General features: G+C 59.3%; 54 protein-coding genes and 1 tRNA gene (1 of these 55 running past the window's edge). 32 read left to right on the top strand and 23 right to left on the bottom strand.

Annotated features, from left to right (window positions below; translation table 11 throughout):
* The 3 genes from NE547_RS12330 to NE547_RS12320 all read right to left on the bottom strand — a co-directional run.
* Positions 1-863, bottom strand: the 5' portion of a protein-coding gene (locus NE547_RS12330; protein ID WP_186908519.1) for a 3-hydroxyacyl-CoA dehydrogenase family protein. The gene continues 67 nt to the left of window position 1, outside the view; the window shows 863 of its 930 coding nt (coding positions 1-863); its start codon is at positions 861-863; the stop codon falls past the left edge of the window.
* A 77-nt stretch (positions 864-940) separates the two neighbouring features.
* Positions 941-1,750 carry an SDR family NAD(P)-dependent oxidoreductase gene (locus tag NE547_RS12325; RefSeq protein ID WP_186908520.1) on the bottom strand — a complete coding sequence of 270 codons (810 nt, stop codon included), beginning with the start codon at positions 1,748-1,750 and terminating at the stop codon, positions 941-943.
* Between the two features lie 40 nt (positions 1,751-1,790).
* Positions 1,791-2,141 carry a cupin domain-containing protein gene (locus tag NE547_RS12320; protein ID WP_186908521.1) on the bottom strand — a complete coding sequence of 117 codons (351 nt, stop codon included), beginning with the start codon at positions 2,139-2,141 and terminating at the stop codon, positions 1,791-1,793.
* A 381-nt stretch (positions 2,142-2,522) separates the two neighbouring features.
* On the opposite strand from NE547_RS12320, the gene NE547_RS12315 reads away from it, so the two are divergent.
* From NE547_RS12315 to NE547_RS12295, 5 genes are all read left to right on the top strand, one after another.
* Positions 2,523-2,999, top strand: coding sequence for a helix-turn-helix domain-containing protein (locus tag NE547_RS12315; RefSeq protein ID WP_186908522.1), 477 nt, complete (start codon positions 2,523-2,525; stop codon positions 2,997-2,999).
* A 320-nt stretch (positions 3,000-3,319) separates the two neighbouring features.
* On the top strand, positions 3,320-4,657 hold the full coding sequence (locus NE547_RS12310) for an MATE family efflux transporter (RefSeq protein ID WP_256176065.1): 1,338 nt from the start codon (positions 3,320-3,322) through the stop codon (positions 4,655-4,657).
* Positions 4,658-4,800: 143 nt separating this feature from the next.
* Positions 4,801-5,646 carry a transketolase gene (locus tag NE547_RS12305; protein WP_186908524.1) on the top strand — a complete coding sequence of 282 codons (846 nt, stop codon included), beginning with the start codon at positions 4,801-4,803 and terminating at the stop codon, positions 5,644-5,646.
* Between the two features lie 3 nt (positions 5,647-5,649).
* Positions 5,650-6,597, top strand: coding sequence for a transketolase family protein (locus NE547_RS12300; protein ID WP_256176064.1), 948 nt, complete (start codon positions 5,650-5,652; stop codon positions 6,595-6,597).
* Positions 6,594-7,421: an HAD family hydrolase gene (locus NE547_RS12295; protein ID WP_186908526.1), complete on the top strand. Its 828-nt coding sequence runs from the start codon at positions 6,594-6,596 to the stop codon at positions 7,419-7,421. Before NE547_RS12300 ends, NE547_RS12295 begins: the two co-directional genes overlap by 4 nt.
* A 57-nt stretch (positions 7,422-7,478) precedes the next feature.
* Here the strand turns inward: NE547_RS12295 and NE547_RS12290 are convergent, their stop codons facing one another.
* Positions 7,479-8,819 carry an MATE family efflux transporter gene (locus NE547_RS12290; RefSeq protein WP_256176063.1) on the bottom strand — a complete coding sequence of 447 codons (1,341 nt, stop codon included), beginning with the start codon at positions 8,817-8,819 and terminating at the stop codon, positions 7,479-7,481.
* Positions 8,820-8,894: 75 nt separating this feature from the next.
* On the opposite strand from NE547_RS12290, the gene NE547_RS12285 reads away from it, so the two are divergent.
* Both NE547_RS12285 and NE547_RS12280 read left to right on the top strand, forming a co-directional pair.
* Positions 8,895-9,695 (top strand): MerR family transcriptional regulator, encoded by an 801-nt coding sequence (locus NE547_RS12285; RefSeq protein ID WP_186908527.1) that lies wholly within the window; start codon positions 8,895-8,897, stop codon positions 9,693-9,695.
* Between the two features lie 81 nt (positions 9,696-9,776).
* On the top strand, positions 9,777-11,348 hold the full coding sequence (locus NE547_RS12280; protein ID WP_186908528.1) for a CdaR family transcriptional regulator: 1,572 nt from the start codon (positions 9,777-9,779) through the stop codon (positions 11,346-11,348).
* Between the two features lie 150 nt (positions 11,349-11,498).
* Here NE547_RS12280 and NE547_RS12275 read toward each other — a convergent pair whose 3' ends face one another.
* The 4 genes from NE547_RS12275 to NE547_RS12260 form a co-directional block, all read right to left on the bottom strand.
* Positions 11,499-12,491, bottom strand: coding sequence for an amidohydrolase family protein (locus NE547_RS12275; protein ID WP_256176062.1), 993 nt, complete (start codon positions 12,489-12,491; stop codon positions 11,499-11,501).
* A gap of 22 nt (positions 12,492-12,513) precedes the next feature.
* On the bottom strand, positions 12,514-13,800 hold the full coding sequence (locus NE547_RS12270) for a TRAP transporter large permease (RefSeq protein ID WP_186908530.1): 1,287 nt from the start codon (positions 13,798-13,800) through the stop codon (positions 12,514-12,516).
* Positions 13,787-14,281: a TRAP transporter small permease gene (locus NE547_RS12265; RefSeq protein ID WP_186908531.1), complete on the bottom strand. Its 495-nt coding sequence runs from the start codon at positions 14,279-14,281 to the stop codon at positions 13,787-13,789. Before NE547_RS12265 ends, NE547_RS12270 begins: the two co-directional genes overlap by 14 nt.
* Before the next feature lie 67 nt (positions 14,282-14,348).
* The gene (locus NE547_RS12260) at positions 14,349-15,455 is read right to left on the bottom strand and encodes a TRAP transporter substrate-binding protein (protein ID WP_186908532.1); all 1,107 of its coding nucleotides are present in this window, start codon (positions 15,453-15,455) and stop codon (positions 14,349-14,351) included.
* 431 nt (positions 15,456-15,886) lie between these two features.
* Between NE547_RS12260 and NE547_RS12255 the strand changes: the two genes are divergently transcribed.
* From NE547_RS12255 to NE547_RS12215, 9 genes are all read left to right on the top strand, one after another.
* Positions 15,887-16,588 carry an ABC transporter ATP-binding protein gene (locus NE547_RS12255; protein WP_186908533.1) on the top strand — a complete coding sequence of 234 codons (702 nt, stop codon included), beginning with the start codon at positions 15,887-15,889 and terminating at the stop codon, positions 16,586-16,588.
* Between the two features lies 1 nt (position 16,589).
* Positions 16,590-18,899: an ABC transporter permease gene (locus NE547_RS12250; protein WP_186908534.1), complete on the top strand. Its 2,310-nt coding sequence runs from the start codon at positions 16,590-16,592 to the stop codon at positions 18,897-18,899.
* A 16-nt stretch (positions 18,900-18,915) separates the two neighbouring features.
* Positions 18,916-20,346 carry an HlyD family efflux transporter periplasmic adaptor subunit gene (locus NE547_RS12245; RefSeq protein WP_256176061.1) on the top strand — a complete coding sequence of 477 codons (1,431 nt, stop codon included), beginning with the start codon at positions 18,916-18,918 and terminating at the stop codon, positions 20,344-20,346.
* Positions 20,347-20,540: 194 nt separating this feature from the next.
* Positions 20,541-21,179, top strand: coding sequence for a corrinoid protein (locus NE547_RS12240; RefSeq protein WP_186908536.1), 639 nt, complete (start codon positions 20,541-20,543; stop codon positions 21,177-21,179).
* Between the two features lie 513 nt (positions 21,180-21,692).
* Complete coding sequence (locus NE547_RS12235) at positions 21,693-22,277, top strand: TetR/AcrR family transcriptional regulator (RefSeq protein ID WP_186908537.1); 585 nt, start codon at positions 21,693-21,695, stop codon at positions 22,275-22,277.
* Positions 22,278-22,406: 129 nt separating this feature from the next.
* Entirely contained in the window at positions 22,407-24,182 is a 1,776-nt protein-coding gene (locus NE547_RS12230; protein ID WP_186908538.1) for an oleate hydratase, read from the top strand.
* Between the two features lie 193 nt (positions 24,183-24,375).
* Positions 24,376-25,506: an SLC13 family permease gene (locus NE547_RS12225; protein ID WP_256176060.1), complete on the top strand. Its 1,131-nt coding sequence runs from the start codon at positions 24,376-24,378 to the stop codon at positions 25,504-25,506.
* Between the two features lie 85 nt (positions 25,507-25,591).
* A complete protein-coding gene (locus NE547_RS12220; protein ID WP_256176059.1) occupies positions 25,592-27,433 on the top strand; it encodes a TIGR03960 family B12-binding radical SAM protein in 1,842 nt (613 codons plus the stop codon).
* Positions 27,420-28,088, top strand: a complete 669-nt coding sequence (locus NE547_RS12215) for a TIGR03936 family radical SAM-associated protein (protein ID WP_186908541.1) — start codon at positions 27,420-27,422, stop codon at positions 28,086-28,088. Before NE547_RS12220 ends, NE547_RS12215 begins: the two co-directional genes overlap by 14 nt.
* 252 nt (positions 28,089-28,340) lie before the next feature.
* Here the strand turns inward: NE547_RS12215 and NE547_RS12210 are convergent, their stop codons facing one another.
* From NE547_RS12210 to NE547_RS12180, 7 genes are all read right to left on the bottom strand, one after another.
* On the bottom strand, positions 28,341-28,922 hold the full coding sequence (locus NE547_RS12210) for an HdeD family acid-resistance protein (protein ID WP_186908543.1): 582 nt from the start codon (positions 28,920-28,922) through the stop codon (positions 28,341-28,343).
* A 192-nt stretch (positions 28,923-29,114) separates the two neighbouring features.
* Entirely contained in the window at positions 29,115-29,588 is a 474-nt protein-coding gene (locus NE547_RS12205; protein WP_186908544.1) for a YbaK/EbsC family protein, read from the bottom strand.
* A gap of 3 nt (positions 29,589-29,591) precedes the next feature.
* Positions 29,592-29,987, bottom strand: a complete 396-nt coding sequence (locus NE547_RS12200) for a thioesterase family protein (protein ID WP_186908545.1) — start codon at positions 29,985-29,987, stop codon at positions 29,592-29,594.
* 118 nt (positions 29,988-30,105) lie between these two features.
* Positions 30,106-31,185 carry a PotD/PotF family extracellular solute-binding protein gene (locus NE547_RS12195; RefSeq protein WP_186908546.1) on the bottom strand — a complete coding sequence of 360 codons (1,080 nt, stop codon included), beginning with the start codon at positions 31,183-31,185 and terminating at the stop codon, positions 30,106-30,108.
* Between the two features lie 71 nt (positions 31,186-31,256).
* Positions 31,257-32,123 (bottom strand): ABC transporter permease, encoded by an 867-nt coding sequence (locus NE547_RS12190; protein WP_256176058.1) that lies wholly within the window; start codon positions 32,121-32,123, stop codon positions 31,257-31,259.
* Positions 32,120-32,968, bottom strand: coding sequence for an ABC transporter permease (locus tag NE547_RS12185; RefSeq protein ID WP_186908548.1), 849 nt, complete (start codon positions 32,966-32,968; stop codon positions 32,120-32,122). The genes NE547_RS12190 and NE547_RS12185 overlap by 4 nt, the downstream gene beginning before the upstream one ends.
* The gene (locus tag NE547_RS12180; RefSeq protein WP_186908549.1) at positions 32,958-34,091 is read right to left on the bottom strand and encodes an ABC transporter ATP-binding protein; all 1,134 of its coding nucleotides are present in this window, start codon (positions 34,089-34,091) and stop codon (positions 32,958-32,960) included. The genes NE547_RS12185 and NE547_RS12180 overlap by 11 nt, the downstream gene beginning before the upstream one ends.
* 197 nt (positions 34,092-34,288) lie before the next feature.
* Here NE547_RS12180 and NE547_RS12175 point away from each other — a divergent pair, with 197 nt between their 5' ends.
* The 6 genes from NE547_RS12175 to NE547_RS12150 all read left to right on the top strand — a co-directional run bounded on the left by NE547_RS12175 (position 34,289) and on the right by NE547_RS12150 (position 39,041).
* Positions 34,289-34,852: a sigma-70 family RNA polymerase sigma factor gene (locus NE547_RS12175; protein ID WP_256176057.1), complete on the top strand. Its 564-nt coding sequence runs from the start codon at positions 34,289-34,291 to the stop codon at positions 34,850-34,852.
* Between the two features lie 66 nt (positions 34,853-34,918).
* The gene (locus tag NE547_RS12170; protein ID WP_256176056.1) at positions 34,919-35,710 is read left to right on the top strand and encodes a DUF4367 domain-containing protein; all 792 of its coding nucleotides are present in this window, start codon (positions 34,919-34,921) and stop codon (positions 35,708-35,710) included.
* A gap of 147 nt (positions 35,711-35,857) precedes the next feature.
* Positions 35,858-36,373, top strand: coding sequence for a hypothetical protein (locus tag NE547_RS12165; protein ID WP_256176055.1), 516 nt, complete (start codon positions 35,858-35,860; stop codon positions 36,371-36,373).
* Positions 36,374-37,041: 668 nt separating this feature from the next.
* Entirely contained in the window at positions 37,042-37,659 is a 618-nt protein-coding gene (locus NE547_RS12160; RefSeq protein ID WP_256176054.1) for a hypothetical protein, read from the top strand.
* Positions 37,660-37,726: 67 nt separating this feature from the next.
* A complete protein-coding gene (locus NE547_RS18415; protein ID WP_305148513.1) occupies positions 37,727-38,707 on the top strand; it encodes a stalk domain-containing protein in 981 nt (326 codons plus the stop codon).
* Positions 38,708-38,891: 184 nt separating this feature from the next.
* A complete protein-coding gene (locus NE547_RS12150) occupies positions 38,892-39,041 on the top strand; it encodes a hypothetical protein (protein ID WP_256176053.1) in 150 nt (49 codons plus the stop codon).
* A 240-nt stretch (positions 39,042-39,281) separates the two neighbouring features.
* Here the strand turns inward: NE547_RS12150 and NE547_RS12145 are convergent, their stop codons facing one another.
* The gene (locus tag NE547_RS12145; RefSeq protein ID WP_256176052.1) at positions 39,282-40,244 is read right to left on the bottom strand and encodes an RluA family pseudouridine synthase; all 963 of its coding nucleotides are present in this window, start codon (positions 40,242-40,244) and stop codon (positions 39,282-39,284) included.
* A 228-nt stretch (positions 40,245-40,472) separates the two neighbouring features.
* Here NE547_RS12145 and NE547_RS12140 point away from each other — a divergent pair, with 228 nt between their 5' ends.
* The 7 genes from NE547_RS12140 (at position 40,473) to NE547_RS12110 (ending at position 46,296) form a co-directional block, all read left to right on the top strand.
* Positions 40,473-40,973, top strand: a complete 501-nt coding sequence (locus NE547_RS12140) for a DUF177 domain-containing protein (RefSeq protein ID WP_186908557.1) — start codon at positions 40,473-40,475, stop codon at positions 40,971-40,973.
* A gap of 43 nt (positions 40,974-41,016) precedes the next feature.
* Positions 41,017-41,208, top strand: coding sequence for a 50S ribosomal protein L32 (rpmF, locus tag NE547_RS12135; RefSeq protein ID WP_186908558.1), 192 nt, complete (start codon positions 41,017-41,019; stop codon positions 41,206-41,208).
* 452 nt (positions 41,209-41,660) lie between these two features.
* Entirely contained in the window at positions 41,661-43,037 is a 1,377-nt protein-coding gene (locus tag NE547_RS12130) for a DUF512 domain-containing protein (protein ID WP_186908559.1), read from the top strand.
* Between the two features lie 40 nt (positions 43,038-43,077).
* Positions 43,078-44,403: a ribosome biogenesis GTPase Der gene (gene der, locus NE547_RS12125; protein ID WP_186908560.1), complete on the top strand. Its 1,326-nt coding sequence runs from the start codon at positions 43,078-43,080 to the stop codon at positions 44,401-44,403.
* Positions 44,404-44,408: 5 nt separating this feature from the next.
* Positions 44,409-45,131 carry a glycerol-3-phosphate acyltransferase gene (locus tag NE547_RS12120; protein WP_256176051.1) on the top strand — a complete coding sequence of 241 codons (723 nt, stop codon included), beginning with the start codon at positions 44,409-44,411 and terminating at the stop codon, positions 45,129-45,131.
* Entirely contained in the window at positions 45,128-46,129 is a 1,002-nt protein-coding gene (locus tag NE547_RS12115; RefSeq protein WP_186908561.1) for an NAD(P)H-dependent glycerol-3-phosphate dehydrogenase, read from the top strand. Before NE547_RS12120 ends, NE547_RS12115 begins: the two co-directional genes overlap by 4 nt.
* A gap of 90 nt (positions 46,130-46,219) precedes the next feature.
* Positions 46,220-46,296 (top strand) — tRNA-Pro (locus NE547_RS12110).
* 122 nt (positions 46,297-46,418) lie between these two features.
* Here NE547_RS12110 and NE547_RS12105 read toward each other — a convergent pair.
* The 6 genes from NE547_RS12105 to NE547_RS12080 form a co-directional block, all read right to left on the bottom strand.
* Positions 46,419-47,384: a hypothetical protein gene (locus NE547_RS12105; RefSeq protein ID WP_025543413.1), complete on the bottom strand. Its 966-nt coding sequence runs from the start codon at positions 47,382-47,384 to the stop codon at positions 46,419-46,421.
* Positions 47,385-47,520: 136 nt separating this feature from the next.
* A complete protein-coding gene (locus NE547_RS12100) occupies positions 47,521-47,697 on the bottom strand; it encodes a hypothetical protein (protein ID WP_195308962.1) in 177 nt (58 codons plus the stop codon).
* Between the two features lie 12 nt (positions 47,698-47,709).
* On the bottom strand, positions 47,710-49,020 hold the full coding sequence (locus tag NE547_RS18655) for an FtsK/SpoIIIE domain-containing protein (RefSeq protein WP_025543415.1): 1,311 nt from the start codon (positions 49,018-49,020) through the stop codon (positions 47,710-47,712).
* A complete protein-coding gene (locus NE547_RS12090; RefSeq protein ID WP_025543416.1) occupies positions 49,004-49,969 on the bottom strand; it encodes a viral replication protein in 966 nt (321 codons plus the stop codon). The genes NE547_RS18655 and NE547_RS12090 overlap by 17 nt, the downstream gene beginning before the upstream one ends.
* Positions 49,970-50,125: 156 nt before the next feature.
* Positions 50,126-50,443: a hypothetical protein gene (locus tag NE547_RS12085; RefSeq protein ID WP_025543417.1), complete on the bottom strand. Its 318-nt coding sequence runs from the start codon at positions 50,441-50,443 to the stop codon at positions 50,126-50,128.
* 180 nt (positions 50,444-50,623) lie between these two features.
* A complete protein-coding gene (locus NE547_RS12080) occupies positions 50,624-50,920 on the bottom strand; it encodes a helix-turn-helix transcriptional regulator (protein ID WP_129868777.1) in 297 nt (98 codons plus the stop codon).
* Positions 50,921-51,716: 796 nt separating this feature from the next.
* Between NE547_RS12080 and NE547_RS12075 the strand changes: the two genes are divergently transcribed.
* Positions 51,717-52,094, top strand: a complete 378-nt coding sequence (locus NE547_RS12075; protein WP_021629806.1) for a helix-turn-helix domain-containing protein — start codon at positions 51,717-51,719, stop codon at positions 52,092-52,094.
* A complete protein-coding gene (locus tag NE547_RS12070; RefSeq protein WP_256176050.1) occupies positions 52,091-53,653 on the top strand; it encodes a recombinase family protein in 1,563 nt (520 codons plus the stop codon). The genes NE547_RS12075 and NE547_RS12070 overlap by 4 nt, the downstream gene beginning before the upstream one ends.
* Here the strand turns inward: NE547_RS12070 and NE547_RS12065 are convergent.
* Positions 53,621-55,327, bottom strand: a complete 1,707-nt coding sequence (locus NE547_RS12065) for a recombinase family protein (protein ID WP_256176049.1) — start codon at positions 55,325-55,327, stop codon at positions 53,621-53,623. The genes NE547_RS12070 and NE547_RS12065 overlap by 33 nt on opposite strands.
* Positions 55,328-55,979: 652 nt before the next feature.
* On the opposite strand from NE547_RS12065, the gene NE547_RS12060 reads away from it, so the two are divergent.
* Positions 55,980-57,353: a DUF4417 domain-containing protein gene (locus NE547_RS12060; RefSeq protein ID WP_256176048.1), complete on the top strand. Its 1,374-nt coding sequence runs from the start codon at positions 55,980-55,982 to the stop codon at positions 57,351-57,353.
* The last annotated feature ends 318 nt before the right edge of the window (positions 57,354-57,671 follow it).

Genomic DNA, 57,671 nt, shown 5'->3' with positions numbered 1-57,671 from the left:
GGCGTCCACTTCTGGAAGCCCTCGCCGGTCTTAAAGCCGATCTTACCCTCGTCCCGCAGCTGCTTGAGCAGGGGGGAGGGCTCGTGGGAGTCCTCCAGATCCTTGAGGATATAGTCGTGGATATTGTAGGTCAGGTCGGTGCCGACCATGTCGGCGTTTTCCATGGGGCCCAACTGGGGCAGCCGCAGGCCAAAGGCGTATTTGACGGCTTTGTCCACGGTGGCAGCGTCGGCGATGCCGCGCTCCACGATGGAGATGGCCTCACGCCACAGGGCATGCTGCATCCGGTTGGCGATGAAGCCGGGCACGTCCTTCTTGCACAGGACGGGCTCCTTGCCCACGGAAAAAAGGACCTCCATCACGGTCTGCGCCACCTCGTCGGAGGAGGCGTCGGACTTGACCACCTCCACCAGGGGGATCAGGTGGCCGGGGTTCCAGAAATGAGTGCCCACGAAGCGCTCCCGATGCTTGAGCTCGGCGGAGATCTCGCTGGGGCTCATGACGGAGGAGTTGGTGCAGAAGATGGTGTCGGGACGGCAGCGCGCCTCCAGCTTGGCGAAGGTCTCGCGCTTGATCTTCATGTCCTCAAACACGGCCTCAATCACGAAGTCGGCGTTCTTGACCAGATCACTGTCCATATCGGTGGTGAAGCTGATACGGGAGAGCCGGTCGCTCAGCTCCTGCTCGGTAATGACGCCCTTATCCAGCAGCTGCTTGGTATTGGTGCGGATGCCGGCCTCTACGTCGGTGGGGTACAGATCGTACAGGCCGACCTGAAAGTCGGGGTTGGAGGCAAAGACATATCCGATGTTCTTGCCCATCATGCCCGCACCGCAGATCAGGATATGTTTGATGTTCTTCATATGTTTCACGTCTTCCTTCCCATCAAAAGGCTGTGCAGAAACCATTCTGCCTGCTGTTCCTTCCAGAGGAAATGGGATCAGACGGTCAGATAGCCGCCGGAGCAGTCGCAGTTGCTGCCGGTGATGAAGTTGGAAGCGTCGGAGGAGAGGAACAGGGAGTAACCCACGAAGTCATCGGGCTCGCCCAGACGGCCGATGGGCTCACGATTCAGGAAGTTCTTGTACACGGCGGACTCGGGATCGAACATCCACTCGGTCAGGTCGCTGCGGAACACAGTGGGGCAGATGGAGTTGACGTTGATGTGGTATTTGGCGCTCAGATCGCAGGCCAGGCAGGAGACCATCAGGTCGGCGCCGCCCTTGGAGGTGCAGTAGCCGGTGTAGCCGGCCATGCCGCGCTTGGAGCGCTGGGAGGTCACGATGACCATCTTGCTGCGCTTGGTGTTGTCGGCCTCGTACTGGGCCACCATCTGATGGGCGACGTACTTGGTGACGATGTAGACGCTCTTGCAGTCGGCGTCCATGATCTTCTGCCAGTCGGCCACGGACTGCTCCAGGACGTTCTGGGGCTTGTTGTAGCCGTGAGCCACGGCCAGAATGTCGATGCAGCCGTACTGGGCCACGCAGGCCTTGACCAGCGCGTCCACCTGCTCCTCGACGGCGGGGTCGGCCACATAGTAGGCGCAGTCGATCCCCTCGGCCTTGAACTCCTCTTCCAGAGCCTTCAGCTTGGCGTCGTTGCGGCCGGTCATAAAGACCTTGGCGCCGGCGTAGCCGTAAGCCTTTGCCAGAACGCAGCCCAGAGCGCCGGTAGCGCCGGTGACCAGGGCGACCTTGCCCTTGACGGAGAACATATTCTCAACAAAATCCTTCTTAATGGGAACCATAGTTCGCTTCCTCCTTTATTCAGCTCGAAGATACGGACGATCAGGCGTTGGGATAGTTGATGATGACCAGCATGCGGGCGGGGAGATTGCTCTCGTTCATCAGGCCGCGGCCCTCGTTGGGGGGGAAGGAGATGGACTCGTCCTTGTGCAGAACGTACTTCTTGCCGTCCTTGTCGGTCACGGTCATCTCGCCCTCAAGGATGTAGTAGACCTTCTCCAGCGGGTTGTCCTCATAGGCCCACTCAGCGCCGCCGCCGGGCAGGAAGGTGGAAACACCGATCCAGAACTTTTCGGCTCCGGTCTCTTCCTTGCCGTGGATCCGCATGGCGACCATGTTGAAATGACCGGGGGCGTTGTAAGGCTTCAAATCTGCAACAGTACGCTTGACCATGATAAAACCGCTCCTTTATAATAAAATTTTTGGAAACGCTGCATATGAGGGATTTGACATCCTCATCTAGCCGTAGTATAGCGAAAAACAAAAATTTGTGCAACACATACAATTACGTAAGTAGATAACCTGGAAGTTTGCACCCACCAAATGGTAAGTATCTTTCGGTTGTGGAAAACGTCTAAAATGACCTGTTAAAATTTAAACAAGATGACGGCAGGCTAAGGGGCAACTCCGGCAGTTTGTCGGAATTGCACAGAAACGGTGCAAAATTTTTGGTAAAAGAAGTCTGAAACTTGTTTTTGTACTTGTGAGGAAAGCACAGGTGTGTTATAGTAAAAACAAGATTTATTTATTTAAATGTAGTAAGAGGTGAACGCCATGCGCGCCGATCATTTTGATCAGCCCACCAATCCTTATCACTATGTGCTGCACTGCATCGGCGGGAAGTGGAAAATGACCATACTCCACGAGATCTACACACACGGCAGCATCCGCTTCAACCAAACGTTGAAGATCCTGCCCATTTCGGAAAAGGTCTTCAGCCAGCAGCTGCGAGAACTGGTGGAATCGGGTCTGATCCGCCGCATCTCCTACGATACGGTGCCCCCCAAGGTGGAGTATGTGCTCACGCCCAGCGGCGAACAGCTGATCCCCGCGCTGGACATCCTGTATATCTGGAGTATCCGCCGCATGAACGACCTGGAGATCCCCATCGATGCAAACGCCTTTACGGTGCATAAGTCCGGCAAATACGTGGACGCCCTGCGCGACATCATGGAGGCCAACAACTTTTGGCCGGATATTGAGCATCAAAGCAGCGGGGAGGTAGGACAGGCCTCCGGGGAAGATCGCTAAGCGAACCTGCGGGCGCAGGCAGGCGCAAAAAATGGAACTATAGCTTCTCCAGCGGCACGTGCGTCGGAGAAGCTGCCCTTCGGCCCACGCGTACGCGAACGGCTGCCTTTGGCGGCCCCCCTCGTGTGCGCGGTGGGCCGAAGCCTTGCCGAACAGAGGCTTTGCCGCCTTTCGACCGTCTCGCAGAGGCCGGTATCCGGCCTCTGTTTTGCGTCCGGGTACCTTTTGGTCAGTCACTGACCAAAAGGTAGGGATTGCGGAAATCGCCGCCGGACAGTACTATACTACAGGAAACAGGAATCAAAATTAGGAGGTGCGTCATGCCCGCCATACAGAACGACCTGACCCAGGGCAGCGTGACCCGGAAGCTGATCCGCTATGCGCTGCCGCTGGTAGCGTCCAGTCTGCTGCAGGCCCTCTACAGTATTACGGACTTCATCATCGCCGGACACTTTATCGGGGACGCGGGGATTTCCGCCATCAACAACGCCAGCATTATCATGAACATGCTCACGCAGGTGGCCATCGGACTGACCGTGGGCGGCAATATCCTGGTGGGCCAGTTTTTTGGCCAGGGAGACGAGACGCGGCGGCGCAGGGCTTCCGGCTCCATGTTCACGCTGGGCCTCTGTGCCGGCGTTCTGTTTGCCAGTGTTTTTGAGCTGATCGGCCGGCCGTTCCTCCGCCTTCTGGGCGCGCCGGCGCTGGAGGAGGCCGCGGCCTACTTCAACATCTGTGCCCTCGGCCTGTTCTTTATCTTTGGGTATAACGCCCTGTCGGCCATTCTCCGGGGGGTGGGCAACTCCCGGATCCCCTTGTACTGTGTCATCGTCTCGGTGAGCGTCAACGTGGAGCTGGATCTCCTTTTTGTCGCGTTCTTCCGCTGGGGCGTGGAGGGGGCGGCGGCCGCCACCGTCATTGCGCAGGGGCTCGCCTTCCTCACCGCGCTGATCTTTGCGCTGCGGCACCGGGCGGATCTGGGCCTTACCCCAGGCTGCCTGCGGCCTACCCGGGAGATGGTGGGACGCATCCTCAGGCTGGGTACTCCCACGGCCGTCCAATGGACCATTGCCAGCGTATCCTGGCTGGTGGTGGTGGCGCTCATCAATCAGTACGGCGTGAGCGTTTCCGCCGGGAACGGCGTGTCCAACAAGATCCGGGATTTCTGCCAGCTCTTTGTCACCGCCATGTGCACCGGCGCGGGCACCATGTGCGCCCAATGTCTGGGCGCGCAGCTCTATGACCGGGCCGAGCAGGTGATGAAGACCTGCATGCGGATCACCCTGATCATGGCGGGGGTCATCATCGCCGTGGCAGAGCTTTTCGCACCCCGGTTTGCCGCCATCTTTACGCCGGATCCCCAGGTTCAGCAGTGGGCGGTGCTCAACCTGCGCATCGAGATTGTCTGCCAGATCTTTTACGCGGGCATGTTCTCCTATAATACGCTGGCGACCGGATCGGGCCACACGATGTTCATCATGTGGAACTCGTTCCTCAATTGTATCGTGGTGCGGCTCATCCTGGCGCTGATCCTGGATCACTTGTTTGGTGTGGTGGGCGTCTATGTGGCCTGCGGGGTGGCCGTGGCCAGTTCCGTGCCGGTGGGGTACTGGTTCTACCGTTCCAGGCGGTGGATGCATCCGCTGAATGTGAAATAACCGCAAAAACAGGGGCCGAGGCCCCTGTTTTTTGCGGTTGGACGGTTGCAACCCCCGTTCTGCTGCGCTATACTAAAGGGCGAATCATACGGCCTGCTTCCGCGCGCCTGCGGCGGAAGCGGGGGAATGGAAAGGTGAATCGGATGGAACAGACGAAAAAGCAAGCGCTGGCCGTCACTGCGGCCCACGCCCGCCTGCTGGCGGTGGATATGGTGCACGCCGCCGCCTCCGGCCACATCGGCGGCTCCTTGTCCGCCATGGATATCCTCACGCTCCTGTATGGAGACGTGATGCATGTGGACCCGGCCGATCCGGCCGACCCGGACCGGGACCGCTTCGTGCTCTCCAAGGGGCACTGTACGCCGGGGCTCTACCCCACCCTGGCGCTGCGGGGTTTCTTCCCGGTGGAGGATCTGAAGATGTTCCGCCGCATTGACGGGCATATGTCCGGCCATGCGGAGATGCACCATGTCAAGGGCGTGGATATGTCTACCGGAAGTCTGGGCCAGGGCCTGTCGGCGGCCGTGGGCATGGCGCTGGCGGGGAAGATGGACCATAAGGATTACCGGGTGTATGCCCTGCTGGGGGACGGCGAGCTGGAGGAGGGCCAGGTTTGGGAGGCCGCCATGGCCGCAGCCAAATTCCGGCTGGACAACCTGTGCGCCATCGTGGATGTGAACGGGCTTCAGATTGACGGCAGGACCGCCGATGTGATGCCCTCCGAGCCTCTGGACAAGAAGTTTGAGGCCTTCAACTGGAACGTACAATCGGTGGACGGCCACGATTTCGACGCGCTGGAGCGCGCGTTTGCGGCTGCGGCGGCGTGCCGGGAGAAGCCCACCGTGCTCCTGGCCAGGACCGTCAAGGGCAAGGGCGTCTCCTTCATGGAGAACGACGCGGGCTGGCACGGCAAGGCGCCCAATGACGAGCAGTATGAAAAGGCCCATGCGGAGCTGGCCGCGACGCTGGCGGAACTGGAGGGGAAGTAAGCCATGAGTGAGAAGATCGCAACCCGCGCCGCCTACGGCGAGGCCCTGGTGGCTCTGGCGGAGGAGTATCCCGAGCTGGTGGTGCTGGACGCCGACCTGTCCGGTTCCACCATGACCAAGGGCTTTGCCAAGGCCCATCCCGACCGTTTTTTCAACATCGGCATTGCCGAAGCCAATATGACGGGTATCGCCGCCGGCCTGGCCGCCTGCGGCAAGAAGCCCTTTACCAACACATTTGCCATGTTTGCCGCCGGACGCGCGTTTGAGCAGGTGCGCAACTCCATCGCCTACCCCCGCCTGAATGTAAAGGTAGTGGGCTCTCACGGCGGCCTGTCCGTGGGTGAGGACGGCGCCACGCATCAGTGCATCGAGGATTACGCCATCATGCGCGCCATCCCCAACATGATGGTGCTCTCCCCCTGCGACGGCCCTGAGATGCGCCTGGCCGTCAAGGCCCTGCTGGACTATGACGGCCCGGCCTATCTGCGCCTGGGCCGCCTGGCGGTGGAGAGCGTCACCGATTCCATTCCCGGCTATTCCTTCCGGTTGGGCAAGGGCGCGGTACTGCGGGACGGAGCGGACGCCACGGTGATCGCCACCGGCATGATGGTGCAGATGGCCCTGCAGGCCGCCCGGACGCTGGCGGAGGAGGGCGTGTCGGTCCGGGTCGTCGACATGCACACCATCAAGCCGCTGGATTATGAGCTGGTGCTGAAGGACGCGCTGGAGACCCGCTGCATCGTCACTGCCGAGGAACACACCGTCATCGGCGGCCTGGGCTCCGCTGTGGCGGAATTCCTTGCGGAGCACTGCCCGGTGCCTGTGCTGCGCCATGGCGTTCACGACGAATTCGGCCGCTCCGGCAAGGCGCAGGCCGTGCTGGAGGCCTACGGGCTCACCCCCGCCGGTATTGCAGATCAGGTGCGCCAGGCCCTGAAACGGAAGCCGTGACACAGATCCGGCTCATCGCCCTGGATATGGACGGCACCCTGCTGGACGATGACCATGCCACCGTGCCGGCGCGCAATGTGGCTGCACTGCGCCGGGCGGCGGAGCGCGGCGCAGCAGTGGCCATCGCCAGCGGCCGGGCCTGGGACCTTCTGCACGAGGTGGCGGCCCAGCTGGACATGCTGCACTATGCCGTACTCTCCAACGGCGCTGCCGTGCTGGATGTGACGAGCGGGGAATGGCTCTGGCGGAAGGGGCTGCCCCGGGCGCAGAGCCGGCGCCTGATCGAGCTGCTGCTGGCGCGGGACGTGCCGTTTGAGGTTTATGCCGACGGAGAAAATTATATCCAGGCCGACCGGAGCGGGCGGGTGCTGGCGCGGGCGCTGTCGCCGGAATTTGCCTCGGTCCTGCGGCGGTATTCCCGCTTCCCGGAGGATCTGAACGCTGCCCTGGAGGGGCGCTGTGTGGAGAAGATCCACATCTTTCACGTCCCGCCGGAAGAGCGCGCCGCGCTTCAAGCCGCGCTGGAGGCCACCGGCCCCCTGGCCGTCACAGGCTCCTTCGGGACCAATATGGAGCTGACCGCCCGGGGCGTCAACAAGGCCGCGGCTGTCCAGGCCCTGTGCAGGCGCCTGGAGGTAACGGCGGAGCAGGTCATGGCGTTCGGCGACGCGGACAACGATTTGGAGCTGCTGCGCTGGGCGCGGTGGTCCTTCGCCATGGAGAACGGGGCGGCGTCGGCCAAGGCCGCCGCACGGTATGTCACCGGCGCCAACCGTGCGGGGGGCGTGGGCATGGCGTTGGAGCGGTATCTGGCAGCGCCTTGAACCCAAACGGCGCGGAGCCCCCGTTCAGGGGGCTCCGCGCCGCGGTATGTCCGGGACTCAGGCCGCATCCCGGACGGCCCGGGCGGTCTCCCGCCGCAGGGAGCGGAGGTAGCACAGGACGAACAGACCGGTCAGGACCAGGCAGCAAAGCTCGGCGGCCAGGGGGCTGAGCCACACGCCTGCCTCCCCCAACAGGCGGGGCAGTACCGCCAGGCACGCGCACAGCAGCACCAGACCCCGCCCGAAGGAGATGGGGAAGGAAAAGAAGGGCCGCTCGACCGCAGTAAAGAAGCCGGCCATGATCACGTTGAATCCCATCACCAGGAAGACCCAGGCGTATTGCCGCAGGGCATGGACCGAGTATGTGAAGAGCGCGCTGCCGCGCTCACCGGGCAGGAAGAGCCCTACGACGGCGGGCGCGCCCAGCTGGCCGATGGCAAAGGAGAGGACGGAAAACACCGCGATCAGCCCCAGGCCGCAGCGCAGCAGCTTGTGGCAGACGTCCCGCTCCCCGGCCCCCAGGTGGAAGCTGACCAGAGGCTGGATGCCCTGGGTGGTACCGATCATGGTCATAAGCACCAGGGTGTTCACATAACTGATGATGGTGTAGCTGATCACGCCGTCCTCCCCGATGACGCGGAGGATGGTCAGGTTGAACAGGAAGATGACGATGCCGTTGGACAGCTCGCTGAGCCCTTCGGAGAGACCCAGCGGGAGGATGCGCCGGTAAGCCCGCAGTTCAGGGACGAAGCGGCCCAGGCGCAGACGCTCCCGGTGGGTGAGAAAGTACACCACGAATACGGTGGTAGAGGTGACCTGGGCCAGCCCCGTGGCCAGCGCGGCGCCCCAAACGCCCCAGCCCAGGCGCATGACGAAGAGCCAGTCCAGAAATACGTTCATCAGCGCGCAGGAGAGCACGCCGATGGTGCTCACCTGGGGCGCGCCGTTGGCTTTCACCTGCACCTCCAGGTTGTAGGATACGGTGAAGAATACGGCGAAGCAGGCGATCACGCCCACGTACTGCTTCACATACTCCAGCGTGTCCGGATAGGCCCCCAGAAACAGAGCCACCCGCTCCAGATTGAAAAGCACCAGCAGGGAGAGGATCAGACTCACCGCCGCCGTTACGCAGATGTTCTGGTTAAAATAGGTTCGGGCCTTTTCCAGATCCTTCTGCCCCAGGGCGATGGAGATGACGGTGGATGTACCGGTGGCCAGCAGGATGCCCAGCGTAAAGATCACCGACGTGAAGGGCATGGACAGATTGACGGCCGCCAGCGCGTGTTCCCCCACGCCCCAGGAGACGAACATGCCGTCCACCATGGTGTACAGGGAGAAAATCCACATGGACACAATGGATGGGATCACGAATTGGAAGAAACGTTTGATCAGATTCAAGGGTATGACCTCCTTATTTCCCTTCTATCATAAACCCTCGTATCATACGAGAGTCAAGAGGCGGAGGCAAAAAAGATGAAAGAATTTTACCGCATCCACGAGCTGTCCGGGCTGTTCGGCCTATGCCCGGATACCCTGCGTTATTATGAAGAGAAGGGACTGCTTCACCCCGCGCGTGGAGAAAACCGCTATCGCATGTACGGAATTCAGGACGTGATCACCCTGAACATCGTCCGCTCCCTGCGGGAGCTTGGAATGACGGTGGAGGACATCCGCACCTATCTGGAGCGGCGCTCTGTGGAGGAGACCCTGGCCCTGCTGGAGGAGGAGGAGCGCCTGCTGCGGCGGCGGATGGAGGAGCTGGAGCGCACCCGCCGGCAGGCCCGGCGCCGGCAGGCTCGGCTGGAGCGGTACGCCGCTGTGGAAGCGGAGCGGGTGGAGTTTTTGTACGAGGAGGAACGTTCCTGCGTCTTTTTGCAGGAGGACATCATCCTGGAGGGGGAGATCGACTTCCTGCTGAAAAAGCTGGAACACCGGCATCAGGACTATATCAAGATCATAGGGGACCAGTGCATGGGGGCGGCGGTGGACGGCGAGAGCCTGAAACAAGGCGTGTACAACCACTTTTCCAGGGTCTTTTTCCTTACGGAACCGGGCCTGCCCAGCGACGGCGTCCTGCCTGCGGGGGAGTACGCGCGCCTTTTTTACCGGGGCGGCTACGGCGCGCTGCAGCGGCATTATCAAACGCTGCTCGCGCAGGTGGCGGCGGCGGGCCGCCGGCCGGCCGGGGAGCCGCTGGAGCTCTACCGGATCGACGCCCACGACACCAACCGGGAAGCGGAATATGTCACCGAACTGCAGGTGCCGGTGCGGTAAGATCAGGGGCTTGTTTTCCAACAGGATAAGATGATATAATAACAAATTAGAATAAACGTATGGAAAACGGGGGGAATCGCGGTGCTGGAGATCTCCATCAACATGATCCTGGACAGTCTGGCAGAGTATGGACCGGAACGTTTTTTTTCGGAGGAGGAGCAGCTTTCCTTCAGCGGCCTGCGCCTGTATGAGCTGGGGCAGGAGACGCTTTCCACGTCGAACATCTATATGTGTACCAGCCGTGAGCTTACCGCGGAGGCGGCGGAGAGCGGCTGCTGCTTTTTGTGTATCCACAAAATGGCGCCCGCGCTGAAAAAGAAGCTGCAGGGCAGACGGATCGTACTGCTGGAGGACGAGGGGATCGGCCTGGCGGAGGTGTTCAACACGGTCCAAAGCCTGTTCACCGACCTGCGGGAATGGCATCAGCACATGCACGTCTCCCTGATCCAGAGCAACGACGTGCAGGAGCTGCTGGACCTGAGCGAGAGCGCCATCGGCAATCCCATCGTCCTGGTGGACCTGAGCTTCAAGCTGCTGGCCTACACAAAAAATATCAAGACCGACGATGAGGTCTATAACGAGGTGGTCAGCCGGGGCTATCATACCAAGCAGACCATCGAGCGGCTGACCAATACCCGTCAGGTGGACAGCATCAAGAGGGCCAGCGTCATCGACATCGCCTTTCCGCTGCCGCAGATGACGCAGTATCAGACCATGACGAAGACCTTTTTCATCAAAGGCGTCCCATATGCCTACCTGCGGATGATCTGCAGCGCCCATGCCCCCTCCAAGAGCCTGGAGGAACGGTTCGCCCTTCTGGCGGAGAGCGTGGAATACTATCTGCATAACCACTACTCCGCCGGAAGCATCAACAAATATATGTATGAATACGTGCTGGTGGAGCTCATTGAGAATAAGATCAAGGACGAGGAGGACATCGAGGAGCGCATCAAGTGCGTGGGCCTTCAGCGGGACGCCGAATATCAGCTTTTGAAGATCATTTTCGAAGACGAGGACAATACTTCCCTGAACTACATGCTGGACCAGCTGCTGGCGATCTTTCCGGAATCCCGGCCGTTCATCTACGGCGATTACATCATGATCCTGATGAGCCGTGAGAGCAAATATCTGGGCGCGGAGGAGCGCAAACTGCGGCAGTTTGATCTGCTGCGGGAGCTGCTGGAATACCATAAGGCCCGCTGCGGCATGAGCGAGGTGTTCCGTACCATCCGGCTGGTCAGCGACGCCTACGTGCAGACCACGGTAGCGGTGGAGATCGGCAGGACGCTCCAGCAGAAAGGAATTTTGGTGGAGGAGACCGGCGGCGGAAGGGTCTTCGCCTATCGGGACTGCTACATCTATCACCTGATCACCGCCTGTTCCGAACAGGTACAGCTGCGCAGCCTGTGTGACGAGCAGCTGCTGGCCATCCGCGAACAGGATGAGCAGAAGAGCACCGATTATGCAAATTTGCTGTATACCTATCTCATCAACCAGTGCAGGCCGACGGATACCGCCAAGCTGCTGCACATGCACCGGAATAACGTCATCTATCATGTGGAGCGGCTCTCCGAGCAGCTGGGGGTGGACCTGAACGACCCGGAGACCCGCCTGCGCCTGCTGCTGTCGTACAAGGTCATGGATCTGCTGTAAGGCCGCCCTTCCGGGAGAAAGCGGAGGGAAACGAAAAAGTCATGGGCAATTGCGCGCGACGGCAATTGCCCATGACTTTTTTTCGAAGCTCAGAGAGTGCAAAACTCCCGGTTGCGGCCGGGCATCCTGCCGGCCGTGCGGAGAAACGCATTATACGTGCACGCCCAGAGCCTGCGCGTTTTTATAGTAGAGCATGGAACGCTCCTGTTCCCCCAGGGGGAGGTTCTTTACGTATTCCACCATATCGGAGGCGTCCTCAAAGGGATAATCGCTGCCGAAGAGAATGCGATCCAGGCCCAGGACCCGGCGGGTACACTCGAAGGCCTCGGGGGACATGTTGCCGCTGGTGGTGACGTAAATATTGCGGTGGAAGTAGGCGCTGAAATCCTGCTTGTTTTTGGCCTTGGGGTTGGGCAGGAACTTCAGGCGGTTGTCCATGCGGTCCAGCAGGAACGGCAGAGCCTCGCCGAGATGGCCCAGCATGACCTTCAGGTTGGGCAGCTCGTCGAACAGGCCGCCCACGATCATGCGGGTCAGAGTGGTGACCGTGTCCATGGTGAAGCCCAGGCCGGGGCCCGCCACGGGGAAGCCGCAGTCGTCTACCCGGGAGGCGTTGGCCAGCTGGGGGTGGAGGTAGACGTACACTCCCAACTCGTCCGCCTTCTGGAAGATGGGGCGGTAACGGGGATCGTCCGGGGCGGTCTCGCCATAGTTGGAGTGGGTGTGCCAGGCCACAAAGCCGAGCTCCTTCACGCAGCGCTCCAGTTCCGCCGCTGCGGCGGGCACGTCCTTCACCGGCAGGATGGCGCTGCCCAGATAGCGGCCGGGGAAGCGCTGGACCAGCTGGTAGAGAACGTCGTTGGTCCGGCGGCAGATCGCCGCGCTCTCAGCCGGGTCCAGCTGCTCGGCGCCGGGGGAGCAGCTGAGCACGGCACAGTCGATGCCAAGCGTATCCATCAGGGCGATCCGCTCTTCCCCCACCTGAAGCAGCTTCTCCAGCAGAGGCCCCTGGGGCATGGTGATCGCGTCGCTCCAGGTGATCAGGTCGGTGTCTTTGCGGTAATAGGGAGGCTCGGTGCGGGATTCCAGCGCGTCGATCAGGCACTGGTCGTAAAAGTGATTTTCAAAATCAATTAATTTCATATGCAGAACTCCAGAATCAGATTCAAGCGCCCATCAGAAGAGCAGGCAGCGCGGTGGAAAGGGCAGGGACGTACGTGATGATGAGGACCGAGACGATATAGAGGATGATATAGGGCACACAGGCCTTGGAGATCTGGCCCATGGGGCGCTTGAGCACGCTCTGGGCCACGAAGATGTTCAGGCCGAAGGGGGGCGTGAACAGGCCGATGGCCAGGTTGACCACGAAGACCATGCCCAGGTGCAGGGAGGGGATGCCCAGGGCGGCGGCGGTGGGCAGCAGCATGGGCGCCAGGATGAGGATGGCGGCGCTGGTATCGAAGAAGCAGCCCACGATGAGCAGCAGCACGTTGAGCATCAGCAGGAACTGGATCTGTCCCATGCCGCCGAAGGCCTCGGTGACCGCGGCGGGAAGCTGTGCGATGGTGGCCGCCTGGGAGAACACCGTGCTGCCGGCGATGAGCAGGAAGACCTGGGCGGTCGTGCGCCCGGCATCCTTAAAGATGGGCAGCAGCTGTTTGAACTTGATGTCACGGGTGCCGAAGACCGCCACGATGAAGGAATAGGCCGCGGCCAGGGCGCCGGATTCGGTGGGGGTGCAGATGCCGGTGTAGACGCTGCCCAGGACCAGTACGGGGAGCACCAGCACGGGAAGGCCCTTCCACAGGGCTTTGCCAAAAGCGCGGGCGGAGAATTTCTCCTTCTCCACACCGGGTCTGGGCTTGCACATGATGATCAGGTAGACGCTGACGATGACCACGATCAGGATGCCGGGCAGGATGCCGGCCAGGAAGAGCTTGGTAATGGAGGTCTCAGTGGCTACGCCGTAGATGATCATGGTGATGCTGGGCGGAATGATGGTGGACAGGCAGGCGGAAGAGGTGATGATGCCCAGAGACATGCTCTCGCCATGGCGCTCCGAGAGGGGCTTGTGGACGATCTTGCCGAAGGTGGCGGTCGCGGCCGGACCGGAACCGGAGATGGCGCCGAAAATCGCATTGGCAATGACGCAGGCGATGGGCAGGCCGCCGCGGATGCTCTTCAGGGTCTCGATACATACATTGATCAGCCGGGTGCCCAGGCTGCTGGCGGCGATCAGGCTGCCGGCGACCATGAAGAAGGGCACGGCCAGCAGGGCATTCTTGGTCATGGCCTCAAAGAAGCCGGTAAATACATTGGTCAGGGACATGTGGTTGACAAAGATCTGCAGGTAGATCGCCGAGCAGAGGATGGAGATGTAGATGGGACACTTCAGCAGGGACAGTCCAATCAGAATGATCAGGACCGGAAGCAGAATCTCAAGCATTGTCATGGTCGAAGTCCCCCTTATTGCAAAGCATCAATACCACCCAGACAACCAGGGCGACGACGATACAAATCATAGCGATCGCATACAGGACGCCTTTGGGCATCTGCAGCACATAGGTGACCTGGTTGCGTTTGAAGGCTTTCATCATAACGTCCAGGCCATGGTAGCCCAGCACGACCATAATCACGCTGGTGATAATTCCGCGGATGTAGTTGAGAATGCGCTGACCGGTCTTGCCCTTGACCCAAAGATCAATGGCGGAGATACACAGCTGGTCGCCGGCGCCCTCCAGATAGGGAATGGCCAGATAGACCATGAGCACGATGCAGTAGCTGCACAGCTCCTCAGACCAGGTAAAGCCTTTTCCGGCAAAGCGGACGATGGCGTTGAGGGTGGCCAGGGCGGTAGCCACGGCAATCAGCAGCGCCGAAATCGAAAACAAAAACGTACGGACATAGCGCGTAATTTTAACACACACTTGCATAACCTGTTCTCCTTTTAAGAGGGCGGGGACGCAGCCGTCCCCGCCCGTTGAGGCTGTTGCAGCGAACTCAGGAATTGGCGATGAGTCCCACGAACTCGTCGTAGATGGCGGCACAGTCGGAATCGATGTTCTTAAAGTCTTCGTGCAGAGACTCGGTGGCGGCCTTCATCTCGGCAAGCAGCTCGTCGCTGGGCTCGTTCTTGGTGGCGCCCGCGTCCACCATGGCCTGCATGGCTTCCTCGGAGTACTGGGTCATGTAGGGCACCTCGAAATCGGCGACTACGGCCTTGGCAGTGGACAGGATCAGGTCCTGTACGTTCTGGGGCAGGGTGTCCATCCAGTCGGCGCTGAAGAAGAAGCAGTTGACGAACGCGCCCGCGGGGCAGAGGTTGATGTTCTTGGCGCTCTCATACAGGCCCTGGGTATACCAGAAGGTGCAGTCGTTGAGCACGCCGTCCACGGTGCCGTTCTGCAGGCCAACAGCCACGTCGCCGGGATCCAGGGAGGCGGGGGAAGCGCCGTAAGCGTTCAGGGAGCTGTGCAGGGTGGGAGAGGGCAGGGTCCAGATCTTGTGGCCGGACAGATCGCTCATCTTCTCAATGGGGAAGGTGGACAGGATATAGGAGTTGCCGCCCAGCAGCCAGCCGCCCACTTTGAAGCCATAGTCGTACAGGTAGTCGTCCAGGCTGGTGCCGGCGGAGAGGATGGCCTGGGCCTGGGCAGCGGCAGTGCCGTCCGCGTCAAAGAGGAAGGGCAGGTCCAGAATGGCGATGGCAGGGGCGTAGGAGGCAAAGTAGGAGGAAGGGATGAGCACGCCTTCAATGGTGCCGTTCTGCACGCCCTCGATCATCTGGGGAGCGGTGCCCAGCTGGCTGGTGGGATAGAGCTCCACCGTGATGGCGCCGCCGGAGGCCTCTTCGATGCGGGTCTTGAACTCCTCCATGGTCATGTTCTGCTGATGCTTGCCGCCGGTGGGCGTGCCCAGGCGGATGGTGTAGCTGCCGGTGATCTCGGTGTCGCCGCCGGTGGGTTCGGTGGTGGAAGGAGCGGTGGTCTCGGGAGCGGTGGTAGAGGGAGTTCCTCCAGAGGAGCTTCCGGAGTTTCCGCCGCAGGCGGACAGGATCAGGGACAGGGACAGGGCGATGCTCAGAACCAGAGAGAGTTTCTTTTTCATCGGTGCGTACCTTCCTTTCTTCTGCTTGAAATATTCTTCTTCTTGGAAGAAATGGGGAAAACAGGACAGCAAATAAGGCGATATGACGGAAACCGGGGTCCTGTTCCCGCTCTCTTCTGTATAAAAGACTATCATAAACTACCCGGAGATGCATTAGAGTGTTTGCCAAATTAATCACAAAGTCGGCCAAGCGAATTTTGTAGGAAGTGTAAAGAGAAAAAAGCGGCCGCCGTTTGAGGACACTTGGCCCGTCCCTGGAGCGGTCCCACCAGTTGTTCACGCTTTGTTTTCATTTACAACACAACATTTTTTGAAAAAGTGTTGTGTTTCCGTCAGGCGGTTTTAAGCTGTCGGTTGAAAAAAGCACGTCTGGTCTGTATGCTAAAGATATCCGCAGGGCCTGGAACGGGCTCTGGACTGAGGTGTGTGTTATGGCGGTCATTCAGGCGGAACATTTGGCCCGCGAATATGTTATGGGCAAAAACGTCATCCGGGCGGTGGACGATATCAGCTTTACCATTCAGGAGGGCACCTATACCATGATCCTGGGGGCCAGCGGAGCGGGAAAATCCACGGTGCTGAACCTGCTGGGCGGGATGGATTCCCCCACCTCCGGCAGCCTGAGGATCAACGGGCGGGATATCGCCCGGTTCAACAAGCGCCAGCTGGCGGAGTACCGGCGCAACAGCATCGGCTTCGTGTTCCAGTTTTACAACCTGATGCCCAACCTGACCATGCGGGAGAATGTGGAGCTGGCCAGCCAGATCTGCAAAGATCCCCTGGACGCCCAGGAGACCCTGGAACTGGTGGGCCTGGGGGAGCGCTCCTCCAATTTCCCGTCCCAGTGCTCGGGCGGCGAGCAGCAGCGTGGGGCCATCGCCCGGGCGCTGGCCAAAAATCCCGCCATCCTGCTCTGCGACGAACCCACCGGCGCGCTGGACTACAAGACCGGCAAGGCGATCCTGGCCCTGCTGTACGACTTATGCAAAAAAAGCGGCAAGACGGTCATCGTGGTGACCCACAACGGCGCGCTGGCTCCTACGGCCGATGTGCTCATCCGCATGAAAAGCGGCAGGATCGAGTCCTACGAGGAGAACCCCGCTCCCGTCCCGGTGCAGGAATTGGAGTGGTGATATGATTTGGCGCAACTTCCTGCGGGATCTGCGGCAGACGGCCCCACGCCTGATTTCGGTCATGGTCATTACCATGATCGCCGTGATGGTCTATACCGCGCTCAACGGCGTTTTGTATCATGTGCAGCAGGTCACCGCCGCCTACGGCCAAACGCAGAACGTGGCGGACTACTGGATCTCCGGCGCCGGTTTGGACCGGAGCGACTGCCGGGTGCTGGAACAGATCGACGGCGTCGCCGGCGTGCAGCCCCGCATTACCTGGGAGGCCCAGGAGCGGGGCAACGAGGATGTGCAGCTGCTGGTGTATGCCGTTGCGGATTGGGCGATCAACACGCCCTACCTGGTGGGCGGAGCACTGCCGGCCGACGAGAGGGAGATGGCGGTCAGCGATGTCTTTGCCGCCGCCAACGGCCTTTCCGTGGGGGACAGCTACGAGATGCTGCTGACCGGCACAGACCAGGTCCTGCGTCTGCGGATCAGCGGGCTGGTCAAAAGCCCGGAGTGCCTTTACCACGTCAATGCGACCACGCCGATGCCGGAGCTGGGGCGCTATGGCTTCGCCTATTGCAGCCAAGACGTTCTGAGCGGGCTGATGGGAAGCAATCGCTATAATCAGATCTGCATCACGACCTCGGACGAGGTCGACGACGCGGCGCTCCGGCGGGCCGTCGACGAACGCCTGGGCGACAAGGTGGTCAACGTCCTGGCCCGGGAGGACAACCTGGCGGCCGACCGCCTGCGGGGCATGACCGAGGATCTGACACCCATCCTTCGCCTGTTTCCCATTCTCTTCTTCCTGTGCGCGGTGCTGCTGATGGTCAGCAATATGAGCCGCCTGATCGAGAGCGGCCGCTCCGCCATCGGCACCTTCAAGGCCTTGGGCTATTCCGACCGGACGATCTTGTGGTATTACCTGCTCCACGCCGTTTTGGTGGTTTTGGTGGGGTTTCCGCTGGGCGTGGCGCCCAACGGGCTGATCGCCAGGCTGCTGGTCGAGACGCTGTCCACCGGCTGCGACCTGCCTGTCTATGGGCTGGCCAACGACTACCGGTCCTGGGGGCAGGCCCTGGCGCTGACGGTGCTCTGCTGCGTGGGCAGCGCATTTTTCGTGGCCCGCTCCTTATTGAAGGAGAGTCCGGCCCAGTGCATGCGCCCACAGCCCCCCAAAAGCACCAAGCCGGTGCTGCTGGAGAAGCTGCCCTTCCTCTGGCGGCGCTTGGGCTTCAATCAGAAATACATCATCCGCAACGCCCTGCGCAACAAGGCGCGGATGCTCACCTGCGTTGTAGGGATCGCCTTCTGCATGGGCCTGGTGCTGGCGGCCTTCGCCCTGCGGGACGCCGTGACCCACTATGCCGGAGCGCTGACCTCCAATCAGAACAAATACGACCTGATGGTAGATCTGGGCGCCGGCGTGACGGAGGGGCAGTACCGCAGGCTGGCCGCCTCCGCCAACACGGAGGGGGCGGAATTTGAGATGACCACCGCCGGTTGGTTCTATGCCCCCGGACGGATGACCACCGCCGCCCTGACGGTGGCCGAGGACCAGAGCTGGCTGCACCTGTACGATCCCTATGCTCAGGGGGTCCTGAACCTGCCGGAGGATGGGGCGGTCCTGTCCCAGAGCATGGCCGACGAGCTGAATGTGACGACAGGCGATACGGTGACGGTCCGCTTTACCGGTGATTCCCGTTATTACACCATGAAAGTCTCCCGTATCCTGCGGGGCGTCTCCGGAGCCTATGTGGGGCGCGGCTTCTGGCGGAGCCTGGGGCGGCCCTATGTGCCCACCACCGCCTATGCGGCCGCCGCGGACCGGACGGCCCTGGCCGCCGAACTGGACCGCTACGACTTCGTGGATGGCTGGCAGACCCGGGAGACGGTGACGGACGCCGCGGCAGAGCAGCTCTCCAGCGCTTCTCTGGTGGCGTATATCCTGATCGTATTCGGAGGAAGCCTGGCCTGCGTGGTGATCTATAACCTGGGGATCATGAGCTTTTTGGAGCAGATCCGCAGCCTGGCCACCCTGATGGTCCTGGGCTTTTACGACAAGGAGATCAAACGCCTGCAGCTGAGCGAAAATATCATTTTCGCGGCGGGCGGCATCTGCGCGGGTATCCCCATGGGCATCGGATTGAGTTACGTCATCATCGCCCTGCTCAGCGATATGCCGCTGCAGGTGAATACCCGGCCGGTTTCTTTCGTGCTCTCCTGCGCGGTGACCCTGCTGTTTGCCCTTCTGGTCAACTGGATGATCGGCCGGAAGATGCGGGAGATCGACATGCTTGGCGCGCTGAAAAGTGTGGAATAACGGAAGGGGAGTACATATGAAGCGGAAATGGATGGTTTTGCTCTGTGCGCTGAGTCTCCTGGCGGCGGCAGGCTGTCAGAAAGAGGCGGATTATCAAACGGTGACGCCCGAGGTGGGGACCATTGAGAACCGGGTGGAGGATACGGGCACGGTGGCGTGGCGGGACCCCACTTCGGTCATCCCGGTCGTCAGCGGAAAGGTCGTCTCCTGTGCCTTTGAGGAGGGGGATGCGGTAACGGCGGGACAGACCCTCTATGTCATCGATTCCGGCGATCTGGAGGATCAGATCACCCAGGCGCGGCTCTCCCTGAAGACCGCCCAGGCGGGCGCCGCCCAAAGCGAAGCCGCCTGCGCCGACCTGACGGTCTACGCCAGCGCCTCCGGAACCGTGACGGCCGTCTACTGCCACGTGGGGGACTACATCGGAGCGGGAACGGCGGTGGCGCAGATCCGGGACAGCGCCAACCTGACCCTGACGGTCCCCTTTGCCCCGGCCGACGCCGCCGCACTGGTCCCGGGCGCGGCCGCCGTCATCACGTTTCCCAATCAGAGCGGTACTGTGACCGGCGCGGTGGAGCGGATCTACGACACGCCGACCGCCCTCTCCGGCGGACGGGAGGGAGTGTATGTGGAGCTCAGCTTCCAGAATCCGGGCACGCTGACCGACGCCGCCACGGCCACCGCCGCTGTGGGCGCCGCCGCCTGCATGGAGGCGGGCGCCGTGTGCTATGCCACACAGCAGTCCATTTATGCCGCCCAGTCGGGACAGGTCCTCACCCTGGACCTGGAGACGGGCAGCGCGGTGACGCAGGGGCAGGCCGTGCTGACCCTGAAAAACGACGCGCTGACCAACGCCGCGGTCAACGCGGGCCTGTCCGTGGAGACCGCCCGGACCAACCTGGAGCAGCTGGAGGCCAAGCGGTCGGACTACACCATCGCCGCCCCCATCGACGGCACCATCCTTACCCGCAGCGTCAAGGCCGGGGACTTTGCCTCCGCCGCGGCGCCCATGGCCACGCTGGCCCCTGCACACGCCCTGTGCGTCAATGCGGAGATCGACGAGATCTACATCGACCGTATCTGGCCCGGGCAGGAGGCCTGCGTGCAGTTTGCCGACGACAGCGGAGTGGAGCGGACCTACGCCGCTCAGGTGCGCCGGGTGGACGAAAACGGCGTTACGTCCGGCGGTGTGACCGACTATACCGTGGAGCTGGTCCTGGAGGATACCAGCCGGCTGAAGGCCGGGATGAACGTGTCGGTCTCCATCGTGACGCAGCGGAAGGAGGGCTGCCTTCGCCTTCCTTCCGAAGCCGTCAGCGGCAGCACGGTCCAGGTGCTGCGGGACGGCCAGGCCGTCTCCGTTTCGGTGACCACCGGCATCACGGGCGGCGGATATACGGAGATTACGGCGGGGCTGACCGGGGACGACGCCGTGATCCTGCCGTAAGGGCGGTGCATTCTGCGGCGGCACCGGTCCGGAGCAGAAACACAAAAAAGCACGATAATTCGCAAGAAAGTTATAGTAACTCCCTTCGCCATACCGTATGCTAAAAAGGAAAAGACAAAGGTGCTGCGGGCGTACGGCTTCTTCTGCCGGTCCCGCCGGCGAAACGGTGAATAACAGAAGGGAGCGGTCCACGTATGAGTACATTGAGCGAAATTTCCGAGGCCCTGCAAAAAGGACGGGCCAAGCTGGTCAAAACACTGGTCCCCCAAGCCCTGGAGGAAGGCGTCCCCGCTCAGCAGATCCTGGAGGAGGGATTGTTGGCGGGCATGAGCATCATCGGGGAGAAGTTCAAAAACAACGAGGTTTTTGTCCCCGAGGTGCTGGTGGCGGCCCGGGCGATGAACGCCGGCACGGAGCTGCTCAAGCCCCACCTGGCTGCGGCTGGGGCCGAGTCCAAGGGGAAGGTCTGCCTCGGCACCGTCAAGGGCGACCTGCACGATATCGGCAAGAATCTGGTACGCATGATGTTCGAGGGCAAGGGACTGGAAGTGGTGGACCTGGGTGTGGACGTAGCCCCGGAGACCTTTGTTCAGGCTGCCATCGACAACGACTGCAGGATCATTGCCTGCTCCGCCCTGCTGACCACCACCATGCCCGTCATGGGAGAAGTGGTGGAACAGGTGAAGTCCGCCGGTATTCGGGACAAGGTAAAGATCATGGTGGGCGGCGCGCCGGTTACGGACAAGTTTGCCCAGACCATCGGCGCGGACGCTTATACCGCGGACGCCGCCACTGCGGCGGAAAAAGCCGTGGAGCTGCTGTCCTGCGGCTGACGCACCTCGGCGCCGGAAAGGCGTCCGCTCTCTCAGTGGAATGGGACCGCAGGATAAGAAAAACTCCCGAACGGATGCGCCTGACCGGCTTCCCTTTGGGGGGACGGTGAACGAAAAGGCGCCGTTCTTTCAAAAAAACCGGTCAGGCGGCCGATAAAGATCGTATGGAAGAACGGTTCCAACGAAGGATAAATTCCGGTTTGCAGGGCAGTCTCGAAATCGGGACTGCTTTTTCCTTCGAAGCCGCGAGCGGTTTTCCGGATAGGCTTGTGGCAGCACAAAAGGGAAAAGGGAGCGGAAACGAAGCGGCAAGCGTCTGCCGCGTTGGGCTCCGTCCGGATCCCCGCAGGAAGATGACTTGCCGGCGGCCCCTCCCCCTCGCCGCCGGGGCTTCTCCCGGGCCATGTTTCTGCAGCTTTACACCGTGGGCCTGCCTGTGGTATCATCAGCATAGCCCCCTGTATTACGAAAAGCAGACGGAATGGCTTCCCGTTTTCGGAAAGGAGCGCACCCATGTCGCAGATCACCAAGCGGGCGCTGGCGGAGTCGCTGAAAAAGCTGCTGCTGGAAAAACCCCTGGACCGGATCACCGTGTCCGATATTACCGAGGACTGCGGCGTCAGCCGCATGACGTTCTACTATCACTTTAAGGATGTCTACGACCTGATCGAGTGGACCTGGCTTCAGGAGGCGGAGCGCGCCCTGGACGGCCAGAAGACCTACGATACCTGGCAGCAGGGGTTCTTGCAGATATTCCAGCTGGTGCAGGAGAACCGGGCGTTTGTGATGAACCTGTATCACTCCATCAGCCGGGAGCAGGTGGAGCGCTATCTCTATAGGCTGACCTATCAGCTGCTCATCGGCGTGGTGGAGGAAAAGTCGGCGGGTATGAGCGTCCGGGATGAGGATAAAAAATTCATCGCGGATTTTTACAAGTACGCCTTTGTGGGACTGATGCTGGACTGGATTCGGGGCGGGATGAAGGGGGAGCCGCAGGTCCTCATCGACCGCCTGAGCGTGCTGATCCGCGGGGATGTGGAGAAAGCGCTCAACCACTATCGGGCCGATCAAATGAAACAAAGTGGCCCAAATGATTAAAAACAATACAAAAACGCCCCAGTGCCCAAAATTCTGGCACCGGGGCGTTTTTGCTGATTGCGGCGGGAAGGAGAAGGGCATATTCTATGGGCAGATCAAAAAAAGAACTGCTGACAGGAGGAACACAGTATGTATTATTCCAGCGGTAACTATGAAGCGTTTGCCCGTCCGGAAAAGCCGGAGGGCGTGGAGCGCAAGTCTGCCTATATCGTGGGCTCCGGCCTGGCGGCCCTGACCGCCGCCTGCTATCTGGTCCGGGACGGCCGGATGAAGGGCGAACGGGTGCACATTCTGGAGAAGGACGCGCTTCCCGGCGGCGCCTGCGACGGCTATCACTACGATAACGTGGGCTATGTCATGCGGGGCGGCCGCGAGATGGACAACCATTTTGAGGTTATGTGGGATCTCTTCCGCTCGATCCCCTCCATTGAGACCGAGGGGATCAGCGTGCTGGACGAGTACTACTGGCTCAACAAGCACGACCCCAACTACTCCCTTATGCGGGCTACCATCAACCGGGGCATGGACGCCCACACCGATGGAATGTTTGCCCTGTCCGACAAGGGCGCCCTGGAGATCATGAAGCTGTTTTTTACCCCGGATGAGAAGCTGTATGACCTGCGCATCGACGAGGTCTTCGACGAGGAGGTGCTGAACTCCAACTTCTGGATGTACTGGCGGACCATGTTCGCGTTTGAAAACTGGCACAGCGCCCTGGAGATGAAGCTCTACCTCAAGCGTTTTATCCACCACGTGGGCGGCCTTCCGGACTTCAAGGCCCTGCGCTTTACCAAGTACAACCAGTATGAGTCCATGATCCTGCCCATGATCCAGTATCTGCAGGATCACAACGTCCAGTTCCACTACCACACCCAGGTGGTCAATGTGGAGTTTGAGATCCGGCCCGGCCGCAAGCAGGCCAAGCGCATCTGCGTGCTGCGGGAGGGCCAGGAGGACGCCATTGACCTGACGGAGGATGATTTGGTATTCATCACCAACGGCGGCTGCGTGGAAAATTCCGCCCTCGGCGACCAGAATCACCCTGCCCCCTTCCGCACCGAACTCAAGCCCGGCGGCGGCTGGGATATGTGGAAGAAGATCGCTGCGCAGGACCCCGCGTTCGGCCATCCGGACAAGTTCTGCAGCCATCCGGAGATGAGCAACTGGATGTCAGCTACCGTGACCACGCTGGATGAGCGCATCGTACCCTATCTCAAGAACATCTGCAAGCGGGACCCCTTCAGCGGCAAGGTGGTCACGGGCGGTATCGTCACGGTGCGGGATTCCGGCTGGCTCATGAGCTGGACCTTCAATCGCCAGCCCCAGTTCCGCGATCAGCCCAAGGGGCAGCTGGTGGGCTGGATCTACGGGCTGTTCAGCGACCGGAGCGGCAACTATGTCCACAAGGCCATGCGGGAGTGTACCGGCAAGGAGATCTGCATGGAGTGGCTCTATCACCTGGGGGTGCCCGAGGACCAGATCGAGGATCTGGCCGAGCACAGCGCCAACACCGTGCCCTGTATGATGCCCTATATCACCGCCTTTTTCATGCCGCGCGCCGCCGGGGACCGGCCGGACGTGGTGCCTGAGGGCAGCGTGAACTTTGCATTCCTGGGGCAGTTCGCAGAGACGAAGCGGGACACCATCTTCACCACCGAATACTCCATGCGTACCGGAATGGAGGCGGTGTACACGCTGCTGAACATCGACCGGGGCGTGCCTGAGGTCTGGGGGAGCACCTATGACGTGCGGGATCTGCTCAACGCTACCGTACAGCTGCGGGACGGGAAAAAACTGACCGATCTGGACCTGGGCTTCAAGGAGCGCATCGCGCTGAAGGAGGTCCTGAAGAAGCTGGAGGGGACCGACCTGGAGAAGCTGTTGAAGGAATACAACGTAATCTGAATCGGAGGAACGGCCGCCGCAGGATCCTGCGGCGGCCGTTCCGCGCCGGAAAAACGCCGAAACCTTCGTATAAGGCTTGACCATACCGCCGGAATCAGGTAAACTTAAAGACCAAGGTAAGGCGGAACATCGGGAGAAAAGCCACCCGCCGGGGTGGCTTTTTGCCTGCCTGGGGCGGGAAGGAGAGAGGGACATGAGGCAAACGGGACTCCGGATGCTGTCCTGGCTGCGGCGGGAGCCGGTGCTGTGTATTTCCGCCGTAAGTGCGGCGCTTTCCATGCTGCTTACGCCGCCCTCGGCCGCTTATCTCAATTATGTGGACTGGCGCGTCATCTCCCTGCTGTTCTGCCTGATGGCGGTGGTGGCGGGGCTGCAGGACTGCGGGGTGTTCGCCGTGCTGGCCCAGCGGCTGCTGGCGGGAGAGAAGCGCCTGCGCTTTGTCACGCTGGTACTGGTGCTGCTGCCGTTTTTTACCTCCATGCTGGTAACCAACGATGTGGCCCTCATCACCTTTGTTCCCTTTTCCATTCTGGTGCTGGGCCTCATCGGACGCACGGAGCGGCTGGCCTATGTGGTGGTCCTGCAGACCATCGCCGCTAACCTGGGCAGCATGGCCACGCCGGTGGGCAATCCTCAGAATCTCTATCTGTACGCCACCTATGAACTCACGCCGGGGCAGTTTTTTACCGCAGTGCTCCCGCTGGTGCTGGCGAGCCTGGCAGGGCTGACCGCGGCGGCGGTATGGGGCCGGCCGGAGAGCATCCGGGTGGCTTTTCCGCAGCCGGTTCGGGTCCGCCGGCCGGGCCGGCTGGGACTGATGTGCCTTTTGTTCGTTTTGTGCCTGCTCTGCGTATGCCGCCTTCTGCCCTATCCGGCTCTGGTGGCCGTGGTGCTTTCAGCGCTGGTGATTTTTGGACGGGATTTGTTCCGGCGGCTGGATTACGCTTTGCTGCTCACCTTTGTCTGCTTCTTCCTCTTCGCCGGGAACGTCGGCGCCAACCCGGTGGTAAGGGAGGTCCTGACGGCGGTGCTTGCCCGGAATACCGCTCTGGCCTCGGGGATCGCCAGCCAGGTCATCAGCAACGTGCCCGCGGCGGTGCTGCTGTCCGGCTTCACAGCGGACTGGCGTGGGCTGCTGATCGGAGTGAATGTGGGGGGGCTGGGCACGCCCATCGCCTCTTTGGCCAGCCTGATTTCCCTCAAGGCCTATCTGCGCAGCGCGGGTGCGCGGCCGGGGCGCTACCTGGCGGTGTTTCTGCTGGCCAACGGGATCGCGCTGGCCGTCCTGTGCGCCTGCGCCTGGCTGCTGGGGCGGCTGCAGTGAATTTGGTCTTGCCAGTGCGGCGCGGCTGGGATATAATAATACGGCTTTTTTATCCTGAAGAATGATCGTCTGAGAGGCTTCGTCTATGAATCGTACGTTAGAGCACATCCTCCCCCGGGTACAAAAGCCGGCGCGGTATACCGGCGGGGAGTACAACGCGGTGGTGAAGGACCGGCATAGGGTGGATACCCGCTATGCCCTTTGCTTTCCGGATACCTATGAGATCGGGATGTCCAATTTGGGGATGCGCATCCTCTACGGGGTGATGAACCAGATGGAGGGCGTCTGGTGCGAGCGGGTATTCGCCCCCTGGGGCGACATGGAGGAGGAGATGCGCCGGGAGGGCGTTTCCCTCTACGGCCTGGAGAGCGGAGACCCCATCGCCGATTTCGACCTGATCGGCTTCTCCCTGGGCTATGAGATGGCCTACTCCAATGTGCTCAACATGCTGGATCTGGCAGGACTGCCCCTGCGTTCGGAGGAGCGCCGGGGCCTTTCCCCCATTGTAGTGGCGGGGGGCACCTGCGCCTTCAATCCGGAGCCGCTCTCTCCCTTTGTGGACGTTTTCGCCCTGGGCGAGGGGGAGGATGTGAGTGTGGAACTCATCCAGCTCTACCGCCGGGCCCGCGAGGAGTGCTGGAGCAAGGAGGAGTTCCTGTCTGCCGCCGCCCAGGTGCCGGGATTGTACGTACCTTCCCTCTATGAGGTGCGCTATCAGCCCGACGGTACCGTGGCGCAGATCGAGCCGCTGGAGGGCGCGCCCCTCCCGGTGACCAAACGCATCGTACAGGACTTCAACAAGAGTTATTTCCCGGTGAAGACCATCGTGCCCTCCACCGAGATCGTCCACGACCGGGTGATGCTGGAGGTGTTCCGCGGCTGCATCCGCGGCTGCCGTTTCTGCCAGGCGGGGTACGCCTACCGGCCCGTGCGGCCCAGAGACCCCAAGCTCCTGCTGAAGCAGGGCATTGCCGCCTGCAAGGATTCCGGCTACCAGGAGATGACCCTCTCCAGTCTGTCCACCAGCGATTACCGTCCGCTGGAGCAGCTGTGCGACGGGCTGCTGGACTGGTGCGAGCCCAACCGGGTCTCCCTGTCGCTGCCCTCGCTCCGGGCGGACAATTTCTCACTGGGGCTGATGGAGCGGGTGCAGCACGTGCGCAAGTCGGGGCTCACCTTCGCGCCCGAGGCGGGCACCCAGCGCCTGAGGGACGCCATCAATAAAAATGTAACGGAGGAGGAGATCCTCCGCTCCTGCCGTACCGCCTTCTCCGGCGGGTGGAGCAGCGTGAAGCTCTACTTCATGCTGGGCCTGCCCACCGAGACCGACGAGGACGTGCTGGGCATCGCCGACCTGGCGGAAAAGATCTATCAGGCCTGGAAAGAGACCACCCCCAATCCCCGCCGGGGGGTGAACATCACCGTTTCCACCGCCTTTTTCGTGCCCAAGCCCCACACCGCCTTCCAGTGGGAGGGACAGATCAGCATGGAAGAGTACCACCGCCGGGTCAAGCTGCTGCGGGAGCACATGCGGGGGCGCTCCATCAAGTACAACTGGCACGATCCGGAGACCAGTTTTTTGGAGGCGGTCTTCTCCCGGGGCGACCGACGGCTGGCCGGCGTGCTGGAGGAGGCTTGGCGGCAGGGAGCCAAATTCGACGCGTGGAGCGAATATTTCGACTTCCAGCGCTGGATGCAGGCGTTCCGGACCTGCGGCGTGGACCCCAATTTCTACGCCGGGCGCGTCCGGGACCGGGAAGAGGTGCTCCCCTGGAGCGTGACCGCGACCGGCGTCTCCCAAGCGTTCCTGTGGCGGGAGCGGGAGCGGGCCTATCAGGCGGTCATCACCCCCGACTGCCGGGTGCAGTGCACCGGCTGCGGGGCGGACAAGCTCTATCCGGGAGGTGTTTGCGATGCCGAAGCATAGGCTGGCCTTTTCCAAGGCGGACACTGCCAAATATATCTCCCACCTGGATCTGATGCGCACCTTCCAGCGCGCCTTTCTCCGGGCGGGACTGCCCATCAAGCATACCGAGGGCTTCAACCCACACGCGTTTGTTTCCATCCCGCTTCCCTTGTCGGTGGGATACTCCAGCGCCTGCGAGGTGCTGGAGTGCGAGCTGCTGGGCGAGGTGGACCGGGATACAGTCCCCGCCCGCATGACGGCAGCCCTGCCCGCGGGCATCACGGTGCACCGCTGCTACGAGGCCGCGCGGCCCGTGAAGGAGCTGTGCTGGGTCAACTACATCGTCACCCTGGAGTATGAGGCGGGCGCGCCCTTCGGGGCGGAACGGGCCATCCAGGAGCTGCTGGCGCGCGCGTCTCTGGTGGTGGCCAAGCGCTCCAAAAAGGCCAAGAGCGGCCAGACCGAGGTGGATCTGATTCCCCTCATCGCCCGCTCCACCGTGGAGGAGCGGCGGGACACCATCGGCCTGGACCTCGTTATCCGGGCCCAGAATCCCGGCCTTAACCCGGAGCTGGTCGTCTCCGCCATTCGCAGCGAATGCCCCGATATGGCGCCTGATTTCGTTTCCTTTCACCGCCGCGCGGTGCTGGACGGGGATTTTCAGCCCTGGGAGTGACCGGCCCTTCCGTCTGCTGAAAAGCCGAAAGCGTATGCGGAAAGGCAACCCTTTTTGCACAAGAGAAGGTCCTCGTCAGCGGTTCGCCGCCGCCCCTGCGCTGAAGCCGGCCCTGCGGGCGTGCTGCAGCGCTGCGAAACAATGCCCGTATGTTTGAAACACGTGTGGAACGCGTTTGATATGCGGAAGGGCCCCGGCCGCTCAGAGAGCGGCCGGGGCCCTTGGCACAGGCGGGGAGCGGAAGCGCTGGCCTCATTCCACATCGATGGGGTCTACCTCCACGGGCATGCGCTTGCGCAGCTCCTTTGTCAGGCGGGTCACCTTGACGATGGCCCAAAGATCGGAGAGCCCTTCATAGATGAAGACCACGCCGATGAGCATGATCAGCGCTTCCGCAGCCAGATAGGGCTGGAAGACCACCAAAAGACCCAGCGCCACAGAGACCAGGGAGAGAATGAGCGTGATGAACCAACGGCCATACTCCAGACGGTGCAGTTCGAAGGCGCGCTTCAGGTTCAACAGGCCGTCGATGACGATAAAAATGCCCATGATGACGGGCAGAATGGAGGCCACGACCTTGGGCTGCAGCAGGAAAAAGGCGCCGATGCCGGCGGCCACGATCCCCAGGAACAGTTCAAAGGCGAAGCCGCCCTTCCGGCTGACGAAAAAGCTGATGATGGCGACCAGACCATAGATGGCCAGAACGGCGCCGAAGGCGTAGCAGATCACGGTGGTGGCGGTGCCCGGCCAAATGAGCAGCACCAGGCCCAGCGCAAGGTAGAGAATGGAGGCCAGAAGGAAGCTGAGCTTCCTGTTTTTCAGGTATTCGTTCACGTCAAATCACCTTTCCCGACGGTTTCGTCAAAGAAGTGGGATGGAAGGAAGGCGTCTCCGGCGGCGGAGTTTGTCCGCCGGCAAACACGCCGCGCACTTCCAACGGATCGTCACATGGTTTGGGCGCCGTTTGAGGATAGTATACCGCTTTGCGGAGAAAAAATCATTAGACAGATGGGATGGAACGTCCAATCACTGCCAGTTTTTACACACGTCGATCCAGCCCAGCGCGTTGGAGAGGGAAAACAGTTCCGCACAGCTCAGACGCACGGCGGAAGCGGCGTTGCCCGCGGCGGGGTAGACGGTCTCGAAGCGCCGGAGGGAGACGTCCAGATAGGTCTTTACGTCTGCACGTTCGATGGCGAAGGGGCAAACGCCACCCACCGCATGACCGGTGAACGAGAGCACCTGCTCCGGGGTGAGCATGGTGGCCTTGGTATGGAATTGGGCCTTGAACTTCGGATTGTCGATCTTTGCGTCTCCTGCGCAGACGATGAGTACGCAGCCCCCGTCCACCGCAAAGGAGAGGGTCTTGGCGATGTGCGCGCTCTCACAGCCCACGGCCTGAGCGGCCAGCTCCACCGTGGCGCTGGATACGCCGAACTCCTGGATGCGCGCTTCATAGCCGCGCGCACGCAGATAGTCCCGGCATGTTTCAATGGACACGGCTCACCGACCGCCCTTCTTGGCTTCCGCCCTGGAGAGAAAACGGTCCGTGTCGATGACGAAACGCTCGTGGACGCCGCCGCCGATGGGGCCGGCCTCGTCGTAGGCCTTCACGCTCAGGGTGATCTTTTTGCGGTCGACGGCGGTGACCTCGGCCTCGGCCCAGACCTTCATGCCGATGGGCGTGGCGGCGTCATGGGTCACGTCCAGGCGGGTGCCTACGGTGCCCTGGCCCTGCTCCAGCGCCCCCTGTACGGCGTTGACGGCGGCGTTCTCCATCAGGGCGACCATATATGGAGTCGCAAAAACGGGCACCAGCCCGCTGCCCACGGCGCAGGCGGTGTTGTGCTCGGTGACGACGCTCTCCGAGCGCCCCTTGCTTCCTACGGTAACTGACATGTCAAATTGGCTCCTTTCCGGGAATGGTATGTCCTATTTTACACCCGGAAAGTAGGGGTGACAAGAGGATGCGGGCGGAAAAAACCGCCGTGCAGCAGCCCTGCACGGCGGTTTTGCTTCAGTTTGCGGCCAGCTTGAGCCGGGTCCACTCGGAGTCGTAAAGAGCGAGGATGTCCTCGGGCAGGTTCCGGAAGCTCTCACACTGTTCCAGAACGGCGTCGTCCGGATAGGCGTAGGGATCTTCGGATACCTCGGGGTCCAGCTCCTCCCGCACGGACAGCAGGGGAGAGGAGTACCAGGTCTCCTCCACGTTGGCCAGGCCCACGGAGGTGGAGCACATGAAGTTGATGAAGGCCTCGGCGTTGGCTTTGTTCTCCGCCCCCTTGGGGATGCACATGGCATCCACATAGAGGTTGGTGCCCTCCTTGGGCAGGCAGAAGGCCAGGTCGGGATTCACGTCGGCCATAGTCAGATAGTCGCCGTAATAGTAGGCGCCGATCGCGGCGGAGTTGCCCTGCATCTTTTCAAAGATCTCGTCCATCACATAACTCTGCACCAGGGGCTTCTGCTGGATGAGCAGGTCGGTGGCGGCGGTGATCTGGGCGGGATCGGTGGTATTGTAGGAATAGCCCAGGTATTTCAGCGCCACGCCCAGGGCGTCCCGGGAGTTGTTGAACATCAGGATCTGCCCGGAGTAGTTTTCGTCGAACAGGATGCTCCAGCTGTCGGGGGCGCCGTCCACCATCGCGGTATTATAGATCACGCCCAGCAGGCCCCACATGTAGGGCACGCTGTACTGGTTCTCCGGGTCGTAATCCGGGTTTTTCAGGTTGGGATCGATATCGGAAAAATTCGGAATATTGTCAAAGTCCAGCGGCTCCAGCATATCCTCTTCGATCATACGGGAAATCATATAGTCGGAAGGGATGACCACATCGTAGCTGGCACCGTCGTTTTTCAGGACACCGTACATCGACTCGTTGCTCTCATAGGTGTCGTAGTTGACCTTGATGCCGGTCTGCGCCGTGAATTCGTCCAGAACGGATTCGTCGATATAGACGCCCCAGTTGTAGACGTTGACCACACCGCGGTCGGCCGCGCCGGGCTGAGATGCGGTACCGCTTCCGCCAGAGCAGCCGGCCAGCGCCAGGCTCAGCCCCAGAACGGTGGCCAGAAGGAGTGCGAGAGACTTTTTCAATTGCTTTCTTTATCCCCTTTCGGATGAAATTCTTTTATAACAGGCCTTCGCAGGCAGGCCGTGTTACCGCTTCAGCTCTGCGCGTCGGGCATGAGGGCGGCCTTGCGTTTTTCACTGGCCGTCTCCTGCCGCGCCTGCCGCACGTTGACGACGAGCAGCAGGGCGAACACGCATACGAACATCAGGGTGGACAGCGCGTTGATCTCAGGCGTGACGGGCTTTTTGACCATGGTATAGATCTCCACGGCCAGGGTGGTCACGCCGGAACCCTTGGTAAAATAGCTGATGACAAAATCGTCGATGGACATGGTAAAGGCGATGATCATGCCGTTGAGCACGCCGGGCAGGATCTCCGGCAGGATGACCCGCCGGAAGGCGTACAGGCCGGAGGCCCCCAGGTCCTGGGCGGCCTCGTAGATATTGGGGTCCAGCTGACGCAGCTTGGGCATCACCGACAGGATCACATAGGGCGCGTCAAAGGTGATATGGGCGATGAGCAGCGTGCCGAAGCCCATCCGCCAGCGCAGGCCCAGGGCCTGACTGATGGGGCTGGCGTTGAACAGGCCGATGGCGAAGACGAACAGGAGCATCATCGACACGCCGGTAATGATATCCGCGTTGGTCAGGGGGATGTTGTTCACGGCCAGGCAGACCCCCCGGCTCCGGCGGCGCATGCTGTAAAAACCGATGGCGGCGGCGGTGCCCAGCAGGGTGGCGATGACCGCCGCCAGCACCGAGAGGATCAGGGTGGTGCGCAGAGCCCCCAGCAGGCGGGTATCCTGAAAGAGCTCCAGATACCACTGGAGGGAAAAGCCCTCCCAGACCCGGTTGCTCCGCCCGGAGTTAAAGGAGAAGATGATGAGCAGGGCGATGGGGGCGTAGAGGAACAGGTATACCAGAATGGTAAAGACCCGGGACGGAATCCGGCGCTTGCTCACAGGACCGCCACCCCCTCTTCTCCCTCGCCGAAGCGGTTCATGACCGCCATGCACACCAGAACGATGACCATCATCACCAGGGCGATGGCCGAGCCCAGGTGGGGATTATAGGCGTTGCCCAGGAACTGCATTTCGATCAGATCGCCCAGCAGCAGGGTCTTGCCGCCGCCCAGCAGGCGGGACAGGGCAAAGGTGGACACCGAGGGGATGAATACCATGGTCACCCCGGAGAGCACCCCGGGCAGGGACAGGGGGAAGATCACCTTGCGGAAGACCATGGCGCTGTTGGCCCCCAGGTCCTGGGCCGCCTCAATGACCTTGGGGTCGATCTTGTCGATGACCGAGAAGATGGGCATGATCATGAAGGGCAGAAAATTATAGACCATCCCCAGCACGATGGCCCCCTGGGTGTTGATCATGTGGAAGCAGGTCAGATCCGTGCCGAAGAGGGTGTTGATAAGGCGGAAAAAGCCGATGCCGCTCAAGAACTGGTTGATCAGCCCGTTGTCGTCCAGCAGGGACATCCAGGCATAGGTCCGCAGCAGGAAGTTCATCCACATGGGCAGCATGATGAGCATCATGGCCACCTTGCGCACCAGCACGCCCTCCTTGGACAAAAAATAGGCCAGGGGGTAGCCGATGAGGATGCAGATGACGGTGGCCGTGACGGCCAGCACAAAGGAGTGCCGGAAGGCGGGGAAATACTGCCCCATATTGCTGAAATTGGACAGCGTGACGCCGCCGTCCTTGGCGGTGAAGGCGTACACCACGATCAAAAGCAGCGGCGCGATGACGAAGACGGCCATCCAGACCACATAGGGGATGGCAAGCGACCTATTCCGCATCCTCGTCCTCCCCCTCGTCCGGGCCCTCGTTGAGCTCGTCGTACTCGGCGGAGTAGGAGCTGTAATCTCCGAACATGCCGGAGTACGGGCTCTTCTTCATGATGTGGAAGCCGTCCGGGTCGATCTTCACCCCGATGCGGGAGCCCACCTCGGAATAGTCGGTGGTCTGGATGAGCCATTTAAAGCCGCGGAAGTCCACGATGGTATCATAGTGGACGCCCTTGAAGGTGACCTCGGTAACGGTGCCGGTGAGCTGGCCCTGCGCCTCGGGCACGATATCGATATCCTCGGGCCGGATGACTACGTCCACCGGCTCGCCGGGCGCAAAGCCCTTGTCCAGGCACTGGAAGCGGCGGCCGTACATACCCACGACATAGTCCTCGTGCATCACGCCGTCGATGATGTTGCTCTCTCCGATAAAGTCGGCCACGAAGGCGTTTTTGGGCTCGTTATAAATGTCCTCAGGGGTGCCGATCTGCTGGATCTTGCCCTGATTCATCACCACGATGGTGTCGCTCATGGTCAGGGCCTCTTCCTGATCGTGGGTCACGTAGATAAAGGTGATGCCCACCTGCTGCTGGATGCGCTTGAGCTCGATCTGCATGTCCTTGCGCAGCTTCAGGTCCAGCGCGCCCAGCGGCTCGTCCAGCAGCAGCACCTGGGGCCGGTTGACGATAGCGCGGGCGATGGCCACCCGCTGCTGCTGGCCGCCGGAGAGGGAGTTGACCGAGCGCTTGCCGTAGCCGGCCAGGTTGACCAGGGTCAGGGCCTCCTCGACCCGGCGGCGGAGCTCGTCCTCCGGCGTCTTGGCGATGCGCAGACCGAAGGCCACGTTTTCAAAAATATTCATATGGGTAAACAGGGCGTACTTCTGGAAGACCGTGTTGACCTTCCGCTTATGGGGCGGCACGTCGTTGATCCGCGCGCCGTCAAAGAACACGTCGCCCGAGGTGGGCTTCTGAAAGCCGCCGATGATGCGCAGCATGGTGGTCTTGCCGCACCCGGAGGGGCCCAGCAGCGTGAGAAATTCCTTATCGTTGATATACAGGTTAATGTGGTCCAGAATGACGTCCTCGTCAAACCTCATCACGCAATCCGACAGGCGGATCAGCTCCTTGGACATGTATCCTCCCCCGTTTCGTTTGGAATCATGACGTAAGAAAAGGCGTACCCCACCGGCGGTTGGGTACGCCCTTTTGACGAAACAAATCATATATGGTATTGCGGGAAAAGTCAATAAAAAACTACAAGGTTTTGCAGGGATTTTACAGGGGGCGCCTGTCCGGCGAAGGGGGGTTTCCCCGGCGGGAGATTTTTGGTATGATAAAAAAACAGGAGGAAGGAGGCGGAGCGGGGATGACGCGGAAGGAGGAACGGGAGTGGGCGTGGTTTGACGGACAGTTCCGGCGGCATTATTCCACCATGCTCCGCCTGACGGCCCGGCAGCTGCGGGACCCGGCGCGGGCGGAGGAGCTGGTGCAGGACGCGTTCGAGCTGTTTTGGCAGAAGCGCGCGCAGCTGCGGGAGCACCCTAACCCCGGGGGCTGGCTGATGAAGACGCTGCAATTCCTGATCCGGAACGAGGCCCGCTCTGCCGGGGAGCGGCTGACGCAGCCCCTGGACGGCATGGCGCTGGAGCGCGCCGCGGCCCCGCCGGAGCGGCGGGAGCCGCTGGCGGAGGCGCTGCCGCCGGGCTTGGCGGAGGGGGAGCGGGCGCTTTTGATCTGGTTTTACGAGGAAGAGCGGAGCTGCGGGGAGATCGCCGCCCGGCTGGGGATCTCCGAGTCCCTGTGCCGCATGCGCCTGACCCGCGCCCGGCGGCGCTGCCGGGCGCTGTGGGAGGCGCAGGGCGGCCCCGACGGATCAGGGGCCAAAATTTTTTAAATAAGTTTTGATTTTTCTGTTGCGAAATCCGCAGCTGAATACATAAACGGTTAGGAGGTGTGAACGATGGCGGAAGACCGGCGGGACCTTTTTGGCGCGGGCGGACCCGATGCGGCTCCCAATCCCAGCCATCTGCGGGAGAAGACGGCGGAAGAGCTGCTGAACGAGCTGGAGGTGGAGTTAGATGATATGAGCGAAGCGGACTATGACCAGGCGCGGGTGGACGCCTACTTGGACGAGCTGGACCGGCGGGAGCCGCCGGGGGCGGACGCTGCGGCGGAACCCGCGCTGGAGCGCTTTCACGCCGCCCACGCCGCAGCGTCCCATATGGCCCGCCGCCAGAGGGGGCGGGCCATGAAAACCGCTGCCTGCCTGATTCTGGTCTGCGGACTGTCGCTGGGCGGACTGCTGGCCGTCAGCCCCGGTGTGCGGGCGTGGACAAAAAATGTATTTGTCCAGTGGTTTGAGGACTATTTCTATATCGCATACGCCGGGCAGCAGGCCGAAGGAGTCAAAGCGTCCGATTGGCGGCCCGCCTATGTGCCGGATGGATTTGAGACCGTGGATACGCAGGACGAGGCGTTCTCAATTACCTATGAGAACAGTGACGGGGTCTGGATTAAGTTCCGCTGCACAACGGTTGCCGTGGCCGGGGACAGCGAGCGTGGGACCTTTTCTGAGATTACGGTTCAGGGGAAGCCGGCTATGCTGATGCTTGCCGATGCGCCGGGTGATTGGAACGCCGTGACCTGGGCGGATGAGGAGTACGGATTTTTGTTCGACATTACCTCTTCCTACGACTACAAGGAACTGATTCGCATGGCGGAGAGCGTGGAGCTGGTTTTAGAGCCGGAATAGGAGGCGGGCGAGGAGGGCGCAGAAGAAATGAAAAAGGCCGTTATGAAATCGTGTGCTGCTGCGTTATGGTAAGGGAAGGGTGCGTATGAAGCGGAACAGGGGCGCATTGACGCCTCAAAACCAAACGAAAGAAAGGAAGCAGAAACAATGAAGAAAAAGCGGTATCTTTTGGCCGCGGTAGTGGTCGCGCTGTTTGCGCTTGCCTGTACGGTGGCTGCGGCCGAGCCGGAGGTGGAAGCGCTGGAGCAGAGCGCATACCTGGGGGATGTGGAGGTGATGTACGTTCCGGAGTGGGATTGCTATGTCATCACAACGGAGACCGGCTCGCCCGCGCATGAGTATGTTTCCACCCAGGTGAGCGCGGCGAACGCCACGCGAGCCAATCCGGAGAAAGAAACGAGCAAGGACTTTACCCATACGATGGTGGACAGCGCAGGGAATCTGATCGCCACGCTGGATGTGAAGGTGTATGGGATCTACTCTCAGGCGGATGGAGAGGCGCAGATCACCAATATCACCTGGAGGACGACGCCCACCGTGTCCGGGATGACCTTCCGCAAGGTACTCAATGGGGAAACGGGCACTCTGTACGTGAAGTACAATCAGAAGGAAATCGGGTTTACCTATCGTATTTACACGAACGGGACGATCTCCAGAGACTAAGGGCCCAGCGGGTATGGCTGGGTACGGGGAATGACGGGATCCGCCTGGCGCAGTAAGCGGCGGCCTTCCCATTGCAGATGCGCAAACGTTCTGCATCTCTCTGGCCCGGGTGCGGGTTAGACCAAGCCCTATCTGACGGATCTTGTGACGGCAAGAAGCTGAAGACTCCAACGCTCCCGGCGGAAGCAGCCCGCCGGCTTCACCAACAAAATCGATGCGCCGCCCCGGAGGAGGGGCGGCGCATTTTTAAGGCATCACCGCACAATTCCCCGCGCACGTCTTGACGGCCAATTTGCCCCACAAATGCGTTGTAAAACCTTGCAATACGCAAAGTATTCCTGCGGTTTTGCGCCTTTTTGCGGCACAAATTTTCGCGCCAATCCGCACGCGTTGAATGATGCGGTGATGCCTTGCATTTTTTAAAAAATTTTCAAAAAGCACGTAATGAAAACGCTCGCTGAAACGTTATTGGAATGAGGGCGTCCGGCAGGGCGGAAAAAAATTCTGAAAAAAGATGAGATTCTTGTTGCGAAACGCTCATCCTGATACATATAAACAGTGAGAGCGACAAAAGGGAGTCCTCTTCGCTTTCAAATATGTACGATAAAGGAGGTCGTTCGCATCCAGGTCTCCCTAAGACAACAAGATAGTTTAGGAAGGAAGGTTTCATGGTGAAACTGCGTAAACTGGTCAGTACCCTGTGCGCCTTCGCCCTGCTTCTCTCTGCTCTACTGTGTTCCGCCGCCGCCGCTGATGTACGAGGCACTCAACGCTCAGCCTTTGCGGGGCAGACCATTGACTGTAAAATCGTTGATGCAACGACGGGTGAAGAGCAGGTAGTTTATCTTGCAATTCCCACACATGCAACGGCAGACGAGCAGCAGGCTATTATCGATGCGGCAATCAAGGATGCACTTGGAATTCCAACACTGTTTTATGACCCGGACACGACTGGGGCATTCCCCATTAGTAAAAAGTATAACCTTGGGATTTCCGCTAACGCTTCCGTATCTTTGGGAAGCGGCACTTTGGATGGCAACATGAGCATTATCTACTGTGAATTCGTCAATCACAACGCCTCTTCCGGCACGAATGTGACTGTGACTTTCCGCAACAGAACGCAGAGTGGCATTTCCAATGTTTCTGCTAATATCAGCGGCACACGGGTCACTGTCTTTGTCACTCGTTTGCAGGATGGCTTCCCTATGTCCAGCGGAGACAGCATTTCGGTGACCGGTGTGTCGAACAAGACCTTTACCAGCAACGTTTACATTTCTTCCATCTAACATCGGTAGACTGATGTGGCGTGGGACGGCTGAGGCCGTCCTACCCCAAAATAAAAGGAGGTAAGCTATGAGGCATCCATTTCGGGCGCGCCTGTCCGCCCTGCTTTTCACCGCCGCCCTGCTGGCGGGCTTCTGCGTCTCCTACGCCGTCCCGGCGGCGCAGAGCGTCCACGTCCCGGTCTGGCGGGGAAGCGTCTACGTCAACAGCGCCGTAGCGGCGATTTTAGACGAGGAAGACAACATGCAGGAGCTGTTCAGCTACAACGGCACGATTTACATCCCCCTGCGTCAGGCGGGGGCCTGGATGGGCAAGCAGGTGGACTGGGATCAGCAGGGCAAAACGGTAGTCCTGTCCGGACGGACCACGGCCCGCGTCCTGGCCGCAGAGGAGGCGACCGGGAACCAGCAGACTCCCAGTGAGCGGGCCGAGAAGGAGGAGCGGGAGAAAAACGGCATCGACATCCAGATCTGCCCCGACATCACCGTGACCATGGATGGGGTAGAACAGCGCTTCCACAACGTCAAGGGCGAGCGGGTGTACCCCGCCGTCTATGACCAGCGGGTCTATCTGCCGGTGCGCAGCATTGGGACGTTGATGGGGATGGAAGTCACCTATTACAGTGCCCCCGACCGGGGAGACGGCTGCGTATTTTTAAAGACCCCCTGGGCCGAAGGGGAGCGGGCCGTCCTGGAGGCCTATCTGGAGCAGGTAAGACCCATCCTGGCGGAGCTGGAGGGCGGCTTTCTGCGGGCGGTGGAGGAGCCGGACAAGGCCCAGGCCAAGGCCGCTCTCCCTCTGGTGGAGGCGCTGGCGGCTCTGGAAATTCCCCAATCTGAGTTTGCCCAATACCGCTTGGAGCAGTGTATCCGCCCCCTCATTGAGCAGGTACGCGCCGCGCTGGAGCGCTATCTTGCCGACGGAGCGGTGGGGGACTATGACGCTGCGGTGAGTGACGGCACCCAGCTTTCCAGCTATTATGTCAACTTGCACAACGTTATGCTGCAGGACATGGCCCAATACGACTGGCCCGTAGCCCCCTCTGCGTAGGAACCGCATGCGCAGCCGGTCCGGCGGCGCGATTTAAAAATTTTTATGGGCAAAGGAAGGGAACCGAATATAAAACGAAGCAGTTTGATCCGAAGCCTGTGCGCCTGCCTGTGCGTGGGATTGCTGGCGGGCTTCTGCGTGTCCTACGCCGCCGGGATGCAGGAGCAGGCCCGGACCCGTCCGCGTGCCCGTCCCCTATGCGATGGAGGGGCAGGACGAGGGACCTTATACCTATCTGAGCGGGCGGCTTTACCTGCGCAAGCCCCTGGCGGCGGAGGGGCGCGCTGCGCTGCTGCAAATCCTGCCCGGCAGCGACCGTTGGCCGCTGGAATAGGCCGGGCCTGCGTATAAGCTAGGAATATTGTTGTAGGAATCTGCCTATTTGTGTTTCCCTTTTTGTTTGCGAAATTGATGATCTCCATTCACAAGCTGGAGGAGACAGAGAAGAGCCTCGGGCCGGTACCGTATTGCTTTGTGATGGGGATTATGCTGATTATCATCTGGCTGTATGGATGAAGGAAAACGGCCGGGAGCGGGCGCGGCACGTACCAAAACAAAGCCTGCCCGCTCCCGCTTACTCGCCCGGGAAATACGCTTCCACGAAATCCACGTGTTCCACGGTGAAGGCCCTGCCCTTCAGATACTCCAGCATCCCGGCGTCGGTGGAAAAGGAAAAGACCAGCTTGTAGGAGTACAGCGCCTGAAAGGCGCGGCCATAGCGCTTGTTGTCCCGTTCCCGGCCGTATTTGCCGTCTCCCAGCAGAGGGTGGCCCGCCGCGGCGAACTGGGCGCGGATCTGATGGGTGCGGCCGGTGAGCAGCTCGCACTCCACCAGAGAGAGCCCGTCCGCCGTTTTCAGGGTCTTATATAAGGTGGCGGCGCTCTTCCCCCCGGGCACCGGCTTGCGGTATACCGTCACCCGCGCCTTATCTTCGTCCTTGAGCAGAAAGCCCTCCAGCTTTCCCGCAGGGGGGCTCATACGCCCGTGGAGGACTGCCAGATAAAATTTTCCGATCTCGCGGTCCCGGATCTTCTGGTTGAGGATGCGCAGGGTCTCGGCATTTTTGGCGGCCAGGACGATCCCGCCGGTATTGCGGTCGATGCGGTTGCACAGGGCGGGGGCGAAGGAGTGCTCGTCCCGGGGGTTCCACTCCTTTTTTTGATAAAGGTAGGCCTGGATATGGGTGATCAGGGTGTTGACCTTTTCCTGTTCGTCGGCGTGGCACAGCAGGCCCGGCCGTTTGTTGAGCAGCAGCAGGTTTTCATCCTCATACACGATGTCCAGCCGGGGCTGGAAGACCGAGAGAAAGGCGTTGTCCTCCCGGAGGGCGTCAAAAAACTCATCGTTGATGTATAATTGCAGCCGGTCCCCTTCCTGCAGGCGCACGTCCCGCTGGGAGCCTTTCCCGTTGACCTTGACCCGCTTGAGGCGGATATACTTCTGGGCCAGGGGCGCGGGGAGCAGGGGGAGGGTCTTGGCCAGCCAGCGGTCCAGCCGCTGGCCGGCGTCATTTTTTCCGATCACAAACTCCTTCATGGGGCGATTCTCCTAAAACGTCTTACTTGGGGAACGATCCCCTCGGCGGACAGGGGGCAGCACGCCGTCCTCCGCTTCCTTGCCGGCGCCGGTTTTTGCCGCGAAAAACCGTGTTATCCCTGTTTCCCTGAAAATAGTATACCATATTTTATGGAAAAGGGAAAAAGTATTTGACATCATCCGAAATTTTGAGTATAATGTCCGCTGTACCATTGTGAGAGGTGTGCCATGCGACTGAATCTCCGCGACATCATCCATACGCCCGGCGCGGCGCTGCCCTTTGCGTTTGCGCTGGATCTGTCCGGGCTGGATTTTTACGGAGAGCGCCCGTTCACCCAGCCGGCGCAGGTGTCCGGCAGCGTGCGCAATATGGCCGACGCACTGCTGCTCACCGGCACGGCGCAGACCGTTCTGGACCTGAAGTGCGACCGCTGCCTCAGGCCCTTCCGGCAGGAGCTGTCCCTCCCGGTAGAGACTCTTCTGGCGGAGACGCTGGAGGATGAGGAGAACGACGCGATCGTCCTTCTGGAGAACGGCGAAGTCGATTTGGACGAACTGTTCACCACGGCGCTGGTGCTGGCCATGGATTCCAAGCATGTCTGCCGCGCGGACTGCAAGGGACTGTGTCCCCGCTGCGGGGCCGACCTGAACGAAGGCCCCTGCGCCTGCAGGCCCGAAACCGATCCACGTTTGGCTGCGCTTGCGCAGCTGTTGGATAAAGAAGACTGAGTCATTTGCCCGGCCAGGGCATGAACCTAAGGAGGTGTCATAGATGGCAGTCCCTAAGAGTAAAGTGTCCAAGCAGCGCCGGAACAAGCGCCGCAGCTCCGTTTGGAAGCTGGAGACGCCCGGCGTCACCACCTGCCCCAAGTGCGGTGCGTTCCGCCTTCCCCATCGGATGTGCAAGAGCTGCATGAGCTATAATGGCCATGAGTTCGGCAGCGCCGAGGCCGCGGCGAAGTAAATAGCCTGCAAAAAGCAAGAGGGGGAGGCCCCTCTTTCTTTTTGCGCGAAAATCCGACGCGCGGCCGTCCGGCCGCCCCTTCCTTGATTTTGCCAAATGCCTGTGATATGATAGCGGAACAAGAGAGGCCGCTCCCAAATGCAGCGGGCAGCGACCCCAACGGCAGGCGGAAGGGGCAATGGCCGGCCCGGATGCGCCGGGAGCACGGCGCGTCGCTGCGCCATGATCTGTAAGGACGGGCCGCCGATCAGAGCGTCTGCTGGTCGGCGGCTCGTAGAGCAAGTATCCCTTTTGCGGCAAATGGGATACACGGATCCCGGGATGGATCCGCGCGGGCGGCGGGGCGCCCGCCCCAAAAGGCCGGAGCCCGGCCGGGGGAGCGCGCGGTCCCCTGCCGCAGCAGTACGCAGAACGCAAGGCATCACGCCGGAGAGGGAGGCGACGCGCAAGACATGAGCATGACACGCATACAGTCGGTCGATCCCCACAGCCCGGCCAAGCGGGCCGGGGTACGGCCGGGGGAGACCCTGACCCATGTGAACGGCCGCCCCATTGTGGATGTGCTGGATTATAAATTTTATACCTACGATCCGCGCCTGAGTCTGACCCTGTGCGGGTCGGACGGGCGGGAGCGTACCGTACGGGTGCGCAAGGAGGAGGGGGAGGACCTGGGGCTCAACTTCCAGACCTATCTGATGGACAAGGCCCGCTCCTGCGCCAACCGCTGTATCTTCTGTTTTGTGGACCAGATGCCCCCCGGCATGCGTGAGACCCTTTATTTTAAGGACGACGACGCCCGGCTCTCCTTTCTGCTGGGCAACTATATCACGCTGACCAATCTCTCGCAGCGGGAGGTGGAACGGATCGCCGCGCTGCGCATCAGTCCCATCAACATCTCCGTCCACGCCACAGAGCCGGAGCTGCGGCAGGCTATGCTCAAGCACCGCCGGGCCGGGGAGTGCCTGGCGATCATGGAGCGCTTTGCGCGGGCGGGCATCACCATGAACGCGCAGGTGGTGGCCTGCCCCGGCATCAACGACGGGCCGGCCCTGGACCGCACGCTGAACGATCTGGGCGGGCTCTGGCCTGCGGTCAGCAGCGTGGCGGTGGTGCCGGTCGGGGTGACCCGCTTCCGGGAGGGCCTGTGCAGGATCGACCCCTATACCCCGCAGCAGGCCGCCGCCGTCATCGATCAGGTGGAGGCCTTTGCCGCCGCCTTCGCTGAGGCGCATGATACCGCAATGGCCTGGTGTTCCGACGAGTTTTACCTGATCGCCGGGCGGGCGCTGCCGGAGAAGGCCTACTATGAAGGCATGGCGCAGCTGGAAAACGGCGTGGGGATGCTGCGCCTGCTCACCAGTCAGGCGGCCATGGCGCTGGACGGCGCCCGGGCCGGCGCGGAGTGCACGCCCTTTTCCATTGCCACCGGGGTATCCGCCGCCCCTTTTTTACAGGAAATCATTGACATGGCCCGGAAAACGTGCGGTAATATAAGGGGGACGGTCTACCCGGTGCGCAACCGCTTTTTTGGGGAGACCATTACGGTATCCGGCCTCATCACCGGCCGGGATTTGATGGAACAGCTCCGGGGCCGGGCGCTGGGAGAGCGGCTGCTGATCCCCGCAAACATGCTGCGTACCGGGGAGCGGGTCTTTCTGGACGACGTGACGGTAGCACAGTTGGAGCAGGCGCTGGGCGTGCCGGTGATCCCGGTGCCCGCGGAAAGCGGGTTTGACCTGGTGGACGCCATCCTGGGGCTGGAGGTGGAGGCGCCCGCCTACGCCCTGCCGCCGGAGGACGAATACTACCGGTATAATCCGGGAACTTAAGGACCAAAATGACCGTGATAACAGGAATGAGAGGGATAGGATGAAACCCTTAGTCGCCATTGTGGGCCGGCCCAATGTGGGCAAGTCCATGCTTTTTAACAAACTGGTGGGCCAGCGGTTATCCATCGTGGAGGACACTCCGGGCGTGACCCGGGACCGGCTGTATGCCGAGGCGGAGTGGCTCAACCGGAAATTTGACCTGGTGGATACCGGCGGGATCGAGCCCTCCGCCGACAGCGAGATCCTGGCTTTTATGCGGGAGCAGGCGGAGATCGCCATTCAGAACGCCACGGTCATCGTGTTCCTCTGCGATATCAAGACCGGCCTGACCGCCTCCGATCAGGAGGTGGCCAACCTGCTGCTGCGCTCGGGCAAGCCGGTGGTGCTGGCGGTAAACAAAATGGACCAGGTGGGACAGACCAACCCGGACATCTATGAATTTTATAATCTGGGCCTGGGCGACCCCATTCCGGTCTCCGCCGTCCACGGCCACGGGACCGGAGAGCTGTTGGACGAGTGTATGAAATACTTCCCCCCCGAGGAGGCGGAAGCACCGGAGGACGACGTGATCAAGGTAGCCGTCATCGGCAAGCCCAACGTGGGCAAGTCCTCTCTCATCAACCGCATCCTGGGGGAGCAGCGGGTCATTGTCAGCGATGTGGCAGGTACGACCCGGGACGCGGTAGACAGCTATTTTGAGAATCAGAAGGGCAAATACCGCCTGATCGACACGGCGGGCATGCGCAAAAAGTCCAAGGTGGACGACCGCATTGAGAAGTTTTCCGTCCTCCGTTCCACCATGGCCATTGAGCGCTGTGACGTGTGCCTGATCCTCATCGACGCTCAGGAGGGCGTTACCGAGCAGGATACCAAGGTGGCCGGCCTGGCCCATGAGGCAGGCAAGGCCTGTATCATTGTGGTCAACAAATGGGATGCGGTGGAAAAGGACGACAAGACCATGGACCGGATGCGCCAGGACGTGCGCCGGGATCTGAGCTATATGACCTACGCGCCCGTCGTGTTCATCTCCGCCCTGACGGGCCAGCGGGTGGACCGGCTGTTCGATCTGATCAACTACGTCAACGATCAGGCGTCCCTGCGCATCACCACCGGCATGCTCAACACGGTCCTGGCCGACGCCACCGCCCGGGTGCAGCCGCCTACGGATAAGGGACGCCGGCTGAAGATCTACTATATGACCCAAATCGGCGTCAAGCCGCCCCACTTCGTCTGTTTCTGCAACGACGCAAAGCTGTTTCATTTTTCCTATCAGCGCTATCTGGAAAATCAGATCCGTTCCACCTTTGGCCTGGAGGGTACGCCGATCAGGCTGACCATCCGGCAGAAGGGCGACAAGGAGGGGTGACAGGCGTGGGCAACGAATCGTCGCTGGGCTTTTTCGGACTGATGTACTGGCTTCACCACGAGGGCGGAGGCATTACGGTAGCGCTGGCGCTGCTGCTGATGCTGGCGGCCGCGGCGGCGGCCTATTTTCTGGGCTGCTTCAACGGGGCGGTCATCGTCTCCAAATATATCCTGCGGGACGACGTGCGCAAGCATGGCAGCGGCAACGCGGGACTGACCAACTTTTATCGCACGTTCGGCGGACCGCTGACGGTTGTGGTCATCCTGACCGACGTGCTCAAGGCTGTTGCGGCCGTGCTTGTCGGCATGGTCCTCTTCCGCGTCATTGGAACTCAGGCGATGGAGACCGCGGGAAAGTATTGGGCGGGCACCTTCTGCCTGTTGGGTCACATGTTTCCCTGCATGTTCAAATTCAAGGGCGGTAAGGGTATCCTGTCCGGGGGCACCATCGCTCTGATGGTCGACTGGCGGATCGCCCTGGTGGTCTGGGGAGGCTTTCTGGTGCTGGCCATCCTGACCAAGTGGGTCTCTCTGGGGTCCATCTGGGCGGGCGCATCCTTCCCCTTTGCCACTTGGTTTGTCTATCATGACTTGTTTACGCTGCTGTTGGCCGCCGCTTGCGGCGCGCTGGTGGTATGGAAGCACCGGGGCAACCTGAAGCGCATCCTGGCTGGAACGGAGTCCAAATTCAGTTTTCATCGCAAGAAGGAAGGGGAGCGGAAACCATGAAGATCGCGGTTATGGGCAGCGGGGGCTGGGGGACGGCCCTGGCTATGGTCTTGCTGGAAAACGGCCATGACGTGACCCTGTGGTCGTATACGCAGGAGGAGTCCGCTGTTCTGCGTGAGAAGCGGGAAAACCCCATGCTGAAGGGAGTGCCGCTGCCGGAGAAGCTCCATTTGACCTGGGATGCAGGCTGTGTGCGGGACTGCGGGATCGTGGTGCTGGCGACCCCCTCCTTCGCTGTGCGGACGACCGCGCGGTCGATCGCGCCGCTGCTGGATCCCGGCGCGGTGCTGGTCTCCGTGTCGAAGGGCATTGAAAAGGATACGTCCCTGACCCTGACTGCCGCCATCGCGGAGGAAGTGGGAGAAGGGCATCCCATCGTGGCGCTGTCCGGCCCTTCCCATGCGGAGGAGGTAGGCCGGCAGGTGCCTACCGTGGTCGTTTCCGCCTCACGGGACCGGGCGGCTGCCGAGCAGGTCCAGGACCTGTTTATGAACGAACGGTTCCGGGTATATGCCTCCGATGATGTGGTGGGCGTAGAACTGGGCGCGGCGCTGAAAAATGTCATCGCCCTGTGTGCCGGGATCTGTGATGGAATGGGCTTTGGAGACAATACCAAAGCGGCGCTGATGACCCGCGGATTGACCGAGATCGCCCGGCTGGGCGTGGCGATGGGCGGACGCAGGGAGACCTTTGCGGGACTCTCCGGGGTGGGGGACCTGATCGTCACCTGTACTTCCATGCACTCCCGAAATCGCCGCTGCGGGATCCTGATCGGACAGGGTACGCCGACCCGGCAGGCGGTCCAGGAGATCGGCGCCGTAGTGGAGGGTTACTATGCCGCCGCCACTGCCAAAGCGCTGGCAGAAAAGGCGCAGGTGGAGATGCCCATCACGGAGGCGGCCTACCAGGTGCTTTATCAGGGGAAGGACCCGCATGCGGTCATACATGAACTGATGACCCGCGACCGGAAACACGAGCTGGAGGACAGCTGGGTGTAGTGAAAAAAGCAGGGAAAAATGAAAAAAGTACTTGCATCGAGCACTAAAGTATGTTAATATAATCAAGCCGTCTGAATCAGGCGGCAATTTCCGGGTGTGGCGAAGTTTGGTATCGCGCTTGAATGGGGTTCAAGAGGCCGCTGGTTCGAATCCAGTCACTCGGACCAAACAATGATAATCCGAACTACATTATCCAGCTGGGTAATGTGTTCGGATTTATCATTTCTATTGAGAATGTGCTCTGACAAACGGCGCAAGCGGATTTATTCCGCTTGCGCCGTTTCCTTGTTTACCAGCCGGTTCCGGCAATATTAACATGCCAGCCATCCGCGGATCGCGTGACATATCCCACACGGCCATACCCCAACGCGCCTGTCGGTACATCCGCGTCGTTTCCGGAATACTCTTCGGTGTTTCCCGCCATGGAATTCTGATAGGCACGCTCATTTTCCGGTACGAAAATCGTACTCGCGTAAATCGCCCAGGTATTCTCGTCGATCAAGCCCTCTTTTCTAAAATGCTCTGTCTGATCTTCTGCGGGCATCACATTACATTTAACGAAAGAAAAACAAAATTTGCTGCCTTTGGATACCTTCAGATGGACTTCCTCCTGCTGCTGATACCCTGCTTGTGCCGCTGCCAAATAATCCTGTCCTTCATCGGGGATGACAATCTTTGGGTCGGTATCGTAGCTTCCGCCAAGTGCCTTATATTCCATCGTATCGTAGAAGGAGCGAAGCGCCATAGCCGCGCTCCAATCGGAATCATAGGCGTACTCCTTGGCGCCGACAAAATAGTATGCTTCATCCCCATAGGTTAAGACGGCGTAATTTGAATCGTCCTCCACCGTGAGGGACCACTGCTCCCCATCCTTGCTTCCCGAAAGGGATAGCCTATTCTGCTTACCCTCACCTTCAGAAGATGCTGCGGAATAATCCTCTTTTGTGATCCCGCACCAATTAAAATTCTCGCTTGTGGGCATCCGCATGGCCCAATATGTGTCCAGCGTGTTCGGATAGCTTTGTCGAACGCCCTCTTGTTCAAGGGTGATGGTCACATCCGTTCCCTCGGAAAGCGTGTCAAAAACACTGTCAAGAAGTGTCATGCCGTCTGTCTCGTTTACGTTCTCTGTACTGTTTTGGGTGAATTCCTCTTGTTCGCTTTGGCCTGGCATTGGTGTTTGTGTTTCCGCACCGCATCCCGCTAATGCTAAAACAAGCGTTAAGGCGGCAAACAAAGCAGTATACTTTTTCACGGATATCCCTCCTTACTTTGCGTTTACTTATATAGACGAAAAAAGCGGGAAAAAGTTCCGTACTTTATTATTATGTTAGCATATTACAGTAAGAACTGCAAGGGCGGGAGCATCGTTATAGATGTTCCCGCCTTTGTTATGTCTTGTTCTCTTGTTCGGCCTGGTGCCTTGCTTTCCACTCGGCGTATTCCCGCTGCCCCTCCTCACTCTCAAAAAACGCCTGTATCTCCGGGAGCAGGATGCGGGCCAGAGCCTCTACCTCATGGTAGGGTATCCCGGTTCCATAGTCGTTGGGTTTCTTCTTGCGTGGCATGGAATCACCCCGTTAGAACCGTTCCTCGTCAAACAGATAGCCTTGGAATACTGTTCCATCTCCCGTTATGAAACGGCCCCGTGCGTCTTTTGGTATCTGCTCGGCGGCGCTGGTGTTGTCGAGAATGATTTGAGAAAGCACACTATCCGCTCTGCCGCAAACACGGAAATCCATGTTGTTGCGTATCTGGCCGGGGATGATGGTCGCATCCGGCCTCTGCGTGGCAAGAATGAGATGAATACCAAATGCCCGTCCCTGCCGCGCAATGGTGGACAGCTTGTTTTCAATTTGTGCCAGCAGCTTCTTCCGTTCGTTATCAGCTCCGGTCTTGTCCAACATCTCCGCCACCTCGTCACAGGCGAACACCAGCCGGGGAAGTCCCTCCCCCGTGGCCTCGTTGTAGGTGTCCAGGTCTTTGCACTCCGTTTCTTCCAGCCGCTTTTTGCGGCACTCCAAAACCGCCGTGAGTTGGTCTAAGGTATGGAGCAATTCATCCTCCCGGAAACACATGTGGCATTTCTGCCGCCAAACCCTGGGGAAGTCTACGCCGCCCTTGAAGTCCGCTATGTAGACCTCCGCCCCCTTTTCCACCGCCTGCATAAGCAGCAGCTTCAGCAGTACGCTCTTTCCGCTGCCCGTGGAGCCGCCCAGCAGGATATGGGGGATGTTGGCGAGGTTCACCGTCACAGGCCCCGTCAGGCTTTCCCCCAGCACCAACACAAAGCTGTCCGGGGACAGATATTTGTCTTTCCAGGGGAGCAAGGCCAGAAAATCGCTCTCGGCGGGGACGGCATAGACACAGATGATTTTCCGCCCCTCCGCCCATGTCATTTTCGCTATGGTGATATTCAGGGCCGTTTCAATCCTGGCCCGCTTGTCCTCCCACTCCCCCAGAGGTATGCCACAGGGGTCAAACTCCCAGAGCGTCAGCCGGGGCGTGTCCTTGTCCCGCTGCTTGCACAGGAGGATAGGGGCCTCTCCGGCGTGGTTGACAAGGCCCACCTTCTGCAAGCCCTCCTTTGCCTCCCTGCCGCCCCAGGGTGTTCCCAGGAGTACCAGGACGGCCAGGAGGCCGCCCACGGCGTAGAGAGGCACTAACAGGTCTATAACGGCGTTCAGGACGGGGGAAAACATACCGTAGGCGTCCAGGCCGAACAGGTGTCCCCGGAACAGCCAGACCAGCACAGCGCCCGCAAGGTACGCCGTGAGCAGCAGCCCCTTGTGGGGTGTGTCCCTGGCCGCCATAAGCCCCGCTTTCATGCGCCGAAGCAGATGGCGGTTTTCCGTCCGCCTGGTGATGGTGTCTTTATCGTTTCTGGTCACAGGGCCAGCCCCCTTTCTTCTTCTGGACGGTGGTTCCGTCCGGTAAAAACTCAATGATGTTATGGATACGGCGGAGGAACGCCCGCCAGGTTTCCGGCCTGTCCCACTGTTCGCCCCGGTACTGCTTTTCCAGCGGAAGGTTAGAGGTGATATAGACCGTGGTATAACAGGCCGTTTTGTCATTGTACCGGGCGGGGAGGGACAGGGGGTAAATGTCCAGATAGTTCAGCATATCTTCAATGGGGACTTGCCCGCTGAACTCCTCGAACACAAGCACCTCCTGCCCGTGGTAGCCGTCAAAGGAAATGCCTTTTGCCGCCCGGTAGTTTGTCACCCGGTAAATGCTCCGGGGGTCGTGGGCCTCGTAAATGCTCCTTGTCTTGCCCGCCCCGCTGGCCCCGTAGAGGTAGGATACTTCCAGGGGCCTGTTTTCCACGGCGTACTTCTCCGCCGTCAAAGTCTGCCGGAGCAGGTCAATGTCACGGACACGAAAGGCCATAGCCGGGTTATCGTCAATGATTTCCGTGGTGGTCATGCCGTCCCGGATATTCTGGACGAGTCGGAACATCTCCGGGTGTTTCTCCGCTCGCTCCGGCGGGGCCTCGCCCCATTCCTCGAAAGTCCCAGGCACCGAGGTTTCCGCCTTGTCCGTATCCGCCCATCGGCCATCCTTCCGCAGATAAGAGCGGTTTTCCTGCACCGACCCGTATGCCTTTTCAATATGGGCTATGGGGAAACGCTTTTTGACGGTAGAAAAGCGTGACGGCGATGGAGCGTAGAAGAAAACATGCGTGTGATATGTCCCCGTTGTCGCTATCTCGTCGGCCATGCAGTAATAGTCGGGCGAAAACAGGTGCAGCTTTTCGGAGATAGCGGTGTGGTCTAATCCGGCCTCCAACGGGTTGTTAATGACCAGTGACCACTTGCGGGATTGGGAATTGTTTCCCATAGTCAGCCTCCTTGTTTTGCTACATGCTACATGTTTCCCATAAGGGGTAATACTGCCCCCTTATGGGAAAGGCGGCGCTGGCGCTGCCGCCGGGGGACACTTCCCTTGAGGGGAATTGTCTTTTCCCCGGCTGGCCTCCCCAGCGCCGCCAGCGCATCAGGTCTTAGGGTTCACCAAATGGATACCCGTGGCCCTGGCCCCCACCTGGGGCTGCCCCTGGCTCCAATAGATGAATACCTCCAGGCCGTCAAAGCGCACCTCCGCATAGCCGTCCGGGGCGTCCATGCGTTTATCCCCGTCAATCCGCACATTGATTTTGTCCAGGCCCTTTTCCGGCATAGCGACGGTATAGCGGTAGCCGAGGACGGTATCAGTTTTGCGGTTTTCACGATACTCATAGGCCGGGGACACCTCCACCAGCCACAGCTTGCTCCCAAGGCTCCGGGGGTCAATGATAAGGTCGGTGATCTTCATAGGTTCTCCTTTCCGGGCGGTGCGTGGCCTTTGCCCCACCCTTTTGAAATCACAAGTCCTTGTGTTGTCCCCATCATACCAGGGAAAAAGCGAAATGTCGTTTCATGCGTGAAACACTTGAAAGGGCGCAAAAAACCGACGCCCCTGTGCTGTATAGGGCGTCGGCTTTTAATCGGTCATTCACTTGTCAGATGTCAGAAGGGGGAGGCCCCTGCCGTGCAGCAGGTCGTTGGTTTCGTCTACGGTGTAGCCATGCTCCGCCGCCTCGTCCCACACATAGAACTCCGGGAACGCTGTATAAAACAGCTCACGCCGCTGCTCTAATGTGAGTTCCAGCGCCTGGGCAATGGCCTGTATCGTCCTTAACTCCGGCCGGTAGTAGGGGTTCCTTTCTGTGTCGTAACTCGTTATTCTGCTGATGGTCGCTTTGGACTGTCCGGACATTTTCGCCAGCCGTGCGGGACTCCATTCCAGCACGGCTAAATATCCGTTCACCAGCTTGGACAATTCAAGTCTATAATCCGGGCCTTGCTTTGGCGTCTGAACTGCCAAAGCTGTATCCTCGGATTACAGATTTCGGTTTAGATGGGTTTGCCGCCGGAGGTGGTGCGCCTGGGGTCGTGTCGCTGGGGTCTATGGTATCGCCGTAACAGGAAAAGACTACTTACCATAGCGGCCACCTCCTTATCGTGAAATACGCCTTGGGTGAATAATAGTGTTTACTATCCACCTCCGGCGCGCAAAGCCCGCTCACGATAATTCAATGTTACATTGGAATACGGAAATGGAGCCGTATTCCCCCGTCAATCCTGGGGCACTTGCCGGGACAGCGTACAGCAACCGCTTTCCCATGCCCGTCACATGTGGGCGGTATCTTAAACACCGTCCGGGGTTCCTCCTTGTGTGCCGCTGAAAACAGCGGCTTACTTTGCTTCTTGGTTTTTCATGTTTCATTTATGGCAGGGCAACGATATATTACCATACCTATTCCATATATTGATGAATATTTTGTAAATAATTCTATATCTTGCGTTGCCCTGCCTTTCTTGCCAGTAGCCCAGCCCCCTCCCCCTGTCAATGGTCAAGATAAACGGCCCATGTGCCGCCATTGACAGGGGGAGGGGCCTGGGCTTTTCGGTTATCAAGGGGTGTCAGCCGCAGGCTGGCTGACACCCCGGTTCAATACTGGGATTTACGAGGAAACAAAATAAAGAGTTGACTAATATGCTTATTTGCGATAGTCTTATATCAACAGAAAAAGGAGGCCCGCAGAATGAAAGAAATGATTGGTGAACGCCTAAAAGCCCTCCGTGTGGGTGTCCGTCTGTCCCAGACGAAACTTGCCGGGATACTCGGCACACAGCAGTCCAGTATCAACCGATACGAGCAGGGCCAAGCCGTCCCAGGGCCGGAGATGTTTGTGAAGTACGCTGACTATTTTGATGTGTCTATGGATTATCTCTACTGCCGTACAGACGAGCCACGGGGCAAGCTGTACGACTACAAGCCCCAGGCGCTTAAAGAAAAGATGGAACAGAGCGAGGAAATGCGGGAATTTATAGAAATGTGCTTTGACCCGCAAGCGCCCGTCAACAAGCGTCTGAAAGAGGCGCTGCTTCGGATTATGACAGAGGAGGCGAACGAGGAATGAAAGCGGTGATCTATGCCCGGTATTCCAGCGACAACCAGCGGGAGGAAAGCATTGAGGGCCAGCTTCGGGAGTGTACGGCCTATTGTGTGAAAAACGACATTACCATTTTGCGGACATACATTGACCGGGCCTTGTCCGCCAAGACCGACAACCGCCCGGACTTCCAGCGCATGGTGAAGGACAGCGCCAAGGGCCTGTTTGATGTGGTCATTGTCTGGAAGTTAGACCGTTTCGCCCGGAACCGCTACGACAGCGCCCATTATAAGGCCCAGCTTCGGAAGTATGGCGTCAAGGTGCTTTCTGCTACGGAAAACATTTCCGAGGGGCCGGAGGGTATCATTCTGGAAAGTATGCTGGAAGGTATGGCGGAATACTACTCCGCTGAGCTGTCCGAGAAGGTTATCCGGGGCCATACGGAAAACGCTCTGAAATGCAAGTATAACGGCGGTACGCCCACCTTCGGCTATGTTATAGACAAGGATATGCAGTACCAGCTTGACCCTCGCACCGCCCCCGTGGTGCTGGAAATATTCACCCGGTATGACCAGGGAGCCACCATGAAGGAAATCATGGAGGAAATGCGGCAAAAGGGCGTTACAACGGTACGAGGTAAAAAGATTGACCTGAACTTTATGGCCCGTCTGCTGAAAAACCGGAAGTATATCGGGGAATACAGCTATCGGGAAATTGTCACCCCCGGCGGTATCCCCGCCATTGTCCCCCAAGACCTGTTTGACAGGGTGCAAAAACGGCTTGCGGCAAACAGAAAAGCCCCGGCCCGCCACAAGGCCGAGGACGATTATCTGCTGACCACAAAGCTGTTTTGTGGCACCTGCGGGGCCATGATGGTTGGCGAGAGCGGCACCAGCGCCAGCAAGGGCCGGAAATACCATTATTATCGCTGTGTAAACACCAAGAAACAAAAAAGCTGCAACGCCAAGCACAAGAGCATACGGAAAACGCCCATTGAAAACGCTGTTGTCAACGCTGTTATGGCAAAGGTAATGGACGATAATTTTGTGGAGTACATAGCCGACACCGTGATGGACATTCAGACCAGAGAGAGCAGCGTCCTCCCGGCACTCCGGCACCAGTTGGAGGAAACAGAGCGAGGTATCACCAATATGCTGAACGCTATCCAGATGGGGATTATAAACGCCTCCACCAAACAGCGGCTTGACGAGTTGGAGGACAGGAAAGCGGATATAGAGCTGCAAATCATCCAGGAGGAAATGAAACACCCCATGCTGACCCGTGAGGATGTGACATACTGGATTTGCCGTTTCCGTACCCTGGATGTGTCCAAGCTGGAAGAACGGCGGAGGCTTATTGACAGCTTTGTAAACTCCGTGACCGTCTTTGACGATTACATTTTGATTACCTTTAACTATAAGGAGGGCGAGGAAAGGCTTGATTTTACTGACATTGAGAGTTCGGATTTACAATCGGTCGGGGGACCATGCGGAGTATCATTAAAGGATTTGAAAAGATCTGCTGATGATACTCCGCATTTTTTATTTCCAAGTTTATATAGCAATCTGTGTGGGGGCGTAGCTTAATGCTACGCCTTTTCTCGTTTCCAAAAGAATGTCCCGCTCAGGGATCTTCCGGCGATCCGGCACCTCAAAGGCACCGATGCAGTTATAGTGGATCGTCACCCGCTGATTGGTAACACCGTCCTCCTTGACCGCCGGATAAACCTCGATATACTGAATGAGCTCGGCAACCATGCGCTTGGTGATGGTGGTGGCGTCGGTGTAGCGGCGCACCGTTTCCAGAAAGGTGTCCACATCCATCCGCTTATCTTCCAGCTTTTTCAGCTCCAACCGCAGCGCCTTGATCCGCCCGGCGTTTTCGCCCTGCTCCTGCTCATACCGCTTGGACATTTTGGAAAACCGGGCATCGTCGATCTTGCCGGACACATTGTCCTCGTAGAGCCGTTCAAAGAGCATATCCAGCTCCTTGTCCCGGGCCAGCAGCCCGTCCAGCTCCCGCTTCTTGCGTACCCGGTCATTTTCCGCCACCTTTGCCGAGCGCCCCACCATCGCCTTGATAAAGTCGTTTTCATACTCATTGGCAAAGCAGGCCAGCCGGTGTATCTCGTAAAGCACGACCTGCTCCAAGAAGTCCAGCCGGATATAGTGGGTAGACGAACATTTGCGGAGCCCAGAATTGTGGTTGTTGCAGCTAAAGAACTTAATGTCGTGGTTGCCCTGATTAAAGTGGAAAGTCAGATTGCCGCCGCACTCCGGGCATTTCAGATAGCCACAAAAGGCGCTGGACTCCTTTGTTACGGTAGGCCGCCTGCGCCGGGTGGTTTGCAGGCTTTGTACCTTTTCCCAAGTCACACGGTCAATGATAGGCTCATGGACATCGAGGAAGATGGCCCGGTTTTCCTCCGGGTTTTCAATCCGACGCTTCATCTTATAGGACTTGGAGTAGGTTTTGAAGTTGATCACATCGCCGCAGTATTCCTGCAAAGTGAGGATTTTCTTGACGGTGGTATGGTTCCACTTGGTAGGTTCCAGCGTGCTTTTGGAGCCGCCCTTGCTGACCCCCTTGCTGGTTCGATAGGCCGAGGGGTTCAGCACCCCCATCGTCCCCAACGCCGTAGCAATCTGCAAGGGGCCGTTGCCCTCCAAGGCCAGACAGTAGATGCAGCGCACCACCTCGGCGGCCTCCGGGTCAATGACCCAAAACCGGGGATTGTCCGGGTTCTTCATGTAGCCATAGGGCGGCGGTGAAAGCGGAATCCCAGCATTGCCTTTCATCTTGTTGACGATCCGGCGCTTCTTGGAAATGTCCTTAGCGTAGTACTCATTCATAATGTTTTTGAACGGGGTGAAATCATCTTCGCCCTCGTCGCTGTCCACGCCATCGGAAACGGCCACCAGCCGCACATCATGGAGCGGGAAAAATTCTTCGGTGAGCTTGCCCACTTCAATGTAGTTCCGGCCCAGCCGGGAGAGGTCTTTCACGAACACCGCCGAGATGTACCCGGCCTCGATTGCTGCAATCATTTTCTGAAAGCCGGGGCGTTTCATGGTGGTTCCGGTGATACCGTCATCCACGAAAAAGATGGTGTCCGTATAACCCTTGTCCTTGGCGGCCTTTTGGAGAATTTTCTTTTGGTTCTGGATGCTGTTGGACTCGCTGTCCATGTTATCATCACGGCTCAGTCGGCAGTAGAGAGCGGCTGTCCCGTGAGGGGTTTTATTGTCCGACTGTTTCAAAATGTCCTCCTTCCTCGGGTGTCGGACAATCAGTATTTCCAAGTATATTGTACCTCCGCCCCAACCCTTTGTTAAGGATGTCGCCGCTCTCTAAATCCGCCGGCATGAGCTTTAAGAGGATGTCCGCCATTGTACCTCCTTCCCAAATGAATAACAGACCAAGGGACGACGCCGGAGCGCCGCCCCTCGGCCTCTCCCCTTATGAAAGGACTTTGGGACAAGTTGGAGCTGTTGACAAAGTCTGTTTTCAAAAATATGGCCTTGCAAAAAGTTTATCAAATAGCATATATTTGATAGTAAATAACAACAAACAAGCAAGAAAAACCTATTTGCTTTTTCGATAAGGGACTTTGTCAACAGCCCCAATTTGTCTCGAAGTTTAGAAAGAAAAAGCGTCGTCCATTTTCCTACTGCTCTACGCACCGACCCACGATTAAGCTCTGGTTGAAATACTGATTGCCCCCACCCGAATATGATTTTTATATGTTCTTAATTCTGTGAAACCCTTTAATTACACTCCGACCAAGGGTAAGTCCTTACGGGACTTACCCTTTTTTAATGTTTTCATTTTGTTGCACGGGAACGTGCAATTTTTTTATTTGCTGCCTGCTTGTAGGAGGACTTGTTCCTTACTGTAAATAGGAGGGCAATTATGACAGAAGAAAACTACAATTACCGCACCCGACAGGCCCTGCTTCGCAATCAATTTCCCGGCAGAGGGAAACTGCAAATTCCTGTTATCCCTAAATTTCAGGAAAGAGCAGGTGATTTTAACGATCTTCTACTCATCGGATTTGATAAAACGCATTTGGAGGATCAGAACCACCTTGACCGGATGGTACATTTCTTCCTGTATGACTACCGTTTCGAGCGGGTCTGGAAGAACCCGGACAGTGATATTGAAAAGCTGGCCCGTTACCGGGCGGTGCTGTCGCCGGATTTCAGTATGTATCTGGAAATGGCTCCGGTGATGCAGTTATACAATGTGTTCCGCAACCGCTGGTGCGGAGCCTACTGGGCATCCAAGGGAATTCGCGTGATCCCGACTGTCAACTGGGGCGACGAATCCACCTTCGATTTCTGTTTTGAGGGAATTGAAAAAGGCAGTGTGGTGGCGGTCTCCACCTACATGGCATCCGAACACGATAACCGACAGGATCAGAAGGACTGGTTCATGGCTGGTTACAATGAGATGCTGCGCCGCATCGAGCCGGAGAAGATCATCTGCTACAACACACCGTTCCCCGAGATGCAGGGAAATATTGTGTACGTGGACTATGAACGCAGTTCCTGGAAATATATGAGCTATGAGCGGGGCTTTCGAAAAGAAGATCTGGACACGTTCAAAATTGGTAGTACATCAAGTCAAAATGGTGATACAATAGAGCCATACCTGATCGGCGGTGACACTTTTAAGGGTGGTGGTAGTGCCTATGGTGGAAAATGGAAGCCATCAAAGTTAGGTGACGAAAAATTTATTGGTAAGCCGGGCGAAATAAAACAGTCCTTTACCAAAAAGGGAGATTTGTATGAGACCCATATTGGCCTAGATGGAAAGGCTGATTCCGAAACCCATTATTCAGATCACGGAACTCCGACGTTGCACGATAATCCTCATACACATGATATTTATTGGGATGAATTAGGCCCTCACCTCGGTAAGATTGAACACACTGGGAAAGCATATGGCAGAGAAAGGAGATGGCTTTCTATGAAAACGATTGTGCCAGCCAATACGTTTGAGGACGATCGCTTCAAGACAATCAGCGATTTCAAGTGGTGCATGAAGCGCGGCGGGGAGGTCCAATTTGAATGGAACGGAGTTATGTACTGCTGCTTTGGCTGCGTTTCTCCTGTGGCAGGCGCAGCACCTAAAATGGTGATCTGTCAGGCAGGCTCTGTGGAAGTAAACACTCGTACCGAGAAGTGGTGTGATACCGCTGACGAAATTCTGGAGTATATGGTGGGTGATGATCGTCTGCGTGATGTTATTACACAAGTCAAGGTGTGGGAGCGTACGATTTAAGATAAAACCTCTTGCCGACAGTCTGCAAACCGTTGATATTGCCGGGCTTTGTCAGATCCTATAATTACACTCCGACCAACTAATGATAATCCGAACTACATTATCCAAGTGGGTAGTGTGTTCGGATTTATCATTTCTAGGCCGGGTGTAAAATTTTGTGTAAGCGTTTTTCGACAAAGTCAAGAATGGCGCTGGAAAGCAGGGCGGATTCTGGCCTGAATCCCTTGATTACCGAAAGCCATGGTGGTCAGAGCGGTATGCGCGCCGGCACGGCGTGAATGCCGTTCTGGCCGCTGTGGCATACTAGGACAAGGGAGT

Source organism: Flavonifractor sp. DFI.6.63, assembly GCF_024462255.1.
GTDB classification, from domain to species: Bacteria; Bacillota; Clostridia; order Oscillospirales; family Oscillospiraceae; genus Lawsonibacter_A; species Lawsonibacter_A hominis.
Note: the sequence above shows the minus strand (reverse complement) of the source record. Positions and strands in the feature narration are given on the sequence as shown.

Bases quoted from the DNA above. Each gene is read 5' to 3' on its own strand.
- NE547_RS12320 (WP_186908521.1), bottom strand. From the start codon at position 2,141: ATGGTCAAGCGTACTGTTGCAGATTTGAAGCCTTACAACGCCCCCGGT.
- NE547_RS12165 (WP_256176055.1), top strand. From the start codon at position 35,858: ATGAAGAAAAAGCGGTATCTTTTGGCCGCGGTAGTGGTCGCGCTGTTT.
- NE547_RS12175 (WP_256176057.1), top strand. From the start codon at position 34,289: ATGATAAAAAAACAGGAGGAAGGAGGCGGAGCGGGGATGACGCGGAAG.
- NE547_RS12185 (WP_186908548.1), bottom strand. From the start codon at position 32,968: ATGCGGAATAGGTCGCTTGCCATCCCCTATGTGGTCTGGATGGCCGTC.
- NE547_RS12270 (WP_186908530.1), bottom strand. From the start codon at position 13,800: ATGACAATGCTTGAGATTCTGCTTCCGGTCCTGATCATTCTGATTGGA.
- NE547_RS12250 (WP_186908534.1), top strand. From the start codon at position 16,590: ATGATTTGGCGCAACTTCCTGCGGGATCTGCGGCAGACGGCCCCACGC.
- NE547_RS12140 (WP_186908557.1), top strand. From the start codon at position 40,473: ATGCGACTGAATCTCCGCGACATCATCCATACGCCCGGCGCGGCGCTG.
- NE547_RS12075 (WP_021629806.1), top strand. From the start codon at position 51,717: ATGAAAGAAATGATTGGTGAACGCCTAAAAGCCCTCCGTGTGGGTGTC.
- NE547_RS12100 (WP_195308962.1), bottom strand. From the start codon at position 47,697: ATGCCACGCAAGAAGAAACCCAACGACTATGGAACCGGGATACCCTAC.
- NE547_RS18415 (WP_305148513.1), top strand. From the start codon at position 37,727: ATGAGGCATCCATTTCGGGCGCGCCTGTCCGCCCTGCTTTTCACCGCC.
- NE547_RS12225 (WP_256176060.1), top strand. From the start codon at position 24,376: ATGAGGCAAACGGGACTCCGGATGCTGTCCTGGCTGCGGCGGGAGCCG.
- NE547_RS12180 (WP_186908549.1), bottom strand. From the start codon at position 34,091: ATGTCCAAGGAGCTGATCCGCCTGTCGGATTGCGTGATGAGGTTTGAC.
- NE547_RS12260 (WP_186908532.1), bottom strand. From the start codon at position 15,455: ATGAAAAAGAAACTCTCTCTGGTTCTGAGCATCGCCCTGTCCCTGTCC.
- NE547_RS12130 (WP_186908559.1), top strand. From the start codon at position 41,661: ATGAGCATGACACGCATACAGTCGGTCGATCCCCACAGCCCGGCCAAG.
- rpmF (WP_186908558.1), top strand. From the start codon at position 41,017: ATGGCAGTCCCTAAGAGTAAAGTGTCCAAGCAGCGCCGGAACAAGCGC.
- NE547_RS12200 (WP_186908545.1), bottom strand. From the start codon at position 29,987: ATGTCAGTTACCGTAGGAAGCAAGGGGCGCTCGGAGAGCGTCGTCACC.
- NE547_RS12310 (WP_256176065.1), top strand. From the start codon at position 3,320: ATGCCCGCCATACAGAACGACCTGACCCAGGGCAGCGTGACCCGGAAG.
- NE547_RS12170 (WP_256176056.1), top strand. From the start codon at position 34,919: ATGGCGGAAGACCGGCGGGACCTTTTTGGCGCGGGCGGACCCGATGCG.
- NE547_RS12090 (WP_025543416.1), bottom strand. From the start codon at position 49,969: ATGGGAAACAATTCCCAATCCCGCAAGTGGTCACTGGTCATTAACAAC.
- NE547_RS12275 (WP_256176062.1), bottom strand. From the start codon at position 12,491: ATGAAATTAATTGATTTTGAAAATCACTTTTACGACCAGTGCCTGATC.
- NE547_RS12115 (WP_186908561.1), top strand. From the start codon at position 45,128: ATGAAGATCGCGGTTATGGGCAGCGGGGGCTGGGGGACGGCCCTGGCT.
- NE547_RS12305 (WP_186908524.1), top strand. From the start codon at position 4,801: ATGGAACAGACGAAAAAGCAAGCGCTGGCCGTCACTGCGGCCCACGCC.
- NE547_RS12285 (WP_186908527.1), top strand. From the start codon at position 8,895: ATGAAAGAATTTTACCGCATCCACGAGCTGTCCGGGCTGTTCGGCCTA.
- NE547_RS12235 (WP_186908537.1), top strand. From the start codon at position 21,693: ATGTCGCAGATCACCAAGCGGGCGCTGGCGGAGTCGCTGAAAAAGCTG.
- NE547_RS12300 (WP_256176064.1), top strand. From the start codon at position 5,650: ATGAGTGAGAAGATCGCAACCCGCGCCGCCTACGGCGAGGCCCTGGTG.
- NE547_RS12230 (WP_186908538.1), top strand. From the start codon at position 22,407: ATGTATTATTCCAGCGGTAACTATGAAGCGTTTGCCCGTCCGGAAAAG.
- NE547_RS12265 (WP_186908531.1), bottom strand. From the start codon at position 14,281: ATGCAAGTGTGTGTTAAAATTACGCGCTATGTCCGTACGTTTTTGTTT.
- NE547_RS12325 (WP_186908520.1), bottom strand. From the start codon at position 1,750: ATGGTTCCCATTAAGAAGGATTTTGTTGAGAATATGTTCTCCGTCAAG.
- NE547_RS12145 (WP_256176052.1), bottom strand. From the start codon at position 40,244: ATGAAGGAGTTTGTGATCGGAAAAAATGACGCCGGCCAGCGGCTGGAC.
- NE547_RS12215 (WP_186908541.1), top strand. From the start codon at position 27,420: ATGCCGAAGCATAGGCTGGCCTTTTCCAAGGCGGACACTGCCAAATAT.
- NE547_RS12070 (WP_256176050.1), top strand. From the start codon at position 52,091: ATGAAAGCGGTGATCTATGCCCGGTATTCCAGCGACAACCAGCGGGAG.
- NE547_RS12160 (WP_256176054.1), top strand. From the start codon at position 37,042: ATGGTGAAACTGCGTAAACTGGTCAGTACCCTGTGCGCCTTCGCCCTG.
- der (WP_186908560.1), top strand. From the start codon at position 43,078: ATGAAACCCTTAGTCGCCATTGTGGGCCGGCCCAATGTGGGCAAGTCC.
- NE547_RS12315 (WP_186908522.1), top strand. From the start codon at position 2,523: ATGCGCGCCGATCATTTTGATCAGCCCACCAATCCTTATCACTATGTG.
- NE547_RS12255 (WP_186908533.1), top strand. From the start codon at position 15,887: ATGGCGGTCATTCAGGCGGAACATTTGGCCCGCGAATATGTTATGGGC.
- NE547_RS12060 (WP_256176048.1), top strand. From the start codon at position 55,980: ATGACAGAAGAAAACTACAATTACCGCACCCGACAGGCCCTGCTTCGC.
- NE547_RS12245 (WP_256176061.1), top strand. From the start codon at position 18,916: ATGAAGCGGAAATGGATGGTTTTGCTCTGTGCGCTGAGTCTCCTGGCG.
- NE547_RS12220 (WP_256176059.1), top strand. From the start codon at position 25,592: ATGAATCGTACGTTAGAGCACATCCTCCCCCGGGTACAAAAGCCGGCG.
- NE547_RS12085 (WP_025543417.1), bottom strand. From the start codon at position 50,443: ATGAAGATCACCGACCTTATCATTGACCCCCGGAGCCTTGGGAGCAAG.
- NE547_RS12240 (WP_186908536.1), top strand. From the start codon at position 20,541: ATGAGTACATTGAGCGAAATTTCCGAGGCCCTGCAAAAAGGACGGGCC.